Raw genomic sequence first — 42453 nt, 5'->3', positions numbered from 1 at the left:
GGGTATTAGCTGGTCAAGGATGGCGATCATACCTCAGAAGCCGCGCCACGCCTCGCTCATATGAGGGGATGGTTAAGTGTAAGCACAGGATGCCAAACAGGATTGTATGATGGATGACCAAATCCTGATTATTGATGATGATGATCTCGCCCTTCCCGACACGCAACAAGCGGGCTGGAAGGTGATGATTGTTGACGATGAGCCCGAAGTGCATCGCATCACCAAAATCACCTTGAACAAATTCGAGTTTGACAATCGCCCCATTGACTTTCTGCATGCCTATTCCGCTGCAGAGGCAAAGAAGCTGCTGGCCATCACCCCTGATGTCGCGCTGCTGCTGCTGGACGTGGTGATGGAGGTCGACCACGCGGGCCTCGATGTCGTCAAATATGTCCGTGAAGAGCTGCAAAACAAGATGGTGCGCATCGTGCTGCGTACCGGCCAGCCCGGCCAGGCGCCGGAAGATGACGTGGTCACCAACTACGACATCAACGACTACAAGGATAAGACCGAGCTCACCTCCCAGAAGCTGCGTACCCTGCTGCGGGCCAGCCTGCGCTCCTATCGGGATATCCGCACCCTGGAGAGCAACCGTCAGGGGCTGGAAAAAGTCATCGAAGCCTCCAAGGGGATCTTTGAGAAGCGGGCCCTGCGCCAGTTTGTCGAAGGGGCCCAGGAGCAGCTGAGTGCCCTGCTCCATCTGGGGGAGACCCAGATCTACGACGTCAGGCAATACGCCTACGAGGTGAAGGATCAACTGCTGGAGCCATTGCTACCCGGTCACCCTGCCATTCGTCTCACCGAGGCGCCGGAGATCTTGCGCCAGGCCATGGGCAAATGCAGCAATGTGTACGGCACCAATCAGATGGTGCTCTACTGCCAGAATCAGCGCCACCATCTGCTGTTCCATATCGAGACCACTCGTCAACTCAGTCAGATCGATACCAGTCTGCTGACCCTGTTTACCGAAAACATCATAGTGGCGCTGGAAAATATCCGGCTGAACGAGGTGATCGCCGACAATCAGCGGGAGATCATCTACCGCATCGGCGAACTGGTCGAAACCCGCTCGAAAGAGTCGGGGCTGCACGTCAAGCGGGTCGCGCTCTATACCGAGCAGTTCTGCCTGCTGCTGGGGATGAGTGAAGAGCAGAGCGAGCTGATCAAAAGAGCCTCACCACTGCACGACATTGGCAAGGTCGGTATTCCCGATGCCATCCTGCACAAGCCGGGCAAGCTGACCCCGGAAGAGTGGGAGATCATGAAAACCCACGCCCAGCTCGGGCAGGATATGCTCTCAGGCAGCGATCTGGCGCTGTTCCAGATTGGCGCCACCATCGCCGGCAATCACCATGAGAAGTGGAATGGCAGTGGCTATCCTCGTGGCCTGAAGGGAATGGATATTCCGCTGGAGGGACGGATCGTGGCACTGGCTGACGTGTTCGATGCCCTCGGCTCGGATCGCTGTTACAAGAAGGCGTGGCCACTGGACAAGGTGCTGGCGCTGATTGAGGAGGAGAAGGGTCAGCACTTCGACCCCCAGCTGGTCGAGCTGATGCTGGCCAATCTGGACAAGTTCCTCGAGATCCGCGAGCAGAACAAGGATGTCTATATCGGCGAACACTGATATCCGGTTTGTTCCGTTTATGAACTCAAAAAAACCGCTCTGCTTAATCAGGGCGGTTTTTTATATCTGGCATCACGCCACTGCAGAGCGACGGTTACTGCTCCGGCAGGTTGAGATCCAGCTTGGCTGCCGGCTGCCCGGACTGCTGACTTTCGGCCTGTGCCGCCGCCAATGCGCGTTTGAAGGCTCGCCGTTTTTGCATCACCACAAAACCGACACCACCCAGCATCACCAACAGCACGCCACCACCCGCCAATACCCAGATCAGCCAGCCCATCTCCTGTGCCGGAGCCTCATGGGTTGACTCGGCACTGGATGCCGGTGCGGCAGCCGATACCACCTCTACGGGAGGGGGAGGCGGCGGGAAGATATTGAAGGTTTTGACCGGCAACTCGATTTTCAGCTCGCGGCCGAGGCGAGTGGTGCCATAGAGGGTTGCTTTCACCACATGCTGACCGACCTCCTTGATGATGGAGAGATCGATATCAAGCTTGGGCTCACTGGCGGTCTCGCTGAACTCGTAGAGGCCGCCCACATTGCTGGTCACACTCCCCTTGATCACCACGGAGGCGGGATCCAGCTCATCACGGTCGATCAGCAGCGACAACTTGGCACCCAGCTCTTCCGAAGGCGGCGCCAGGTTATAACTGAACGGATAGGGGTAGAGCAGTACATCCTGATAACGGGCGCGGACAAACACCTGATTACCGGTACTGAACATGGCGCGGTACTTGCCACCGGGTATATCCTGCAGCGTCACTTCCGCGGTCATGATACCGTCACCCGGCACTTCGTCGAGACCCTTGCCGTCATCGCGATAGTGGCCGAGCACCTGATCCAGCACGACCTTTTGCTGGCTGGCATCGCTAAAGGATTGCAGCTTGACGGTCATGCCAAGGTCAGAGAGATAGTATTTATCTTTCGGCGGCTGGCCATTGATCAGCAACCACGCCTTGAGCTTGACCACCTCCCCCTGATAGAGCTGCATCGGCAGGGCGGCGATATCGAGCCGGATATCGGAGAGGATGCGCACCCGGTTGTCGGGGTCCACCTCGCCAATTGCCTGCCAGGGACCCGGCATGGGATTGCGCAGGGTAATGAGATCGTGCTCCGGCAGTGCCAGCCAACCCACCTCGGCGGGTTTGACCTTGCCCACGTAGAGCTTGCTGCCATCGGGACGAACCAGGATCACCGACGGGGTGCCCGGCTTGCGCTTGACGATGAAGGTGATCTCCTTCACCCCGTAATCGATGCGAAAGCGGTTATCCAGCAGCGGGATATCGGAGGGAGCAAACACCTCGGTCGCCGACGCGCCCAGCGAGAGCAACAACAGCAGACCGGCACACCACTTGCTCATTGCCGCCACAGACAACTTCCTCCCTTTTTCTGCACCAGATCCAGCCTCGCCTCGTGCAGGGCCTCTACCTCGGCGCTGGCGCGCACCACCTTGAGGGCGGGCCGATTGCTCTCCAGCCGGCGAATGCTGGTGTCCTGATTACTTTCGTTTTCGTTGCTTTCACTGGCCAGATTGAGTTTGGTCTGGCCACCGGTCATCAGCAGGTAGACATCTGCCAGGATCTCCGCATCGAGCAAGGCCCCGTGCAGGGTACGGTGGGAGTTGTCTATGCCATAGCGATCGCAGAGCACATCCAGGTTGTTGCGCTTGCCGGGGAAGAGATCCCGCGCCATCGCCAGGGTATCGGTGATGGAGCAGATATCGGCGGTCTTGAAGCCGAGACCGAGCTTGCTGAACTCGTAGTCCATGAAGCTCACGTCAAACGGCGCGTTGTGGGCGATCAGTTCGGCACCGCGGATGAATTCGATGAACTCGTCGGCGATCTGGCTGAACGATGGCTTGTCGCGCAGGAACTCGTCGGTGATACCGTGCACCTGGATTGCTTCCGGGTCGACCAGACGATCGGGCTTGATATAGACGTGATAGTGGTTACCGGTCAGCTTGCGGTTGATCACCTCCACACAGCCGATTTCGATAATGCGGTGACCCAGATAGACAGGGCCGCCTGCCGTATTCATACCTGTGGTTTCAGTATCCAGAATGATCTGGCGATTCAGTTGGGGTGTGTTCATGATCCAATCTATGTCAAACTTCGGCTTTACTTACTCGCTAGTTTACCCCAAGCCTCATGCTAAAACAGATTGATTGCTCATGTTAAAACAGATTGATGTCTATACCGACGGCTCCTGCCTCGGCAATCCGGGCCCGGGTGGTTACGGAGCCGTGATGGTCTACGGCACCCACCGCAAAGAGATTTCCGCCGGATTCAAGTTAACCACCAATAACCGGATGGAGCTGATGGCCGCCATTATGGGCCTGCGCACCCTCAACGAACCGTGCAAGGTGCGCCTCACTACCGACAGCCAGTATGTCCGTCAGGGGATCACCCAGTGGATCATCGGCTGGAAGAAGAAAGGGTGGATGACCGCCAACCGTCAGCCGGTCAAGAACGTCGATCTCTGGAAGGAGCTGGATGCGGAAGTGGCTCGCCATCAGATTGAGTGGCTCTGGGTCAAGGGTCACTCCGGCCACCCGGAGAACGAACGGTGCGACGAACTGGCCAGAGATGCCGCCTGCGGCAAGGATCTGGCCGAGGATACCGGCTACCAGCCCTGACGGGCCATTCCCGGTGTGGCGAGGGATTTGGGCAGTTGCCAGCGCCGCCGCACCGGGATCAGTGGAAAGCGCCGTTTACGGGCCGCAATCACATAGACCGACGCAAACACTCTGCAGTAATCCCGCCCGATGCTTTCCTGCCACCAGCTGTGCCAACTCTGTTTCCCCATAAACGAGTAGCCAAAACGCTCGTCGAACATCACTTCGCATCCCAGCAGATGCAGCCAGTCCGTCACCCTTCCCGGGGTAAACATCCGTGCCGACCAGGGCATTCTGCGCCGCAAGAACGGCACACAATGACCGATCCCAACCAGGCTCAAGGGGTTGTAGCCGCTGATGATCAGCCAACCATCGTCGGTCAGTACCCTTTCGGCCTCGCGCAGCACCTGATGGGGATCGGCAGAGAAATCGAGGCAGTGGGCCAGCAAGCAGGCATCGACGCTGCCGGTGCGTACCGGCAGATCGAGGGGATCGCCATAAATGTCGAGCAGCCGTCCACCGGGGGCAACCCCGATCTGGTGACGGATGGAGGAGCGTTTGCAAGAGAGTTCGGCGCTCAGGGCGCCAATTTTCAGCAGATGATAGCCAAACAGATTGGGGCACCAGTTGTCGAGCCGCTCCTGGATCTCGGCCGCCACCCAGTCCCCCATAGGCAATGCAGACCAGCTGGTCGGGATCTCGATTTGTTGTTCGGTACGTGCCACCTGCATAATAGGGCTCAACTCGGGGTTTCGAACGCCATCCTGTTATATAAGATACCCTCCCTAAAGAGAAGCAGACTCATGTATCCAGTGATCACAGTTCCAGCCTTTAATGACAACTACATCTGGTTGATCCGCCACGAAAATCACTGTCTGGTGGTCGATCCTGGCGATGCCGCCCCCGTGCTGGAGCGGCTCGAGGCATTGGGGCTGGTGCTCGACGCCATCCTGCTGACCCATCACCATCACGACCATGTGGGGGGCGTCACCGACCTGCTTACCCACTTCCCCCACGCCCGGCTTTATGGCCCCAAACTTGACCCGATGCCGGATCACCACGGTCAGTGGCTGGAAGATGGCGATCAGATCAACTGGCACGGCCTCGCCCTCGAGGTGATCCATGTGCCCGGTCACACCCGCGGCCACATCGCCTACCATGGCAACGGCATGCTGTTTTGTGGCGATACCCTCTTCTCGGCCGGTTGTGGCCGCCTGTTTGAAGGGACGCCGGAGCAGATGTACCACTCGCTGCAACGACTCGCCGCCCTGCCCGATGAGACCCTCATTTATTGTGCCCACGAGTACACCCTCTCCAACCTGCGCTTTGCCTATGCGGTCGAGCCGGACAACCCGGCGATCCGCCGCCAGATCGGGCTGATCAGCAAACTGCGGCAACAAGGGCTGCCAAGCCTGCCAACCCGGTTGGGGGATGAACGCACTTTCAACATTTTTCTGCGCTGCGAGCAGGATTCAGTGAAATTTTCTGCTGAAAATCACGGGCTAAAATGCGTGGAAAATCCGGTAGATACCTTCACCATCCTGCGCCAGTGGAAGGACGTTTTTTGAACAAACCTTGATCAGGGGGCCATTGCCCCTTATGATGCGGGCTGTTTTTCCTAAAAATGACCGGAACGAGATGAAGGTACGAACGGCCTTATTGGCAGCGCTGTTGCTCAGCGGCTGCCAAAACCTGAGCCATCAGGATGACCGGGCGCTAACGGCAATCGAGCCGATCAAGTCCCCCCAGGTCAAGAAAAAAGCGCATAAAAAACACTCTTCCCATTTCCTGTTTGGCGATGAACAGCTGGACGAAATGGAAGATACGGACAATCTGTGGGTGCGCATCAGCGATGATATGCAGCTGGAAACCCCGGATAATGCCCGCATCCGCCAACAACGAGAGTGGCTGTTGCGTAATGATAAGCATCTGGCGACCATTGCCAGCCGGGCTGAACCCTACCTCTATCTGATGGTAGAGGAGATAGAACGGCGTGAGCTGCCAATGGAGCTTATTACTGTCCCGATGATCGAGAGCATGTTTGATCCTCATGCCCGATCCCGCAGCAATGCGGTTGGACTCTGGCAGTTTGTCCCCGCCACAGGCAAGAACTTCGGTCTGCGCCACGACAACTGGTATGACGGACGGCGCGATGTGCTGGCCTCCACCAATGCGGCGCTCGATTATCTGGAGTACCTGAACCGCTTCTTTGACGGCGACTGGCTGCAAACGCTGGCCGCCTACAATGCCGGTGAAGGTCGGGTGCGCAACGCTATCCAGCGCAATCAGCGTGCCGGCAAACCGACTGACTACTGGTCGCTCGATCTGCCCCGCGAAACCCGGATGTATGTGCCGAAGATCCTCGCCATGGCGGACATGATCAGCAATGCGGACAAGTACAACGTCACGCTGCCGGTGCTCGCCAACGAGCCCAAGCTGCGGGTGGTAGAGACCGGCAGCCAGCTCGATCTGAATGTGGCCGCCCAACTGGCAGGTCTGCGCACCTCACAGCTCAAGGAGGTCAATCCGGCCCTGAGCCGTGGTGTGATGTCGCCCCGTGGCCCTTACCGCCTGCTGGTACCGGTAGAGTATGCCGATACCCTGGAGCTGGCACTGGCCGATCTGCCCAAGAGCGAGCGTATTCGTACCCGCTCCTATCAGGTCACCAGTGGCGATACCCTGTCGCGCATCGCCCAGAATCATGGCGTCAGCGTGAACGAGCTGAAGATGGCCAACAATCTGCGCAGCAACAACCTGCGTCGCGGTCAGCAACTGGTGATCCCGACCCACGGTCAGGTCAGCAGCAAGGCCAGCTCCGCCAGCAAACCGCAACAGCTGGCAAGCCGTGGCAGCAGCCAGAAGGCCAAAGTCAGTTACAAGGTGCGCTCGGGTGACAACCTGTGGAGCATCAGCCAGGCACACGGCGTCTCCCACGAAGAACTCGCCAAGTGGAATGGTCTGAATGCCAAGTCGGCGCTCAAACCAGGCATGAAGCTGGTGGTCTATCCCAAGCAAGGGAAGAAGAGCGACAAATCGATGGTGTATCAGGTTCGCCGTGGCGACTCCATCTCCTCCATCGCGGCTCGCTTCCAGGTGGCCATCAACGATGTGATGCGCTGGAATCAGCTGGATAAAGGGGATTACCTCAAGCCTGGTCAGGAGCTGACCCTGTTTGTGAAGAACAACAGCTAAGCCTCACCGCTTGAACCCGATAAAAAACGGGGCCAGTCATCTGACTGGCCCCGTTTTTTATTACTGCGGCTAACCGCTGCTGTGTCTGAGCCGCCCACTAAAACAATGGCTTGGCGCCACCTGCGGATACATCACCGCTCTGCAGGCAAAACTATCACCGCTATTCCCAGAGCCTTGTCGGCACCACCATCAGCACGGTGCGCTGACCGATCGCCACATTGGCATTGGGGAAGACCACCGCCTCACGCGGCTTCTCGACCGTGTAGCGCAGCTCGCCATCCTCGGCCAGCACGAACCCTTGGGGGAATTCGGTGAAGTTGTCCACATCGCTGGCGAACAGGAAGCGAAAGTCCGCCGATTTTTTGGTGATCACCCGATCGATGGCAAACAGGGTGAAATCATCCGCCCGCCACGGCTCCAGCACCACCTCATCCTGAGTGACCAGCTCCTGCAGCGCTTGGCGGGTTTCGATAAAGCGGGTCATATCGTTCTCGCCAAACGGGCGCACCTTGCCCAACTCCACCGTAAAGGCGTGGGCACCATGCTGGCGGGAGCTGTAGTAGCTGAAGGTCGTGGTCGGGCTGGCGGAGAGCAGAATAGTACGCACCCCGCAGGCGCCAAGGAACTGCACCTGCTCGCGGCAGTGGGGCCGCTCGTGGGGGAAGGGGTAGACGGCAAACTTCTCGTAGCGCGAACCGCGAATGGCGGTGTGCAGATCGTAGTGGTAACGGGGACGAGCCGGATTGGCAAAGAAGCGGCTCACATACTGCTCAAGGCGCATGGCGCGGATCCGCTCCCGATTGCAGAGCCCCTCCCCCTTGCTGTGTGCTCCGGAGAAGAGCCGGTTCATGTTCTCCTCCACCTCCCGCAGCCCCAGATTCATAGCAGCCGGATTGCCAAACAGGAACAGCACCCGATGACGGGCGCTCAGCTCGCCTGAGAGCAGACGACTCAGCAGCTGGTTGCAGATCTCGATGGGAGCGGTCTCGTTGCCGTGAATACCGCAGGAGAGGACGATATCCTTGCGTCCTCCCGGCTGGCCGCCCGCGCCACTGGCAGGCTCCAGACAGAGCACGCCCGTATCCCAGACGCTGACCCGCGCACCATCGGGCAGGGCAAATTCAAAGGGATCGAGCTGCCACTCATGGCTGCGGGTCATGGCCAAAAAATCGTGCTGGGGAATCATCCGTCTCACCCTCTTGCGCTGGAACACTATGGCCGGATTATACGCAAGGCATCACGGCTTAAAATCGTTTTTTAAACAAATTCAAACATTAACGATACAAGTGTGATAACAATCGAACGATGACAGCAATGACGGTAGCGATATGGAATAAAGAGGATAGGAAAAAGGATCAACGTAAAGCGGGGGGAGATAAAACAGACAATGACAGACATGGCGGCCGGGCGCCACAGGGGCAGAACAGCAAACGACTCAGCAGAAAACAAGGCATCCATGCCCGGCTGATCAACCACGCCAGAACGGCTTGGTGGTCTCTTGATAACGGTCAGCTTCGTTCAGGCCGATGTCTTTGAGCAGGTACTCGGGCAGTTCGGAGAGCTGGCGACGGCTGCGGCTGCGCTCCAGCCAGGTCAGAACGGTCATTTTAACGCGAGCAACCAGATTCAATTGGCTGGAATGCTGGTAACCGGCTTCGGTATAAGTCATGTTGGCCATGATGTGGCTCCTCTGAATATTTGTTTACGCACTGGGCTTTATTTGATGCGCAAAGCTTAGTCAGGGAGTCAGACCGACTCAATTGACGAATTTTGATACGTTACATTAGTAAATCTAATGTCTAAAAACGGCAGAATTTGATTTCAACTCTTTGATTTTAAACAAATAATTATTTTAGCGGTTGGCCAGCAGAGTCGCACAGCATATTGTGCTGCATGGCACCCATCTATATATGCATTTTACTGCTTTATATATGCAGGGATGGACAAGGTGTGAACAGCTGGCAACAGCGGAGTTACACGTAATTGTTAATTTAATGATCTTATTGCGATCTTTATTTAACACCCTGAAACATAAATAAAACCATCACCACATCCCTATTCAGAGGCGCACATTGCCCCCTCCTCAAAGTGCCTCTTGGCACTCCAACCGCATGCTGGTATGTTTATTTATACAGTAGTTTTGCTACCCGCAGCGATGTCATACCTGATGTCGTCAACAGCGGGTCAGACCACAGGATCATCGATGGATACCTTTACCCCGACCGCCGCCCTGCGTCAACAGATGGCCGCCATTGAAGCCTCTCTCAACCAGCTGGCCGATCTGCTTGGCCAGCTCGAGCTGCAGGAGGCCCATGTCTATCCCCTCCCTCCGGTTGCGCAGGGGGAAGAGCACGACCCGATCGAGCAAATTGAGGTGGGCTATCTCAACGGTGAAGCCGCGCTGGCGGCCACCCTCGCCGCCTATCGAGACCACAACGCCCGCCCAGGCTGCTCCACCAAGGCGACTCACCGGCTGCCCGGCTGGTTGCGCTTTCCTGCCGCCGCCGCCCCCTTGCTGCAACCGCTGATCGACCAAATCAACCAGCACAAACTCGATTTCAAGGCACTGGTGCAGCAGGCAGGCGGGCGGGACGAGAAGTTCGAGCTGGTACATACCGCCCTGCCCGGGGTGATCACCTTGCAGGTCTACCGCAAGCTGACCCTGCTGGCAGGGGAGCTGCAATCCCTCGGCTTTACCTGGGCCGACAAGCAGACCATCAATCGCCTCAGTCGCGAGCAGGTGCTGGAGATGCTGGAGCGCAGCCGCCGCTACATACCGGCCCTCTCCAACAACGAGGAGTGGAGCAAGATGGTGGATCAGGAGGTCTACGACATTCGCCGCCTGCCCGCCGATGCCGAGCTGCGGATCCGCCGCCCGGTCAAGACCCACCCGATGATCAACCTGCTCTGGCTGGAGCGCACCCCGCGCAAGCAGCAGATCAAGGCGAGCCTGCCGCTGTTGCTCTGCTCCGATACCCCGCCTGCGGTTACCCATCTGGGCAACTATCCCCCCAAGAGCCGGCAGGCGCGGCGGGATCGCAAGATTGGCGGCGAGCCCATCATCGAGCGGCTGCACCTCTATCTCTATCGGGGGTGACTGGATCAGGGATAGCTGGCTCAGGGATAACCGGGCCGCCTTGCCGCGATAAACGAAGTATCCCGCATCAGCACCCCAAATAAGAAAGGGGAGAACATCTCTGGATGTTCTCCCCTTTTCTGTATCGGTAGTCGGTATGGAAGGCAGTGTCGCCAATCAGCCCATCAGCAGGGCCCGCAGGCTCTCTACGTCCAACCCGCGCACCTCGGACTGGCCGCTCAGCAGGCCATCGGCCAGCGCCCGCTTCTCGTCGTGCAGGGCGACAATCTTCTCCTCCACCGTCTGCTCGCACACCAGCCGGTACACTGTCACCGGCTGGGTCTGCCCCATCCGGTGGGCCCGATCGCTCGCCTGATCTTCCACCGCCGGGTTCCACCAGGGATCGAGGTGCAGTACAGTATCTGCCTGGGTCAGGTTGAGGCCGGTGCCCCCCGCCTTGAGGCTGATGAGAAACAGCGGCACCGCTTCATGACGAAAACGCAGGATGGAGTCCTGACGGGATTTGGCGGAGCAGCCGCCATCCAGATAGCAGTAATCCCAGGATTTCTGCTCGATGCGGGCGCGCAGCAGGCTCAGCAGATCGACGAACTGGCTGAACACCAGCACCCGATGACCGCCGTCGATCGCCTCTTCCAGCAGCGCCATCGCCTCGTCCAGCTTGCTGCTGGTTTGTGACCACTCGGGCATCACCAGCTCCGGCGAGCAGCAGAGGCGGCGCAGCCGGGTCAGGCCACTCAGCACATGCATCAGAGCGCGGCCATCGGCGCTTTGCACCTGCTGCACCACTTCGCGCCGGGTCGCCTCGTAGAGCTGGCGCTCTTCGGGGGAGAGGCTGATGTGATGGATGATCTCGGTCTTGTCCGGTAGCTCGGTCAGCACCTGCTGCTTGAGACGGCGCAGGATGAAGGGGCTGATCACCGCCCGCAGCAGCGCCATGTGCTGGGGATCCTTGACCGCCTTGCCAAAGCGACGCTTGAACTCGCCAAGGCTGCCGAGCAGCCCCGGGTTGATAAAGGTAAACAGGCTCCACAGCTCCCCCAGGTGGTTTTCGATGGGGGTGCCGGAGAGGGCGAGGCGAAAATCCCCTTCCAGCTGGAACAACAGCTTGGCACGCTGGGTGCCGGCGTTTTTGATCTGCTGCGCCTCATCGAGCACCATGCTGGACCAACGGCGGGACTTGAGCGCCTCCGCCAGACTGCCGAGCATGCCGTAGTTGATGAGGATCACCTGACCGGCCTTGGCCTCGCGAATGATCCCCTCCCGCTCGGCCGGGTTCTCGAACACCACCACATCCAGCTCGGGGGCGAAACGGGCCACCTCCTCCTGCCAGTTGGTGACCACTGACTTGGGCACCACCACCAGCGCCGGGCCAAGGTGCTGGCGCATCCGCAGCACGATGAGTGCCTGCAGCGTCTTGCCCAGACCCATGTCATCGGCCAGACAGGCACCAAAACCGTGATGGGCCAGGGTCGCCAGCCAGCGCACCCCCTCTTTCTGATAGTCCCGCAGGCCGGTGAGCAACTCATCCGGACACTCGACCTCCTGTTGCCACTCCTGCTGCAGGGATTGCCACGCCGTGTCCCCTTCGGTGGTGATAACAGAGAGCAGACGGGTGAGCGGATAGGCCAGCTTGTTGTTGATGCGCTGCTCTTCATCGAGCATGGCCCCCAGCATGGTGAGCCGTTCCACCAGCTTGTCGCTCAGCATCAGGCTGGTCTTCTCGTCGAGCTGCACGGTGCGCTGGCCCGGGGTCATCTGGCGCAGAATAAGGCGCAGGTCGAGGATCTGGTGCTCATCGAGCGCCAGCGCCCCTTCGACCTGGAACCAGTCCTGCCGCCGCTCGATGCGCAGGCTCAGGGCCGCTTCATCGAGGCTCTTGAGGCGAGCGCTATCCTGATGCCAGTGAATGACCACACCGGCATCCACCAGCTCGGGCAGGGCATTGACCAGCGCCAACGCCTGTTCCCCCTGCAGCAGCCACTCGCTGCCGGGCAGGCCGATGGGCAGTTGATTGCGCAACAGTTGGGCCTGCAGCTTCTCGGCGGCCAGATCCCGTTGCCAGTAGTGGTACGCCTTGATCCCCTGCCGCACGATGGGCTCACCCTTGCCAAGGGGCTGGGGCGGCAGATCGTCAAAACGGGTCACCAACTTGACCGACAGCTGACCATCCTGCCAATCCAGTTGCACCGAAGGAATGCCCGGCCAGGGAGCCAGTTCGGCGTTGCCGCTAAGCCCCGCAACCTGACTGTGCCAGGGCAGCTCGGGAATGGCATCCAGCGTGCGTTGCAGCTCGGCCAGCCCCTCGGCGGGCAGCAGCGGGATGGATTCGAGCGCAGGCAAGCGGTCAAGCAGCGGCTGCGGGGTGAGGATCAGCTGCCACAGATCTTGTGCCAGCGGCATGATATGGGCCCCGCGGGCGGCCGCATCGGGGCAGAGCTGCGCACTCATCCCCTGTTCGGTGGCGACCACCTGCAGCAGGGGGGCGCTGATGGCCAGTTGCAGCTTCTGCCCCTTGGCGTTGAACAGCCGGGGGTGATCGGCCAGCGGCGCCCAGACATCCCGCGGCAACCGACCCATCACCCGTGGCAGGGTGCGGACCAGCGCCCAGTCATGCTCATCGAGCATGGCGGCATACTGGGTGGAGAGCAGGGCCGGATCGACCCGACGACCGGCGGTCCACTCCCCCTTGGTGCTCAGCTTCTGGATCTTGCACTCCAGCTCGGGGCCCTCGGCATGCAGCAACCACACCAGCCGCTCCTGCGGCTTGCGTACGCCGCTGGAGCGTCCCAACCCCTGCAACCAGTTGAGCCAGCTGGCCGAGGCTGCAGTTTTATCCTCGTCCCCGTCATCATCCTGCTCGTCACTGCCCTCTGGCGCACTCTCTTCACTGCCGCGTAGCTGGCAAAGGGGCGCCCCTTTGGCCCCCTCGCCCAACAAGAGGCGCAGCAGATCCTGACAAAACGCCATCAGGCGATGATGGGGCTCGGCATCGAGCAGATGGGAGAGATCCCACTTGTGCAGCATGGCCACCTGCGGACTCTGGGCTCCGTGACGGGCCAGCGCACAGAGATCGAGCCAGAGATAGCCCCAGTGGAGCTCCTCCACCGGCAGCTGCAGGGTATCGAACAGGCCGACCGCCTGACCGTGACGATCGCCCGCCCACTGGCTGAGCAGATCGGCAAGCAGGGGGAACTGGCCAGTCAGGCTGCGCTGCCACTTCTTGCGCTGTTCGCTGGCAATGACGGGATCAGCCTGCTGCAACCAGCCAAGCCAGAGCAGGGCGCTGAACGAACGGGGCCACTGGCCCGCCTCACCCTCATCGGCTGCCTGCCACTGACCCAGCGCGGTGAGCAGTCGCTCGCCGAGCGGGCCGCGCTGGCTCTGCTGGGCCAGCGCCTGCAGGGATGGCCAGCCGGGCACGGTGTCATTACCCTCGCCGATTGGCAACGTGCTCTCGCCATCCCCGCAGAGCCAGCGCCACTCCGCCTCGAACGCTTTGGCCCGGGCCTGCACCTCGGGGGCGCAGCGCACCAGCGCATTGGCCAGCGGCCAGCGCTCTTCATAGGGGGCATCGAGCAGCAGTTGCAGCGAGAAGTGCTCCAGCAGCAGTTGCTGCCAGGCGGGGCTGGAGCCAGCCAGCAACTGGTGAGCATCCGGGGTATCGAGCAGGGTCAACAGATCGCTGGCCGAGAAATAGGTTGGCACCTCCCCCGCCTTGCCGCGACAGAGCTCGCGCACCACCGCATGGGTGAGATCCTGCCCGGTCAATGAGGGCACCCGGCTCCAGTCCGGCTCCGGGCAGAGACCGGCACGCACCCCCAGGATCAGCGCCAGCGTCCCCTCGGCGGTCAGGCTCCACTGCTGCTCCCCGCGCAATCTGACCAGCCCCGCATCCTGCAGTCGGGTCAGTTTATCGATCAGGGCATGGCCTATCGCCAGTTGTTCTTGCAGCAAACGGGTACTGGCAACGCGCTGCAATTGCAGGGTGGCGAGCAGGGCATAACTATCCGAAGAGAGGGTGGACGCAGACATCAAGACTCACGGGCAAGTGCAAAAGCGGAATTTTAACGGTAAAGCGCCAGCGGCTCGACCCTTTACCGTGAAATAACTCAAAAAAAAACGGCCATCCATGATGACCGTCGAAAGTAACGAAGGAAATAGCCGGATCATCCGGTTACCTCCCACAGCGGGAAAATCGGGAGCGCTAGCCCCTAATTCGTGGAGCCAATGCTAGAGGTTGGCGCCCGAAAAAGCTTTGAAGCGGATCACAGTTGAAAAGGATTTCTGAAAACGGTTTCAATTTTTGACGGCAAAAAACCATGATTTCGCGCCAAATGAGCCATGTCCCAACCCCTCCTGCTCACCCGGCACAAGCGGTAGAAAACCCTATAACGGTCGCTTGTCGAAAGCCCCTGTGCGGGCAGCTGTCAGCTGTATAGCTTCATCAGAACCTGCCGCCCGCAGGCTAGGTTTCAGGGCAACCGGAGATGGCCGAGATGGGCCAGGAGAGCACGAATCTGCTCCCTCCCCGTCCGGTAGCTTGGCAAACCGCGCTGCCGCCGTGGGCCTCGGCAATCGCCTTGACCACGGCGAGTCCGAGTCCGCTGCCGCCGCTCTTGCGCGAGCGTGACGGATCTCCCCGACGAAACGCATCGAAGATACAGACGGCGACCTCCTCGCTGATGCCAGGCCCCTCATCTTCCACACTCAGGACGCACAAACTCTCCGAGCGATACAGCCGCACGGTCAGCAGGCCCGGCAGCGCGTGCTTCTGGGCATTTTCCAACAGCGCCATCAGAGCCTGACGGATACGAAACAGATCGCAGCAGACATGAAGTTCGCTATCGAGCTCCCGCTGCAACACAAATCCGCTCGCCGCCAGAGGGTTGGCAAACGCCTCAAGCACCACGGCAAGCTCGTCGGCCAGCCTGACCTCAGTCCGCTGCAACTCCAGATGGCCGCTGTCGTTGAGGCTCAATACCCGCAAATCCTCGATCAGGTGAGTCAATCCCTCCACCTGACGCAACAACCCCTCGAAGAGCTCACGCTCTGGCGGAAATACCCCTTCGGCCAGCCCCTGCAAGCGGCCACGCAAAATGGTGACGGGAGTGCGCAACTCGTGGGCGATGGCAGCATTCCAGAACTTCCGCTCGCGGGTCATGCTCTGCAACCGCTCGGCCATGGCGTTGAAGTCGCGCACCAGTTGCGCCGTCTCCCCGATCGCCTGCTCATCCTCCGGCACGCGGGCATCGAGTTTGCCCTCGGCTACCTCACGCAGGCTGGTTGCCACCGAGTTGAGGGGAGTCAGGATGCGGCGAGAGAGGCGCACCGCCACGTACAGCGCCATCCCCAATGCAATGAGAATGGTGGAGCCGATCCATAACATCTCGACTCTGGAGGGCACCCAGGTCTCGGAGATGCTGCCCGGCACAAACGCCACGGCGATGCCATAAAACACATAGGTGCCGATCACCGCGAGGGAGATGATACCAAGCGTCATCAAGCCCAGAGAGCGGATGATCTGCCTGCGAAGGCCGGGCGCCGATTTCATGCATCGCCCCCGAAGCGATAGCCAACGCCCCAGACACTGGCGGGGACCCCCTGAATGCCGTGTGTCTCCAGTTTTTTGCGCAACTTGCTGATGTGGCTATCCACCGTACGCTCCTGGGTATCCCCCTCCGGCAGGCAGTGAGTCAGCAGTTCGGCGCGGCTGAACACCCGTTTCGGCGCCCGCATCAAAGAGGCGAGCAACTTGAACTCGGTCAGGGTCAGCTCCAGCACCTGCTGCTGGTCATCGCGGAAAATGCTGGCCTCGTGGCTCTCCAGATCGATCTGAAACTGGCCGACCCGCAACACGTTCGCCGTGGCAGGCTTTACGGCCCGGGTGCGCCTGAGCACGGCCTGCACTCGCGCCACCACTTCGGCCGGATTGAAGGGCTTGACCACATAGTCATCCGCCCCCATGCGCAGCCCCATCAGCTTGTCGAGATCCTGATCGAGGGCGGTCAGCATGATCACCGGCGTATCGCCACGCGCCCGGATCTCGCTGAGCACCTGCCAGCCATCCAGTTGCGGCATCTGCACATCCAGCAGCAGGAGATCGGGTTTGAATGCCTGATGCATGGCCAGCGCTTCACGGCCATCGGCGGCGTGCAGGGAGCGCAAGCCATGACGTTGCAGGTAAGCGGCGAGGATGTCGGCGATCTCGGCTTCATCCTCTGCAATCAGTACCAGTGACTGGCCCGCCGGGCTGGCGGAAGCATTGAGATGGGACATAGTCGGACTCGAAAAAAGGTGGCGTTGAACTTTATCATCGCCTCCATGGATTCTCCACAAAGCCTCGAATCATTCGCAATAGCCCCTCGCCATAATGGCCGCTCGATGCACTCTCCGGTCACATCACACCGGAGAGACGGTTTAACGAGGTGAGTGGATGATGTTTGTAAAACAGCGGTATGCGGGCGCCCTGCTCGCCGTCATTGCCGCATTCGGGTTGGCGGGGTGCGATGCCGCGCCGCAAGAGCAGGAGGCACCCGCCCCTCCTCAGGTGTCGGTGCTAACTCTGACTGGTCGGGAGCTTGTCATCAGCGAGGATCTGCCCGCCCGGGTGGCGGCACTGCGCAGCGCCGACATTCGCGCCCAGATCAGCGGCATCGTGCAGCGCCGCCTGTTCGAGCAGGGCGCCGAGATCAGCGCAGGCACTGTGCTGTTCCAGATAAACCCAGCCCCCTTCAAGGCCGATGTCGACAGCGCCGCCGCCGCATTGCAAAGGGCCGAGGCGGTGCTGGCCCGCGCCCGCATCCAGATTGACCGCCTGAAGCCACTGCTGCGCACCGACGCCATCAGCCGCCAGACCTATGACGATGCGATCTCCCAGCGGGATCAGGCGGCCGCCGATGTAGCCCAGGCCAGGGCGACTCTGGCCCGGCACCAACTGAACCTGCAATTTGCCAGCGTGGAGGCCCCCATCGCCGGACGTATCGATCAGGCGCTGGTGAGTGAAGGGGCTCTGGTGTCGCCAACCGATGCCACCCCCATGGCCCGGATCCAGCAGATTGATCAGGTCTACGTCGATGTGCGCCAACCGGCCTCGGTGCTGGAATCCCTGCGCCAGCAGGCTGGCTCAATGGCACCGGAACTGACGGTGGAGATCCTCGGCAGCAATGGCACACCGCTGGGCATGCAGGGGCACATCCTCTTCTCCGGTATCGAGGTCGATGCCGGGACCGGCGACGTGCTGCTGCGGGTGCTGGTGGATAACCCTGAGCGGCGCCTGTTGCCCGGCCTCTATGTGCAGGCGCGCATCCCCCGTGCCCGCTATGCCAACGCCCTGACCGTGCCCCAGCAGGCGGTAGTTCGCACATCGGGTCAGACCAGCGTGTGGGTGTTGGATGGCCAGGGGCAGGCACAGCTGGTTCCGGTCAACACCGCTGAACTGGTGAATAGCCAGTACCGCATCGCGTCCGGGCTCAGTGCCGGGCAACAGGTGGTGATCGAAGGGATCGACCGTCTGACCACGGGGGTTCAGGTCACAGCTTCCCCCTGGCAACCACCCGCTGTCAGCCAACCGGCTGACGGTGGCATTCGCTGAATCGGAGAGTTATCCATGCCGCAGTTTTTTATCCATCGCCCGGTGTTTGCCTGGGTGATCGCCCTGTTCATCGTGCTGGCAGGGGTCATCGCCATCCCCAAGCTCCCCATCTCCCGCTATCCCTCGGTGGCGCCGGTGTCGGTGACCCTCTATGCCGCCTATCCGGGCGCCACGCCGCAGACCCTGAACGATGCGGTGGTGAGCCTTATCGAGCGCGAGCTGTCGGGAGTGAAGAACCTGCTCTACTTCGAGTCGTCGGTGGACGCCTCGGGCAGCGCGCAGATCACCGCCACCTTCAAGCCGGGCACCGATCCGGAGCTGGCCCAGATGGACGTGCAAAACCGCATCAAGGCAGTCGAACCTCGCTTGCCACAAGCGGTGCGGCAAACCGGCCTGCAGGTGGAGTCCGCCTCATCCGGCTTTCTGATGATGGTCGGCATGACCTCACCGGATGGCCGCTTCGATGAGGTTGCCCTCAACGACTACATGGCACGCAATATTGTGCAGGAGTTGCGCCGCATCGACGGGGTAGGACGAGTGCAACTGTTCGGCGCCGAGCAGGCCATGCGCATCTGGGTAGATCCGGCCAAACTCGCCGCCTACGGGCTGACCATCGGCGAGGTGGCACAGGCCATCGAGCAGCAGAACATCCAGATAGCACCGGGACGCCTCGGTGATGAACCCGCCCTGCCGGGGCAACGCCTGACGGTTCCCCTCACGGTTCAGGGGCAGCTGACGACCCCCGAGGCGTTCGCCGCCATCGTGCTGCGAGCCGGTGGTGATGGCGCCAAGCTGGTGCTGGGTGATGTCGCCCGGGTCGAGCTGGGGGCGCAATCCTACGCCTTTTCCAACCGGGAGAACGGCGTGGCTGCCACCAGCACCGCCATCCAGCTCTCCCCCGGCGCCAACGCCGTGCGTACCGCAGATGCGGTGCGCACCCGTCTCGCCCAGCTCGCTCCCACCCTGCCGGCGGGCATGGCCTATTCGATCCCGTTTGACTCGGCCCCCTTCGTCAAGGTCTCCATCGAAAAGGTGATCCACACCCTGCTGGAAGCCATGGTGCTGGTGTTTCTGGTGATGTTTCTCTTCCTGCAGAACCTGCGCTACACCCTGATCCCGGCCATCGTCGCCCCCATCGCTCTGCTTGGCACCTTCGCGGTGATGCTGCTGGCCGGTTTTTCGATCAACTCTCTCACCATGTTCGGCATGGTGCTGGCCATCGGCATCATAGTTGACGACGCCATCGTGGTGGTGGAGAACGTCGAGCGCCTGATGGCCACCCGAGGGCTCTCGCCCCGGGAGGCGACCTCGCAGGCCATGAAGGAGATCACCGGGGCGGTGATCGGCATCACCCTGGTGCTCACGGCGGTGTTCCTCCCCATGGCGTTTGGCAGCGGCTCAGTGGGGGTCATCTACCAGCAGTTCACCCTGTCAATGGCGGTGTCGATCCTGATTTCGGCCTTCCTGGCCCTGACCCTGACGCCTGCGCTCTGCGCCACCCTGCTGCGTCCGGTCAGTCCGGATCATCATGAGAAGCGCGGCTTCTTCGGTGCCTTCAACCGGGGTTTCGAGCGGTTCACGGCAGGCTACGGTGCGCGGGTAACCCGGCTGGTCGGGCGCAGCGGACGGATGATGGCAACCTTTGCCGCCCTCTGCGCCGTGCTGGCCATCGCCGCCGCCCAGCTGCCCTCCTCTTTCCTGCCAGACGAGGATCAGGGCTACTTCATGACCTCCATCCAGCTGCCGACCGGCGCCACCAGCGAGCGCACCCTTGAGGTGGTCAAGGCATTCGAGGCTCACGTCGCCTCTCGCGAGGCGCTGGACACCAACCTGGTGGTGCAGGGCTTCAGCTTCTCCGGCGCAGGCCCCAATGCGGCCATGGCCTTCACCATGCTCAAAGATTGGGATCAGCGTCATGGCGCCACGGCCGCCGAAGAGGCAGATCTGGCACAAGCGGCTATGGCAAATATTCCTGAAGGCACGGTAATGAGCTTGCTGCCGCCCGCCATCGACGAGCTGGGCACCGCCTCCGGCTTCACCCTGTTCCTGCAAGACAGAGCCAACCGGGGAGATGCCGCGCTGCTGGCCGCTCAGGCACAACTGCTGGAACTGGCCGCCAAAAGCCAGGTAGTCAGTGATGTGTATCCCGACAATCTGCCTCCCGGCGAGAGCATTCACCTCGAGATCAACCGACAGAAGGCCGAAGCCATGGGACTCTCGTTCGCCAGCGTAAGCAGTACCCTGTCGGCCGCAATGGGGTCGCTATACGTCAACGACTTCCCCAACGGCGGGCACATGCAGCAGGTCATTCTGCAGGCCGACGCGTCGGCGCGCATGCAGCTCGATGACGTGCTCGGCCTGCGGGTGCGCAATGCCAGCGGCGGCATGGTCTCCTTGCGGGAGGTGGTGACACCGGAATGGCGCGAATCGCCGCAACAAATGATGCGCTTCGATGGCTTCCCTGCCGTGCGTATTGCCGGAGGGGCAGCGCCCGGCATCTCCAGCGGAGCGGCGATGGCGGAGATGGAGCGTCTGGTGGCGCAATTGCCGCCAGGCTTCGCATTGGCCTGGACGGGACAGTCGTTGCAAGAGCGCCAGTCAGCCGAGCAGGCCCCCCTGCTGATGCTGTTGTCGGCGCTGGTGGTCTTCCTGGTGCTGGCGGCACTCTATGAAAGCTGGTCGATCCCGCTCTCCGTGATGTTGGTGGTGCCGCTGGGCCTGCTCGGTGCCGTCGCGGCCGTGATGCTGCGCGGCATGCCCAACGACGTCTTCTTTAAAGTAGGCATGATCACCATCATCGGTCTGTCGGCCAAGAATGCCATCCTCATCGTGGAGTTTGCGCGCCAGTTGCACAGTGAAGGGCGCTCGCTGCTTGATGCGGCTGTCACTGCTGCCCGCCTGCGCCTGCGCCCCATTCTGATGACCTCGCTGGCCTTCACCCTCGGGGTGGTGCCCTTGATGCTCGCCAGTGGCGCCAGCGCGGAGACCCAGCACGCCATCGGCACCGGCGTGTTTGGCGGCATGATCAGCGGCACCCTGCTGGCCATCTTCTTCGTACCGGTCTTTTTTGTCTTCGTCATCGGCACCCTGGCGCGCATTCAGGCCTGGCGGGCACGGCGAGCATCCAACAGCATTCATCCGGCTTGATGACCACAGATACACAGGCGGCCGGATAGTCCCTCAGCACATCACCAAAAGAAAAAGCCCAACCTGCTAAACAGGTTGGGCTTGGTATGTGGCGGAGAGACAGGGATTCGAACCCTGGGTGGCATTGCTGCCACAATTGATTTCGAGTCAATCCCGTTCGGCCACTCCGGCATCTCTCCGTGGGGAGAGAGTTTTACCCAAGCAGGGCCGAGGATGCAATAAAAATTTGTTATATATCAAATGGCTGAATCAGATATCTGGGAGCAGGCTCACAATGCGGCATTGGCTGCTCACTGTGACAGGACGCTTGGAATAGACAAGTTCGCGCTTCCCATACGCTGGGCGTGCGTTCTCATTAAACGGTGATCATCGCTGACCACATTCAGGGGGGACTTGCCTCACATAGAGCCCTTGCGCCGAATCAGTCGTCCAGTCGTCCAGTCACACGGCATCCACCCGACGCAGGGCCCGATCACATACCGGTCCATGCTCCCTGTCGTGATACTCGCACGCCACCATGTTGCGCCGTTTTCCCGCTTGGCGGTCAAACATAGGGGAGAGGCCGATTTTGGCCGGTTTCCTATGTCTCCCCACACCGTTGCGGGTGCGCGGCAAGCTGGTAATCATGGGCTGATTGAGGAACAATCGCGCCATCCTGGCGGCACTGTTGATGATGCGCCGCCCCGATTGAACTGATGGATATCCTTATGCGATTGCCGAAACTCATGCCCCTCTCCTTAACGCCCGCACTTGCCCTGCTGCTGGCTGCTACCCTGCTCTGCACCGCGCCCGTGCAGGCCAAGCGCTACCCGCTGCCGCCGGCCGAAAGCCGCCTCATTGGCGAGCTGGAGGATTACATCATCCAGCAGGATGAGCATCTTGAGCTGGTTGGCAAACATACCCAGATTGGTTTTTTGGCGCTGCTTGAGGCAAATCCCGGTGTAGACCCCTATTTACCCAAGCCGGGCACCCGCTTGACGCTGCCCACCCAGATGCTGCTGCCCGATGTGCCGCGCGAGGGGATCGTCATCAATCTGCCGGAGCTGCGTCTCTACTACTTTCCCAAAGGCAAGAGCGAGGTGATTGTGCTGCCTATCGGGATTGGTGACATCGGCCGCGAAACGCCGGAGATGACCACCACCGTCATCGAGAAGAATCCCGACCCGACCTGGGTGCCCGGCCCCATGGTGCGCAAATCCTGGCTGGAGCAAAAAGGGATCACCCTGCCCGCCGTGGTGCCTCCCGGCCCGGACAACCCCCTCGGCAAGTTCGCCATGCGCCTTGGTTATGGCAAGCGCGACTATCTGATCCACGGCACCAACAAGGATTTTGGCGTTGGCCTGCGGGTAAGCGCTGGCTGCATCCGGCTGCGACCGGACGATATCGAGGCCCTGTTCAAGATTGTGCCGATCGGCACGCCGGTGCGGGTCATCAATCAACCGGTCAAGGTGGCCATCGAGCCGGATGGTCGCCGCTGGCTGGAGGTGCACTCCCCGCTCTCCCGCACCGAAGAAGAGCTTGAAAATGGCGCCCCGCTGGTGCTGTCACCGGCCATAGAGAGCTTTATCAGGGCACCTGACGTGATGCAGGATGAGGTGACTGCGGCGCTGGAGAGCAAAAATGGCCTGCCACGCCCCATCAGCAGTTAACTCATCAGCACCTGCACCATACCGGAGTTGCCTTACGTCATGAAATACCTGCCTCTCATGCTCATGGTGGTCTGCCACCCCCTGTGGGCAAAAGACATTCTCTGGATGAACAACGGCGATCGTCTGACCGGCACCATTGAAGAGATCGGCGATGAGTCGGTGCGTATCGCCCTGCCCTATACCGGCGCCGTGACCGTCAAGCGGGAGGCCATCAAGCGCTGGCGTCTGGAGAAGCAGGATAAACCCAAGGCAACCGCCAAAGGGGGGATCACCCTGTTCAAGGATGAGCAGAATGAGCGCAACGCCTGGCTCTGGAGCGGCAGCGGCGATCTCAACGTCAAGCTCAAGCACAAGGATAAACGTACCAACAACGTCAACTTCAAGGGAGTGACCGAACTGGCCAATCTGGATTGGCGTTACAGCCTATCCGGGGAATATACCTACGAAACATCCGACAGCGTCACCGATAGCCACGACTACAAGCTGAACCCGACCCTTGACTACTTCTTTGACCAGCACTGGTTTTTACGCAACTCGCTCGATGCGGAATATGACATGCTGGCTGACAACTATCTCAAGCTGAACTTTGGCTCGGGGCCAGGTTATCGCTTCTGGAATGACAAGCACAAACGGCTGGAACTGATTTCACAGGGCGGCATTCAGCGCGCCTACTTTCGCAGTGACAGCTGGCCAGGACTGGTCTTTTTCGATTCCAGAATCATCAGCTACCCCATCGGTAGCCTGAGCTGGGATTACCGCCAACCACTGTCATTCTGGCAACAGCGATTTGAGTTGTTCAGTAAAGGCACCTATCTGAAGTACCTGTCGCAACAGTCCCCTTACCTCACACTGGATCAGGACATCACCGGCAGCATCGGCCTGCGCTACTACTTTAACGATCATCTGCGTCTCTCCTGGTCGAGCGAGATGGAGTGGCAAAATGGCGCCCTGCACTATCCCGGGGTGGATACCGAAATATCTGATCGCGAGTGGCGCCACTTGCTTAGTCTGGGGGCAAGCTTTTGAGTCACGAGCAGATCAACAAGAGGAGCCAATTTGGCTCCTCTTTCTATTGCAGTAATAGCGATGCGAGTGATGCAAACTCACAACTCGTCGACATTACACTCAGATCAATCCCCAGGCGGCAATCTGGTAGATCCATACCATTGCCAGCAGGGTACCGACCAACCCCATGATGACGCCGATCCGCACCATCTGGTGGCTCTCCACCAGACCGGTGGCATGGGCCAGCGCATTGGGCGGGGTACTGATGGGCAGCGACATCCCGAGCGAGACCGAGATGGTAACCGCCAGGATCAGGGTGTGGCTGCCGCCCCACTCGGCCAGCTCCGGCATGCTGACCGCCAGTGCCGCCACCAGTGGCAGCAACAAGTTGGCGGTCGCGGTGTTGGACATAAAGTTGGCCATCACCACCGCCAGCAGACAGGCCCCGACCAGTACCGCCAAGGTGGAGTACTCGTGGAACGGAATGTGGGTGATGAGCCGCTCCGCCAGACCGGAGTCCTCCAGCGCCAGCCCGAGTGCGATACCGCCCGATACCAGCCAGAGCACGTCGAGGGAGATCTTGTGCAGATCGTCCTTGGTGATGATGCCGGTGGTCAGGAACACCGCCACCGGGATCATGGCGACCACGTAGGAGCTCATGCCGTGCAGATCCCCCAGCAGCCAGAGCACTATGGTGGTGATGAAGGTCAGGTAGACCACCCAGGCGCGGGGGGTCTGCATAAAGCGCCCCTCAATCTTGAGATCCATCCGCTTGAGGGTGCTCGGGAAGAAGCGCCCCAGCAGGAACCAGCCGAGCAGCAACAGCAGCACCACGAAGGGCACCGCAAATCCCATCCACTGGCCGAACGAGATGGCATGCTCGCCGGTCAGATATTTGAGCGCCACCGCGTTGGGCGGGGTCCCGATGGGGGTGCCGATCCCGCCGAGGTTAGCCGCCAGCGGAATGGCCAGTACGAAGCCTATTTTGGCCGGGTCCTTGTCGGGAAATGCCGCCAGCACCGGAGTGAGGATGGCCAGCATCATGGCTGTGGTGGCGGTATTGCTCATGAACATCGAGAAGGTGGCGGTGATCAGCATCAGCCCCAGCATGACGATCCGGGGATCCTGACCGAACGGGCGCAGCAGCACCCGCGCCAGATTGACGTCCAGATGATATTTGGTCGCCGCAATGGCGAGGAAAAAACCACCGAGAAACAGCATGATAACCGGCGAAGCAAAGGTCGCCATCACCTCGGTCGACTTGAGCAACTCACCAAAGCCCGGCTCTGCCTTGTCGGCGGTCATGAACCAGATCCCCTTGTCCGAGAGCAGCAGCAGCTCCAGCACGATGATCAGCACCGAGGTGGCGAAGATGGGGATGGGCTCCAGGATCCAGCAGAGGGCGGCCAGCACGAAAATGGCCACGACTCGCTGCTCGACCACAGTGATCCCCTCCAGCGGGATCCAGTGGGTCGGGATCAGCAGGATGGCGAGGCTCAGCAGTAGCGGCAGAATAATCTTGTGATTGATGGGCACTATTGTCTCCAGGATCGGGAGTAAGAAGCCAATAGTGGCATAACATGCTATCGCCTCACGCAGCTATCTCGCCAAAATGAGAGCTGGCTAACTGCAGCCACTCCGGTTTTGTGAGTCATATCAAGCTGGAGTCGGCGCGCCATGGCTGACGCCTCACACTTGGCAACAAACAGGCAAAAAAACGGGCCCGCTGTTCGTTGAACACGACAGCGGGCCCGTTTCACCATTTATGCCGATGAGGCGGCTCAGAAGTAGATGCGGGTCACCGACTCGATGACGCAACCCGGGCGACGGATCCCTTCAATCTCCACCTTGATCTCTTTGAGCAACTCCAGCCCGCCCTTGATGGGAGTGACCCGAGCCAGCTTGGTGCGGGCGCGGATGTTGCTGTCCACCTTGATGGGGTACGGGAAACGCACCTGATCCAGCCCGAAGTTCACCACCATGCGTGCGGTCGGGAACTCGGGGGCGGCCTCATCGACCGAGCCGGTCAACTGCGGCAGCAGCGCCAGGGTCAGGAAGCCGTGAGCGATGGTGGTCTTGAAGGGCGACTCGGCGGCCGCACGCTCCGGATTGGTGTGGATCCACTGATGATCCCCGGTCACCGCCGCAAATTGATCGATCATCTGCTGACTGACATGGAGCCATTCGCCCACGTGGGTCTCTTCACCGATGCGGGCCTGCAGGGTGGCATAGAGCTCAGCAGCCTCAGCCCCCAGCTCCACAGCTGGCTCCTGAGCCACGACGGGGCGACCGTTGGCCACCTGTGCCACGGTTGCTGCATCCTGTTGCTGTTCGTCCTGAGACTCGGCTTGCAAGTCCAGCACACGTCCCAGCAAAGGATGAAGATGTGCCTTTTGCTGAAACTCACGCCAGTAGTCGCGGATCGCCGGAGAGAGCCAATCCTTGAGCTCAAAGGGGTGCTGCGCCAGAATTTCGCGCTTGCGCTTCAGAAAATCGACAACTTTCATCTACCGATCCCTATTTGATTCAATGCCTGTAAAGAGGTCTAACCAGTCCTATTTTATTAAAGTTTCAGCTGTAAGTGCAAAAAAATCTCGGCGTACACCTGTACCAAGGCGGAAGTCACTACTTACACGATGCAAACCAGCACGATCTGCCAATGAGAAAAACGATTGCCGGATATGCGACCAGCAGGGGGAAATTCACCGGGGTCATCATGACAGAAGGCCCTCGTCGGGCCTTGTGATAGGGGTTCAGCGCGCGCTCGACCAGCCGTTACGCAATCCCTCTTCATCCAGGAAGGACCAGGCGAGGATCCGGCTCACCTTGTTGCCCTGCGCCATGTCGATCACCCGCACCTGACGAGCTCCCACCCGGCTCAGCGCCTTTTTCGCCCCCGGCAGGTTCTCTTTTTTCGACACCAGCGAGCTGAACCAGAGGCACTGGCTGGCAAACTCCTTGCTCTGGGCGATCATATTGGCCAGAAACGCCGCCTCGCCCCCTTCGCACCACAGCTCAGCCTTCTGACCGCCAAAGTTGAGCACGGGCGCCCCTGTCACCTCCTTGCCCAGATTGCGCAGCTTGCGCTCCGTCCCCTTGCTCGCCTCCTCCAGCGATGCATGGAACGGCGGATTGCATAGGGTCAGGGCAAAGCGCTCCTTCGGCCCTATGATGCCGCGAAACACATGATTGGGGTTGCCCTGCAGGCGGCACTCAATCTGATTGCCGAGCCCGTTGCTCCTGGCCAGCAGGGTCGCCGCCTTGACCGAGACCGGATCGATATCCGATCCCACAAAACGCCAGCCATATTCGCGAGCACCCAGCAGCGGATAGATGCAGTTTGCCCCCGCTCCGATATCCAGCACTCTCACCCCCTTGCCGGTAGGGAGCTGGCCTGCGCTCTCGGCCAACAGGTCGGCCGCCCAGTGCAGGTAGTCCACCCGTCCCGGGATGGGCGGGCAGAGGTAACCGGCGGGCAAGTCCCAGTGGGCAATCCCGTAGTGATGGGCCAGCAGGGCGCGGTTGAGGGTCTTCACGGCATCAGGATTGGCAAAATCGATGGTGCGGGTGCCGTAGTCATTGATAAAGACGTGGGCAGCCAACTCGGGAGTTCGCAGGCAGAGCGCCTCAAAGTCGTAACCCGCCTGATGGCGATTACGGGAGTGAAGTCCGGATTTGCGGTCGCCCGACTTGGGGCCACTGGCTGATGGGGTGCGGGGTTTCATGCTGAGCCTGCCGAAGAAAACGGGCCCACACTATAGTGATTTGACTCGGGAAAGTCTAAACGAGGGCAATAAAAAACCGGGCTATCGAGCCCGGTTCAAGTGAGGTTGGAAAAACAGTCCGTACTGCGAGCCGTTTGTCCAGCCTGACTCAGATATCGATCCGGCGAGCTTGCCAGAACTTGCTGCGCCAGTATTGGCTGTCCAGCTTGGAGCGCGTCACACCGGCGCGAGTCGAGGCGTGGATGAATTCGCCATTGCCGACATAAATACCAACGTGGTTGAGACGACGATTGATTTTGAAGAAGACCAGATCGCCTTCGACCAGATCCTGTTTGGAAACGCGCGTCCCTTCGTGGACTTGGGAGCGGGTATCACGGGGTAATTCGACACCGACGGCATTGCGGAACACTTCACGGGCAAAGGCGGAACAATCGATACCGCGCTGGCTACTGCCACCCATCCGGTACGGAACACCACGCCACTCTTTATATACTGTCAGGATTTCATTCACATCGGGTGTCTGGGAAGCTTCCGGTTCGATTACAGGTTCAACCATGGAAACTTCGATCTTGCTCGCGACCTCGGGTTGGGGTGCCGAGGCACAACCCACCATTCCGAGCGCGACCAGCAGTAGCATCAGGTGGCGCAATCCTTTATCCCCGCTAAATAGTAAATCTTGTTAAAATACGGCCCCAAAAGGCAATTTATAAGGCAACAGCACCCGACTATATCCAAGAATTCTATCGAGGCAAGTGAAAATCCCTATCGAGCTCACATTTTTGCAAGTAAATGCACGATTTTTCATAATTAATGTGATCATGCCCAAACAATATACAATCGCAAAAAGGGCCTTGGGTCTCATAGATAACTGGCTTTTATCCCTGCTTCAGCACCTTTTTAAAGTGAAAAATCATGATCGAAACCGATCTTTTTTTGTTAAAACCGGCCAGGGTATGCCAGGAACTACTCGCTCAATTGCCTGAAGGGCTGTCAACCGATGAGCAGCATATCTGGCAAACCATGACCCATCCTGAACGGCGTCAGGAATATCTGGTGAGCCGCGCCCTGCTGCGCCAGCTATTGGCCGAGCGGCTGCAACGCCCCGCCGCCACCCTGCAATTTTGCAACGGCCCCCACGGCAAGCCCCGGCTGCATGATGATGCCTGGTATTTCAATCTGAGCCACAGTGGCAGCTGGCTGGTGTTGGCGCTCTGCCCGCAGGGGCCGCTTGGGGTGGATATCGAACTGGGCAAACGGCGGCATCATCCCCTCCCCTTGGCCCGCCGCTTTTATGCACAGAGTGAATATGAGTGGCTCTGCGCGCTGCCCGCTCAAGAGCAGGAGCGCGCCTTCTACCGGCTCTGGTCACGCAAGGAGGCGGTACTGAAAGCCCACGGCGGCGGCATAGCCGCCGGGCTGGAGAAGGTACGGTTTCTCCCGGATGAAGGGTGGCGACTCGACAACCGGCTCGATGACAGCTCTTATCAGGTACAGGATTGGCCCTTTGTCAGCGGCTGGCTCAGTCTTGCTGCAGCGGCAACCGCCGTGACGTTTTACCGGCTGGATGAGCGCTTGAATTGCCAGTCGCTCAACCCCATGTTACTCAACACCCTTTCTGAAGAGTCCAACTCATGATCGTCGACATTACTCCCCAGAATTTTCACGCTGAACTTATCGATGCGTCCATGAAGAAGCCGGTCGTCATCTATTTCCATGCTCCGCAGATGCCGGAGTGTCAGGGGATGACACCGCTGATCGAATCACTGGTTGGATCCGCCAATGAGCAGGTCACCCTGGCCAGGGTGGATATGAACGATCCCCAGTTGCAGCCGCTGGCCAGCCAGCTCGGTCTGCGCGCCCTGCCCGCGCTGGTGCTATTCCATCAGGGTCGCCCTGACGAACAGGGGATCATCGAAGGGCCGCAGGATGAAGCCACCCTGCGCCAGTATTTCGCTGCCTTCGCCCCCAAAGAAGAGGAAGAACTGCTGGCCAAGGGGCAACAGGCACTGGCTGACGAGCAGCCCAGCATCGCCTATGCCCATCTGACCAAGGCACACCAACTGGCCCCAGAGCGTCACGACATCAGCCTGTGGCTCATTCAGGCCGCGCTCGACCTCAATCTGCTGGAGGAAGCGCAGGAGCGCCTCGGCACCATCCCGATGGTGGCGCAGGATGGTCACTTCCATACCCTGAGCTCACGGCTGGCGCTCGCCCTGCAAGCGGCAGACAGCCCGGAGCTGCGTGCGCTGGAAGCCCGCCATGCAGAACAACCCGATGATTTTGCCCTGACTCAGGAGCTGGCGGTGCAATACAACCAGGCTGGCCGGCAGGAAGAGGCGTTGGGACTGCTGCTGGAGATCCTCAAGCGGGATTTGGCATTCGGCGATGCCAGAAAAACCTATCTCGATATTCTGGCGACCATGGGCAGCACGCCGGCGGCGCAGAGTTACCGTCGCAAACTCTATAGTCTGCTCTACTGATCGGAATCGAACTGGCTGGTAATGATGGGGGAGTGCCGGGAGACCGGCATGACCTCATGGGTCAAGTACGAAGAAGATGCTGTGGGAATAGTGTAGAAACGGTGAATTTCAGGCAAAAAAAAATGGCGCATAACTGCGCCATTTTTTTCGCATGGATTACTTCTTGTAAGAAGTAGCCATGTTGTCGATGCGCTGGTTAGCACGCATAGCTTCTTGCTTGGCTTCGGCAACATCAGCAGCGATTTTGGACTGATCAGCACGAACTGCGCTAACATCTTGAGCCAGTTGGTCAACTTTGTTAGACAGATTCTGAACGGAAGTTTCCAGTTCGCTGGTGTTTGCACAACCGCCCAGCAGAGCGGACAGACCAACAACACCTACCAACAACAATTTTTTCATTTTTAAAGCTCCCTTGAACTCGCCAGACGTTTAGCAAGCGGCGTGATTATGGCACAAAAAAATCATACTTTGCATAGTCCCCACCACAGATAAATGCATTAAAACCCTCATTTTTTTTTGAATGAACAGTTTTTGTCCAGATTCGTCTAAAAAATGAGTGCCGCGTGGTGAGGGCACGGACAAAGGTTAACCAAATTTTTGCCTTATTACAATTTCGTATGAGGCTCAGGCACTCTGTTCTGACAACAATTGACGATATTGCACCAGATCCTCGATGGTCAGCACCGGCATCTGGTGCTTGCGACCAAACGCAACCAGGTCTGGCAGACGTGCCATCGAGCCATCTTCCCTGGTCAATTCACACAGTACACCAAACTGTTTGAGACCGGCCAACTGCATCAGATCGACCGTCGCTTCGGTATGACCACGACGGGTAAGCACCCCACCGGTTCGCGCCCGCAGCGGGAATACATGACCCGGGCGGTGCAGATCACCCGGTTTGGCGCCATCGGCGATGGCTGCACGGATGGTGGTGATGCGATCAGCCGCCGAAACACCGGTCGTGACACCCTGCGCCGCTTCGATGGTCACGGTGAAGGCTGTCTGGTAGTGGCTGGAGTTGGCTTCCACCATCATCGGCAGTTCGAGCTGGCGAACCCGCTCGTCTGGCAGGCAAAGGCAGACGATGCCGGAGCACTCGCGGATCATCAGTGCCATCTGTTCATTGGTCATGGATTCGGCGGCGAAAATGAGGTCGCCCTCGTTCTCCCGATCTTCATCGTCGGCCACCAGCACGCCGCCTCCGGCACGCAAGGCAGACAGGGCCGCTTCGACACGGGCAACGGGATCACCGAATTCACTGAGTAGAGACTGATTCATGGTAAAACTCCTAAACAAGACAAGGACCAGAATCAGGGCATGGAAAGGCAGACAGAGAGGAGCATGCAGCGGCCAGCCCACAAGGGCCAACGCGGCAATGTCTGTCTTATCCTCTTTCATCCGGACTATGACCGTCGGCTCCGGCATCTCACCGGATCTGCTGACCCCGACCCGGCAATCAGCCGGGTCGGGCGCTCGCGGGCTCCCCGAGTCAATCGGGATACCGCCGGTGGGGAATTGCACCCCGCCCTGAGAATAAGCGCAGACAGCCTAAAGAAAAACGGTTGCAGATACCAGCCAAAATCCCCCGCTGGCTGAAAAGCGTTTCAACATTGCGCCCGGGATCGCGCTCTGCGGCCCGCTCGCCAGCGCGAGAGGCCGTGACTGGCGAATTTCTTTATGGCGCGGATCGGTTTATGGCATAGTGCCCAAAACAAAAAACAGAGCCCGAAAAAGAGCCTGAACAACGCTGCCTGCGCAGACAGCAGCGCCAACACCACAAACGGAAAATGACAGAGATGGAAAAGAAAATACTGCTCACGGATTGCCCGGATGCCAAAGGGCTCATCGCCAAGATCACCAACATCTGCTACAAGCATCAGCTCAACATCATCAAGAACGATGAGTTTGTGGATCACGAGAACGGCCGTTTCTTTATGCGTACCGAGCTGGAGGGGCGCTTTAATGACGAGACCCTGCTGGCGGATCTAGACGATGCCCTGCCCACCGGTGCTCAGCGTCGTCTGGTCAAGGCGGGCAAGAAGCGTATCGTCATTCTGGTGACCAAGGAGACCCACTGCCTCGGCGACATTCTGATGAAGAACTACGCGGGCGCGCTGGATATGGATATCGTCGCGGTGATCGGCAACTACGACACCCTGGCCGAGCTCACCGGCAAGTTCAATATTCCGTTCCACACCGTCAGCCACGACGAGTTGAGCCGTACCGAGCATGAAGAGCAGGTACGCGCCATCATCGACAGCTATGAGCCTGACTATGTGATCCTGGCCAAGTACATGCGGGTGCTGACCCCGAGCTTCGTCGAGGCCTATCCGCGCAAGATCCTCAACATCCACCACTCCTTCCTGCCCGCCTTCATCGGTGCCCGCCCCTACCGGCAGGCGTTCGATCGCGGCGTCAAGCTGATCGGTGCCACCGCCCACTTCGTGACTGACGATCTGGATGAGGGCCCCATCGTCGAACAGGACGTGATCCACGTCGGTCACGCCTTCAGTGCGGACGACATGGCCAAAGCAGGCCGGGATGTGGAGAAATCGGTGCTGAGCCGCGCGCTGGAGCTGGTGCTGAACGAGCGGGTGTTCGTCTATGGCAACAAGACGGTAGTCTTCAAGTAATTCGCCCACACGGCACGCATGAGAATGCCAGAAACAACAACGGCTCCTGCGGGAGCCGTTGTTGTTTCTATGCCAAATATCAGAGCGGCAGATCGTTCACCGTCACGACGCCCTTCTCCAGCTTCAGCTCGGAAGTCAGCGCTTGCTTGTCGGCCTTCAGATAACCCATCAGGGTCAGCTGATCGAGCATGGGGGCCAGTTGCGGCACCGCCTTGCCCAGCTTGTCGCTGAGGTTGGCATGCAGCACGCCGCTGAGAGACTGCATCCCCGCTTCGCTGTTGAACAGTTGCTCCAGCGAGGTCGATGCCAGCTTCACATCCCCCTTCATGGTCACCGCCTCACCGTTGAGCCTGGCGCTGAGATCAGCCAGCTCCAGGGTCGCGCCACGTTTGAGCATCTTGTCCAGCGCCTGCTGGATGGCGGCATCTTCAACCCCCTTGCCACCGGCGGCCTGCAACCCCTGATACCCTTCCAGATCCAGACCGTTGAGGTTGAGCGCCAGCTTGCTGTCGGTGACCGCCAGGGTGTCGGTCTCGTTCTCCAGATCCAGCTTGGCAATCTTCATCTGATAGCTGCTGGAGAGGGTCTGGGCATCATCGCCGGTCAGCTGGGTCTCGGTAGTCATCCCTTGCAGGGCGACCTTGACGCTGTCAGGCAGTTGCACCGTGAGGGCCGAGAGGGTCATCTCGCTCTGGGGCGAGAGGAGCACGCCGCTGATCTCGGCAATGTCGGCGCTCCCTTTCATATCGGCCAGCACCAAGTCCATCTTGCTCTGCTCTTCGTGGACCGTCATCCCTTGCCAGGCCATGGTGATGTGGCCATTCCCCTCCAGGTTGCCGTGAAACTCGCCGGAAAGCGGCAGGAAATGGAACTCGTCCAGCCCCTGTTTGACCTTGAACTCATTGGCCCAGAAGCGGCTGCTGTTGCCCTGGGTCCAGAGACTGGTGACCGACTCCAGACCGATCTCCCACTGCTCCATGCCCAGTGCGGTAAAGACCGGCGCCATAGTGCCATTATGGGTATCGAACAGGAGGTGGCTCTTGATATAGAGCGGCAGGATCCGGCTCTTGACCACCAGTTGCAGCTCGATGGGCTGACTGCCCTCCAGTTCACTGTCGATGGTAGCCAGCTCCTCCGGCGTCACCACGATCTTCAGGATCCCGTCCCGGGTGAAGAGGTTGCTGCTGCCCGGCTGCCACTGCATATCGATGCCGGTCTCTTGCTCTACCTTGGCAATCTGCTCCGCCATGATGTTGTCAAAGCTGTTGCCCGTGTACCAGCACGCCGCCAGACCACCACCTACCAGTGCCGCACCCACGGCGAGGGCCACTATCTTTTTCATATATTCATGTGTCTCCAGGGAGTTGTCACTGCACTCTAGGGGCGTACTCGGGGCGAGGCAAGTGCAATCAGATGGCGCCCCAACATTCTTCCGATTCGCCACAACCTCACAGCAAGGGACTGAAGAGATAGAAGATGTTCTCCATCGCCTTCTTGTACCAGGGGCGTGCCTGCCATTTGGCTAGCGTCATCGGGGTGGCCTCCGCCATATAGCCTTGCACCAACCGGGTCATCTGGGCCACGAACGAGGGGTTGTCCACCAGCAGGGTCACCTCGAAGTTGAGCCAGAGGCTGCGCCGATCCAGATTGACCGTCCCCACCAGCGCAAAGTCGTCATCCACCAGCACGCTCTTGGTATGGAGCAGACCGGCATCGTAGCGGTAGATCTCCACCCCGGCCGCCAGCAGCTCCTCCATAAAGGCGTTGCAGGCGTAATTGGCCATGATGGAGTCGTTGCGCGCCGGCAACACCAGTTGCACCTGCACGCCGCGAGCCGCCGCCGAGCTAAGTGCGGCAGCCAGCGGATCGTCGGGCACAAAGTAGGGGGTCGTCAGCACCAGATGGCTGCGCGCCTGATAGATGGCGAGCAGCAGGCTCTGCTGGATGCAGTCGCCACCGACGAAGGGGCCGGACGGAATAAGCTGGGCACGGTAGTTGGTCTGGGGCCAGGCTTCGGGATCGTGTTGCAGGCTGTCGAGCAGCCGCTCGCCGGTCTCCATCTCCCAATCCCAAACGAAGATCGACCACATCAGCGGCACCATGGGTCCCTGCACCCGGATCATGATATCGACCCACTGGCCGACCCCGGCATCTTGCTTGAAGAAACGGGGATCCACCATGTTCATGGAGCCGGTGTAACCGACCCTGTCATCGATCACCACCAGCTTGCGGTGCATCCGCAGATCCTGACGCTGGAACACAATGCGCCAGGCGCCAACCGGCAGCACCTCCACCAGTTTGACCCCCGCCTTGCGCAGCTTTTTCGGCCAGTGAGAGCGGAAGAACTGTTTGCTGCCCACCGAATCGAGCAACAAGCGACAGTCCACGCCGCGTTGCGCCACTTCGATCAGCGCCTCGCACACCTCGTCAGCATCGCCGCCCGGGTGCCAGATGTAGTACTCCAAATAGCAGGAGAGGGTCGAGCGGCGGATATCCTGCGCAATCTCGCGCAAGATCCAGTCCGGCTTGTTGAGCAGGGTCATGCGGTTGCCGGAGAGCATCGGCATGGCGAGCCGCCCCTGGATCAGATCGTGCAGCGGTTGCGCCTTGGCGCCCACTTCGCAGCAGTGCTGAGGGAACAGACGGGCCAGCTGGCGGATCCAGATGGCGTAAGGACGGTACATGGCCTGGGCGCGCTCGGCGCGGCGGCGCCCCAGCTTTATCTCACCAAACAGCACATAGAAGCCCACCCCGGCAAACGGAATGGCGTAGATCAGCGCCAGCCAGGCCAGCGACACACCGATGGGACGGCGTTTCATCACCACCCGAAATGACACCCCGGTGACGATAACTGTGTGAAAAAGCAGTAGCAGCCAACCCAGAAAACGGGAAAACAGCAGTTGAAGATCATGTTCCAGACCGTTGAGCAACGGGGGCTCCTTCTCATCGACAAACAGTGCGGTGGGCAGACCCCAACCGGCCGCAATGGTATGCTGTAAGGCAAATCCATTCTATCAGGTCGCACGCATGATCCTGCAATCTATGCTGCTCAGCCTGGCCATGCTAGGCCAAGGCTCATATGACATCAATGAGCAACAGATAAACCAGTACCTGCAATCCCAGGTGCAAGTCGATAAACAGCTGGAACTGCCCGGCATCATCAAGGCTCATGTGAAGCTTGAGCAGAGCGATGTCCAGATTGGCCGCCAGCGCCCCGACACGGCACGGGTCTATGGCAAGGGCAAGCTCAAAATCGCCCTGCCCGACAATACCGAATATGACGCCCGCCTGCAGATGACCTATGAGGCGAGGCCCCGCTATGACAAGGCCCAGAGCGCGCTGTTTCTGGATAACATGAAGCTGGTGGAGTACAAGCTGGAGCCGGAAGCGGCCGAGAAGAAGTTCGGGCTGATGCTCAACATGCTGCTGCAGAGCATGGAGAAACGGCTCGAGACCAAGCCGGTCTACAAACTCAATGACAAGGATCCGGATCAGGCCTGGCTGAAGGAAAATCTGCTGGGGCTGGAGCTGTCACCGGGCAAGATCCACCTGTTGACCAACCCCCGCTAAATAACTCAATTCAGGAGGGACTGGGTGGTATCCCGTACCAGCAGCTCCACCTGATAACCCTGCTGCTGCTGCCGCTCGTAGAGGGAGAAGAGCGACCCGCTCAATTGGTTGAGGGGCATATCGGCAAAACCGGCCTTGAGATAGAAGGGCTTCTCGAACGGGAGCGCCTGACAGACCACCGGTTTATCCGCCAGACCGTGGCAAGCGTGCTGCAACAGCCGTGACCCCAGTCCCAGCGACTGGTAGTGGGGCAACAGGCGAAAGCCGCACAGATGGTAAAACTCCTCCTCGTCCCGCAACCGTACCGCCCCCACCAGCCAGTGAGCATCACGCACGACAAAGATCCGCTCGGCCAGATCCGGCACATAGTGGGAAAACGTCGTTTCGTAATAGTCCCTGATAAGGGAGAGGTCGGCGTCGCAGTACTCTTCGAAGGTGAGTTCCATCGCCAGCTTGCTTGTCACAGACAAATCCTTTGGTAATCAATTATTAGTGCCAGATACGGTGCGCTAATCCGACCAGCTGACGCCAGCACGATAGCATGCCTTTCGTCAACAAAAAAGCAGGCGTCATGGCGACGTTGCTGACCCGGTGGAAGAGACCGCCTGACTGCCAACGCATGGCTTCACGATGACAACCCTTTATTGCGGTGGATACTTTGATCCCGGTCACCGAATCGGGTCATTTGCCCCCTGCTCGCCGCTTGTTCTGCCCTCGTCATGATGCTTTACTCAACATGGTCATCACAGGAAGGAGTATTACGGTTGAAAGCATGGATGCTGGCAGGCCCTATGTTGTTGATCCCCCTGAGTGGATGGAGCCAGATTCCCCCGCCCGCAGAGGTGGTCTTCCTGACTGCAGACCCCTCCCCCCTGCGTCCGGCCAATGATGCCGCGCCCGCCCCGCAAACCGGGGCAACTCAAACGGCGGCAACCGCCGCTGGCAGCAACAAGCAGATCCAGGTCTATAAATCGGTGCAGCAAAACGGGGTAGTACGCTACTCCGACATGGCGCCAGAACAGGGCCATTACGAGCTGCTGCTGTTCAACGACTGCTTCGCCTGCGATCCCAAATCCAATGTCAACTGGCAGACCACCGGGCTGTTTCTCTATGACTATGCCAGCACCATCAAGGCCGCCGCCAAAACCTATCAGGTTGAGCCTGCGCTGATCCGGGCGCTGATCCATGCGGAATCCGCCTTCAACCCGCTGGCGGTCTCCCGCAAGGGGGCGATGGGCCTGACCCAGCTGATGCCCGCCACGGCGCGGGAACTGGGAGTCGGCAATGCCTTGCTGGCGGAGCAGAATATTTTCGGCGGGGTGAAATATCTGGCGGGACTGCTCAAGCAGTATGACGGCAACGTGGCACTGGCGACTGCGGCCTACAACGCCGGGGCTGGCGCGGTACAAAAACATGGCGGCATCCCGCCCTATGCGGAAACTCGCGCCTATGTGGAGCGCGTCCAGCTGCTCCACCTGCGCTACAAGGAGATGCTGCAGGCCAAAGGGCTGTGACGCTCGGCCCGGCCCATTCTCTCTTTCCCCCCTCCAGAAACAAAAAACACGCCCGCAGGCGTGTCGATACCACACGTTGTTTCGCCAATGATTACTTCTGCTCAGTCGCCACCAGGCGATAAGCCAGCGCCCCCAGAATGGCACCGACAATCGGGGCAACCCAGAACAGCCACAGCTGACTGACCGCCCAGTCACCGACAAACAGCGCCACGCCGGTACTGCGGGCCGGGTTGACCGAGGTGTTGGTCACCGGAATGCTGACGAGGTGGATCAGGGTCAGGCACAAGCCGATGGCGATCGGGGCAAAACCGGCAGGTGCGCGGCTATCGGTGGCCCCCATGATGACGAACAGGAAGAAACCGGTCATCACCATTTCGCACACCAGTGCGGCAGTCAGGCTGTAACCACCGGGAGAGTGCTCACCGTAGCCGTTGGAGGCAAAACCGGCGGAGAGCTCAAACCCTGCCTGACCACTGGCAATCACATAAAGCACGGCAGCGGCAGCAATGCCGCCCAGCACTTGCGCCACGATATAAGGCAGTACACCGGATGCCGGGAAACGACCACCCGCCCACAGACCGACGGTGACGGCCGGATTGAGGTGACAACCGGAGATATGGCCGATGGCAAACGCCATGGTCAGCACGGTCAGACCGAAGGCCAGCGAGACCCCCAGCAGACCAATCCCGACGTGAGGGAAGGCTGCAGCCAGCACGGCACTGCCGCACCCGCCCAATACCAGCCAGAAAGTGCCCATAAACTCGGCAGCAACAGGTTTCACAATATTTCTCCCATTTGAGGTAACACCGAACAGACCCGAGAAGGGCCCATGCTTGAACAAGCGCAGCATTATGGGAGTGTGAGTCCAGATTGCGAACCCTGCCGCCAAGGTTCATCGAATGTGACATCCATCACAATTTATTGATTAGATAAGAGATTTGTCATTAAGACTGCTGACAGCATGTCGCATGCCCAAGGGCGTCATGCGACAACTTGTGACACCGTTTCGCTCGACTGCTTATCTGTTGAACGATCAAAACGGAGGCGTGGTCAGTTCCCTACCGGAGTAAAGCGGCTGACAACCTGTCCCTGATGCTCAATCCACTCCATGAACATGGCGACAGGGCGGGCATAGACCTGACCATCCTGCTCGGATTGATAGATCACCAGCTGCTCCTGGGTTTCGGTGTGCAGGGCCAGGGCAAGCACTTGATAGTAACCCCCCTTGAAGTGGCGATAGCGGCCGGGAACGGGTGCATGCATGGGAAACCTCGCAGGAATAGACACAGATGAGCGGACCACACAACGATGACACCGTCGGTGCCATTCAACTCATCGCAAAGGGGAATGAAGACGATTTTTTACACAAGCCAATCGTGCCACAGGATCCGGATATTGCAACACAGTCGGGCAGCTTTGTTAATTCGTTCCCCATGTTTCACTGGTGAACCTCGGTTAGCACAAACGATCGTGCTAAATTTAACGTTCTAGCAACCCTGTTTCAGGGCTAAAAATCAGGGAATTCTTCTAAAAAGAGGATTGTTCTAGCATTCAATTCTGTGAAGAATAGGGGAAAAGAAATTTGATACTAAAAATCGCCTTTTTCGCCAACGCGTCCCCATGGGGAAGGAATCACAGTCACCATGTTCACTATCGACAAGTCGCACAAGCTCGACGATGTCTGCTATGACATCCGCGGCCCGGTGCATAAAGAAGCCCGCCGTCTCGAAGACGAAGGCCACCGCATTCTCAAGCTCAACATCGGCAACCCGGCCCCGTTCGGCTTTGATGCGCCGGAAGAGATCATCAAGGATGTCATCCTCAACATGCCGCTGAGCCAGGGCTACTGCGACTCCAAGGGGCTCTTCTCTGCCCGTAAAGCGGTGATGCAGTACTACCAGCAAAAAGGGATGCGCAAGGTCGATATCGACGACATCTACATTGGCAATGGCGCCAGCGAGCTGATCGTGATGGCGATGCAGGCGCTGCTCAACAATGGCGACGAGATGCTGGTGCCCTCCCCCGACTACCCGCTCTGGACCGCCGCCGTCACTCTCTCCGGTGGCCATGCGGTGCACTATCGCTGCGATGAAGGAGCTGACTGGTATCCGGATCTCGACGATATCCGCGCCCGCATTACCCCGCGCACCCGCGGCCTGGTACTGATCAACCCCAACAATCCGACCGGTGCCGTCTACGGCAGCGAGTTCCTGCTGGAAGTGATCGAGATCGCCCGCCAGCACAACCTCATCATCTTCGCCGACGAGATCTACGACAAGATCCTCTACGACGATATCTCCCACACCAGCGTCTGCACCCTGTGTGACGATGTGATGGTGGTGACCTTCAACGGCCTCTCCAAGGCCTACCGTGCCTGCGGCTTCCGTCAGGGCTGGATGGTCATCACCGGTCCCAAGGGCCGTGCCCGCGGTTACATTGAAGGGCTGGAGATGCTGGCCTCCATGCGGCTGTGTGCCAACGTGCCGATGCAGCACGCCATCCAGACTGCGCTTGGCGGCTACCAGAGCATCAACGAGCTGATCTTGCCGGGCGGCCGCCTGCGCAAGCAGCGGGACAAGGCATGGGAGCTCTTGAACGAGATCCCCGGCGTCTCCTGCGTCAAGCCCAGAGGGGCGCTCTACATGTTCCCGCGCCTTGACCCCAAGGTGTATGACATCCGCGACGACCAGAAGATGGTGTTCGACCTGCTGCAGCAGGAGAAACTGCTGCTGGTGCAGGGCACCGGCTTCAACTGGCCGGCGCCGGATCACTTCCGGCTGGTGTTCCTGCCCCGCGAAGAGGAGCTGGAGGATGCCATCGGTCGCCTCGCCCGCTTCCTCAAAGGCTACAAGCAGTAAACAAAGCCAATGAAAAAGGCTCCTTACGGAGCCTTGTTGTTATCCGTGCTTTTATCCGTGCCATCAGCCGTGCAGCAGGGCACCGGCCACCAGCACCGCCATGGTGATGAGGGCTACACCGATGATAAAGGGCAGCACCCAGCGCACGAAGCGATCGTAGGGGATCTTGGCGAGCGCCAGACCGGCCACCAGATGAGCGGCGGTGGGGGCAAACAGGTTGATCCAGCCGGAGGCGGACTGATAGGCGGTGATCACCAGATCCCGCGAGATGCCGGAGAAGTCCGCCAACGGCCCCATCAGCGGCATGGAGACAGTCGCCAGCCCCGAGGTGGAGGGGATAAAGAAGCTCAGGATGATGTGCACCAGATAGGCCATCAGGATGAAGACCGACGAGGAGAGTCCGGTCACCAGCCCTTCGGCCCAGTGCAAAATGGTGTCGATGATGACGCCCTGCTCCATCACCACATAGATGCCGCGCGCCACCGCCACTACCAGCGCCACCCCGATCAGATCCCGCGCTCCGTTGAGGAAGGTCGCCACATAGTTGGATTCCGGCATCCGGTTGATCAGCGCAATCAGGATGGAGGCGCTGAAGAACAGGGTGGAGAGCTCGTCAAACCACCAGCCAAAGGTGGGCAGCACATCGATCCCCAAATCCGACCAGGGCACCACCGCATAGATCATCAGCAGGAAGGTGCCGAAGAAGACCAGCATGGTGAGCTTTTGCTTGCCGGTGAAGGCAAGGTTGCCGCTCTTCATCTGGGAGAACTCGTCGTCATAGGTGATGTCGGCCAGCACGGAGCGGGACTTGTCCTGCTGCACCTGCTTGGCGTAACGCATCACGAACCAGGAGGCGAAGATCACCAGCAGCAACCACTGGATGACCCGCAGGCCAATCCCCTCACCGATGGGGATACCGGCAAAACCGGAGGCAATGCCGGTGGCAAACGGGTTGACGGTGGAGGCGAGCACCCCGACCCCGGAGCCGAGCAGAATGATCCCCGCCGCCACCATGCGATCGAAGCCCGCCGCCATCATCACCGGCACGATCAGTGCCCAGAAGGCCACCGTTTCCTCTGCCATGCCGAAGGTGGAGCCGCCGAGGGCAAAGAGTGCGATCAGCACCGGGATCAGCAGCCGCTCACGGCCAGCGAAGGCACGCACTATGGCCCCCACCCCGGCATCAAGCGCACCGCTCTGCATGGTCACCGCCAGAAAGCCGCCGATGATGAGCACGAACAGTGCGACGTCGGCCGCCTTGTGAAAGCCCTGAATGGGGGCCTTGAGCACCTCGAACACCCCTTGCGGGTGGGCGGGTAGCTCGGTGTAGCTGCCGGGCACCGGCAACAGCCGCTCGTCGCCGCTGTAATCAGCCACGGCCGCTGCCGCCACCGGCTGCTGGGTCTTGGCGGTGACATAGTTGTATTTGCCCGCTGGCAGCACCCAGGTGAGGGCGGCCATCAGGGCGATGATGATGAAAAGCAGGGTATAGACAGTGGGGAGTTGGCGCTTCTTGGGCGCCTCGTTTGGAGTGGTCATAGCTTCCGTTCCTCGGCAATGCCGTCTGTGATCCGATCAGCGCAAGACTAGCGGGTTTGATATGGGAAAAAGGTGATCGCTGATAATAAAATTCCGCAAATTAGCGAAATGTTTGCCAAAAAAACAGGGCCCCGCGGGTAATGCCAGTCAGTTAAGCCTGACTGGCATTGTTTTTATTGGCTTTTTTCACACTATACCTCTGGGGCCTTGGCTTC

At 59.7% G+C, this 42453-nt stretch carries 37 protein-coding genes, 1 tRNA gene and 1 riboswitch; of the genes, 16 read left to right on the top strand and 22 right to left on the bottom strand.

Annotation, left to right across the window (positions count from 1 at the left end; genetic code table 11):
- The first annotated feature begins 109 nt into the window (after nt 1–109).
- Complete coding sequence (locus OKC40_RS15055; protein ID WP_270795775.1) at nt 110–1627, top strand: HD domain-containing phosphohydrolase; 1518 nt, start codon at nt 110–112, stop codon at nt 1625–1627.
- Nucleotides 1628–1721: 94 nt separating this feature from the next.
- On the opposite strand, the gene OKC40_RS15050 is transcribed toward OKC40_RS15055, so the two are convergent.
- Nucleotides 1722–2984, bottom strand: coding sequence for a TIGR03503 family protein (locus OKC40_RS15050; protein ID WP_182937817.1), 1263 nt, complete (start codon nt 2982–2984; stop codon nt 1722–1724).
- Nucleotides 2981–3715, bottom strand: coding sequence for a DNA polymerase III subunit epsilon (gene dnaQ / locus OKC40_RS15045; RefSeq protein WP_042656957.1), 735 nt, complete (start codon nt 3713–3715; stop codon nt 2981–2983). The genes OKC40_RS15050 and dnaQ overlap by 4 nt, the downstream gene beginning before the upstream one ends.
- 79 nt (nt 3716–3794) lie before the next feature.
- Here dnaQ and rnhA point away from each other — a divergent pair, with 79 nt between their 5' ends.
- Nucleotides 3795–4259 carry a ribonuclease HI gene (gene rnhA, locus OKC40_RS15040; RefSeq protein WP_042656956.1) on the top strand — a complete coding sequence of 155 codons (465 nt, stop codon included), beginning with the start codon at nt 3795–3797 and terminating at the stop codon, nt 4257–4259.
- Here rnhA and OKC40_RS15035 read toward each other — a convergent pair.
- Complete coding sequence (locus tag OKC40_RS15035; protein ID WP_270795770.1) at nt 4247–4969, bottom strand: methyltransferase domain-containing protein; 723 nt, start codon at nt 4967–4969, stop codon at nt 4247–4249. The genes rnhA and OKC40_RS15035 overlap by 13 nt on opposite strands.
- A gap of 72 nt (nt 4970–5041) precedes the next feature.
- On the opposite strand from OKC40_RS15035, the gene gloB reads away from it, so the two are divergent.
- Entirely contained in the window at nt 5042–5806 is a 765-nt protein-coding gene (gene gloB / locus OKC40_RS15030; RefSeq protein ID WP_058052089.1) for a hydroxyacylglutathione hydrolase, read from the top strand.
- A 70-nt stretch (nt 5807–5876) separates the two neighbouring features.
- Complete coding sequence (locus OKC40_RS15025; RefSeq protein WP_270795768.1) at nt 5877–7430, top strand: lytic transglycosylase; 1554 nt, start codon at nt 5877–5879, stop codon at nt 7428–7430.
- A gap of 160 nt (nt 7431–7590) precedes the next feature.
- Here OKC40_RS15025 and astE read toward each other — a convergent pair whose 3' ends face one another.
- Nucleotides 7591–8616: a succinylglutamate desuccinylase gene (gene astE, locus OKC40_RS15020; protein ID WP_270795767.1), complete on the bottom strand. Its 1026-nt coding sequence runs from the start codon at nt 8614–8616 to the stop codon at nt 7591–7593.
- Between the two features lie 282 nt (nt 8617–8898).
- A complete protein-coding gene (locus OKC40_RS15015; protein WP_113739172.1) occupies nt 8899–9108 on the bottom strand; it encodes a DUF1127 domain-containing protein in 210 nt (69 codons plus the stop codon).
- A 525-nt stretch (nt 9109–9633) separates the two neighbouring features.
- On the opposite strand from OKC40_RS15015, the gene OKC40_RS15010 reads away from it, so the two are divergent.
- On the top strand, nt 9634–10527 hold the full coding sequence (locus tag OKC40_RS15010; protein WP_270795766.1) for a DNA replication terminus site-binding protein: 894 nt from the start codon (nt 9634–9636) through the stop codon (nt 10525–10527).
- A gap of 156 nt (nt 10528–10683) precedes the next feature.
- Here OKC40_RS15010 and OKC40_RS15005 read toward each other — a convergent pair whose 3' ends face one another.
- The 3 genes from OKC40_RS15005 to OKC40_RS14995 form a co-directional block, all read right to left on the bottom strand.
- Nucleotides 10684–14559 (bottom strand): DEAD/DEAH box helicase, encoded by a 3876-nt coding sequence (locus tag OKC40_RS15005; protein ID WP_270795765.1) that lies wholly within the window; start codon nt 14557–14559, stop codon nt 10684–10686.
- A 433-nt stretch (nt 14560–14992) separates the two neighbouring features.
- Entirely contained in the window at nt 14993–16078 is a 1086-nt protein-coding gene (locus OKC40_RS15000; protein WP_270795763.1) for an ATP-binding protein, read from the bottom strand.
- Nucleotides 16075–16803 (bottom strand): response regulator, encoded by a 729-nt coding sequence (locus tag OKC40_RS14995; RefSeq protein ID WP_040065122.1) that lies wholly within the window; start codon nt 16801–16803, stop codon nt 16075–16077. The genes OKC40_RS15000 and OKC40_RS14995 overlap by 4 nt, the downstream gene beginning before the upstream one ends.
- Before the next feature lie 157 nt (nt 16804–16960).
- On the opposite strand from OKC40_RS14995, the gene OKC40_RS14990 reads away from it, so the two are divergent.
- Nucleotides 16961–18118 (top strand): efflux RND transporter periplasmic adaptor subunit, encoded by a 1158-nt coding sequence (locus OKC40_RS14990; RefSeq protein ID WP_270795761.1) that lies wholly within the window; start codon nt 16961–16963, stop codon nt 18116–18118.
- A gap of 15 nt (nt 18119–18133) precedes the next feature.
- A complete protein-coding gene (locus OKC40_RS14985) occupies nt 18134–21265 on the top strand; it encodes a multidrug efflux RND transporter permease subunit (protein WP_270795759.1) in 3132 nt (1043 codons plus the stop codon).
- An 89-nt stretch (nt 21266–21354) separates the two neighbouring features.
- Here OKC40_RS14985 and OKC40_RS14980 read toward each other — a convergent pair.
- Together OKC40_RS14980 and OKC40_RS14975 are read right to left on the bottom strand one after the other, a co-directional pair.
- A tRNA-Ser gene (locus OKC40_RS14980) sits at nt 21355–21444 on the bottom strand.
- Between the two features lie 262 nt (nt 21445–21706).
- Nucleotides 21707–21919 (bottom strand): hypothetical protein, encoded by a 213-nt coding sequence (locus tag OKC40_RS14975; RefSeq protein WP_270795757.1) that lies wholly within the window; start codon nt 21917–21919, stop codon nt 21707–21709.
- 71 nt (nt 21920–21990) lie between these two features.
- On the opposite strand from OKC40_RS14975, the gene OKC40_RS14970 reads away from it, so the two are divergent.
- A complete protein-coding gene (locus tag OKC40_RS14970; RefSeq protein WP_442865900.1) occupies nt 21991–22914 on the top strand; it encodes a L,D-transpeptidase family protein in 924 nt (307 codons plus the stop codon).
- 39 nt (nt 22915–22953) lie between these two features.
- Nucleotides 22954–23940 carry a DUF481 domain-containing protein gene (locus OKC40_RS14965; protein WP_270795751.1) on the top strand — a complete coding sequence of 329 codons (987 nt, stop codon included), beginning with the start codon at nt 22954–22956 and terminating at the stop codon, nt 23938–23940.
- A 99-nt stretch (nt 23941–24039) separates the two neighbouring features.
- On the opposite strand, the gene OKC40_RS14960 is transcribed toward OKC40_RS14965, so the two are convergent.
- The 4 genes from OKC40_RS14960 to OKC40_RS14945 form a co-directional block, all read right to left on the bottom strand.
- Nucleotides 24040–25455, bottom strand: coding sequence for an SLC13 family permease (locus OKC40_RS14960; protein WP_042057969.1), 1416 nt, complete (start codon nt 25453–25455; stop codon nt 24040–24042).
- Nucleotides 25456–25700: 245 nt separating this feature from the next.
- Nucleotides 25701–26426 (bottom strand): MaoC family dehydratase, encoded by a 726-nt coding sequence (locus tag OKC40_RS14955; protein ID WP_139708886.1) that lies wholly within the window; start codon nt 26424–26426, stop codon nt 25701–25703.
- A gap of 246 nt (nt 26427–26672) precedes the next feature.
- Entirely contained in the window at nt 26673–27644 is a 972-nt protein-coding gene (rlmF, locus tag OKC40_RS14950; protein ID WP_270795749.1) for a 23S rRNA (adenine(1618)-N(6))-methyltransferase RlmF, read from the bottom strand.
- 148 nt (nt 27645–27792) lie between these two features.
- Nucleotides 27793–28281, bottom strand: a complete 489-nt coding sequence (locus OKC40_RS14945; protein ID WP_042057977.1) for a C40 family peptidase — start codon at nt 28279–28281, stop codon at nt 27793–27795.
- A gap of 275 nt (nt 28282–28556) precedes the next feature.
- Here OKC40_RS14945 and OKC40_RS14940 point away from each other — a divergent pair, with 275 nt between their 5' ends.
- Both OKC40_RS14940 and OKC40_RS14935 read left to right on the top strand, forming a co-directional pair.
- Nucleotides 28557–29279: a 4'-phosphopantetheinyl transferase family protein gene (locus tag OKC40_RS14940; protein WP_270795747.1), complete on the top strand. Its 723-nt coding sequence runs from the start codon at nt 28557–28559 to the stop codon at nt 29277–29279.
- On the top strand, nt 29276–30124 hold the full coding sequence (locus tag OKC40_RS14935) for a tetratricopeptide repeat protein (RefSeq protein ID WP_270795745.1): 849 nt from the start codon (nt 29276–29278) through the stop codon (nt 30122–30124). Before OKC40_RS14940 ends, OKC40_RS14935 begins: the two co-directional genes overlap by 4 nt.
- A 156-nt stretch (nt 30125–30280) precedes the next feature.
- Here OKC40_RS14935 and OKC40_RS14930 read toward each other — a convergent pair whose 3' ends face one another.
- Both OKC40_RS14930 and ribB read right to left on the bottom strand, forming a co-directional pair.
- Nucleotides 30281–30523 (bottom strand): Lpp/OprI family alanine-zipper lipoprotein, encoded by a 243-nt coding sequence (locus tag OKC40_RS14930; protein WP_005334342.1) that lies wholly within the window; start codon nt 30521–30523, stop codon nt 30281–30283.
- A gap of 225 nt (nt 30524–30748) precedes the next feature.
- Nucleotides 30749–31402, bottom strand: coding sequence for a 3,4-dihydroxy-2-butanone-4-phosphate synthase (gene ribB / locus OKC40_RS14925; protein ID WP_270795743.1), 654 nt, complete (start codon nt 31400–31402; stop codon nt 30749–30751).
- Nucleotides 31403–31506: 104 nt separating this feature from the next.
- A riboswitch (FMN riboswitch) is annotated at nt 31507–31663 on the bottom strand.
- A 257-nt stretch (nt 31664–31920) separates the two neighbouring features.
- Here ribB and purU point away from each other — a divergent pair.
- Complete coding sequence (purU, locus tag OKC40_RS14920; protein ID WP_042655976.1) at nt 31921–32757, top strand: formyltetrahydrofolate deformylase; 837 nt, start codon at nt 31921–31923, stop codon at nt 32755–32757.
- A gap of 79 nt (nt 32758–32836) precedes the next feature.
- On the opposite strand, the gene OKC40_RS14915 is transcribed toward purU, so the two are convergent.
- On the bottom strand, nt 32837–34099 hold the full coding sequence (locus tag OKC40_RS14915) for a DUF945 family protein (protein ID WP_270795742.1): 1263 nt from the start codon (nt 34097–34099) through the stop codon (nt 32837–32839).
- Nucleotides 34100–34205: 106 nt separating this feature from the next.
- Nucleotides 34206–35687 (bottom strand): cardiolipin synthase, encoded by a 1482-nt coding sequence (gene cls / locus OKC40_RS14910; protein ID WP_270795740.1) that lies wholly within the window; start codon nt 35685–35687, stop codon nt 34206–34208.
- 97 nt (nt 35688–35784) lie between these two features.
- Here cls and OKC40_RS14905 point away from each other — a divergent pair, with 97 nt between their 5' ends.
- Complete coding sequence (locus OKC40_RS14905) at nt 35785–36327, top strand: DUF1439 domain-containing protein (RefSeq protein WP_058052102.1); 543 nt, start codon at nt 35785–35787, stop codon at nt 36325–36327.
- A 5-nt stretch (nt 36328–36332) separates the two neighbouring features.
- On the opposite strand, the gene OKC40_RS14900 is transcribed toward OKC40_RS14905, so the two are convergent.
- Complete coding sequence (locus OKC40_RS14900) at nt 36333–36773, bottom strand: GNAT family N-acetyltransferase (RefSeq protein ID WP_270795774.1); 441 nt, start codon at nt 36771–36773, stop codon at nt 36333–36335.
- Between the two features lie 318 nt (nt 36774–37091).
- Between OKC40_RS14900 and OKC40_RS14895 the strand changes: the two genes are divergently transcribed.
- On the top strand, nt 37092–37841 hold the full coding sequence (locus tag OKC40_RS14895; RefSeq protein WP_442865899.1) for a lytic transglycosylase domain-containing protein: 750 nt from the start codon (nt 37092–37094) through the stop codon (nt 37839–37841).
- Between the two features lie 91 nt (nt 37842–37932).
- Here the strand turns inward: OKC40_RS14895 and aqpZ are convergent, their stop codons facing one another.
- Both aqpZ and OKC40_RS14885 read right to left on the bottom strand, forming a co-directional pair.
- On the bottom strand, nt 37933–38622 hold the full coding sequence (aqpZ, locus tag OKC40_RS14890; RefSeq protein WP_270795738.1) for an aquaporin Z: 690 nt from the start codon (nt 38620–38622) through the stop codon (nt 37933–37935).
- Nucleotides 38623–38891: 269 nt separating this feature from the next.
- On the bottom strand, nt 38892–39104 hold the full coding sequence (locus OKC40_RS14885) for a DUF1653 domain-containing protein (RefSeq protein WP_234601702.1): 213 nt from the start codon (nt 39102–39104) through the stop codon (nt 38892–38894).
- Between the two features lie 26 nt (nt 39105–39130).
- Here OKC40_RS14885 and OKC40_RS14880 point away from each other — a divergent pair, with 26 nt between their 5' ends.
- Nucleotides 39131–39289, top strand: coding sequence for a hypothetical protein (locus tag OKC40_RS14880; RefSeq protein WP_162518129.1), 159 nt, complete (start codon nt 39131–39133; stop codon nt 39287–39289).
- A gap of 195 nt (nt 39290–39484) precedes the next feature.
- Nucleotides 39485–40699 (top strand): pyridoxal phosphate-dependent aminotransferase, encoded by a 1215-nt coding sequence (locus OKC40_RS14875; RefSeq protein WP_042058000.1) that lies wholly within the window; start codon nt 39485–39487, stop codon nt 40697–40699.
- Between the two features lie 63 nt (nt 40700–40762).
- On the opposite strand, the gene OKC40_RS14870 is transcribed toward OKC40_RS14875, so the two are convergent.
- A complete protein-coding gene (locus tag OKC40_RS14870) occupies nt 40763–42238 on the bottom strand; it encodes a YfcC family protein (protein ID WP_270795734.1) in 1476 nt (491 codons plus the stop codon).
- Nucleotides 42239–42453 lie beyond the last annotated feature (215 nt).

Source organism: Aeromonas sp. QDB11 (assembly GCF_027705265.1).
GTDB lineage: Bacteria > Pseudomonadota > Gammaproteobacteria > Enterobacterales > Aeromonadaceae > Aeromonas > Aeromonas allosaccharophila.
This window is presented reverse-complemented; position numbering and strand designations above follow the sequence as displayed.

Excerpts from the sequence above, each read along its gene's own strand:
- OKC40_RS15055 (WP_270795775.1), top strand. The coding sequence starts at position 110 with ATGGATGACCAAATCCTGATTATTGATGATGATGATCTCGCCCTTCCC.
- OKC40_RS15050 (WP_182937817.1), bottom strand. The coding sequence starts at position 2,984 with ATGAGCAAGTGGTGTGCCGGTCTGCTGTTGTTGCTCTCGCTGGGCGCG.
- dnaQ (WP_042656957.1), bottom strand. The coding sequence starts at position 3,715 with ATGAACACACCCCAACTGAATCGCCAGATCATTCTGGATACTGAAACC.
- rnhA (WP_042656956.1), top strand. The coding sequence starts at position 3,795 with ATGTTAAAACAGATTGATGTCTATACCGACGGCTCCTGCCTCGGCAAT.
- OKC40_RS15035 (WP_270795770.1), bottom strand. The coding sequence starts at position 4,969 with ATGCAGGTGGCACGTACCGAACAACAAATCGAGATCCCGACCAGCTGG.
- gloB (WP_058052089.1), top strand. The coding sequence starts at position 5,042 with ATGTATCCAGTGATCACAGTTCCAGCCTTTAATGACAACTACATCTGG.
- OKC40_RS15025 (WP_270795768.1), top strand. The coding sequence starts at position 5,877 with ATGAAGGTACGAACGGCCTTATTGGCAGCGCTGTTGCTCAGCGGCTGC.
- astE (WP_270795767.1), bottom strand. The coding sequence starts at position 8,616 with ATGATTCCCCAGCACGATTTTTTGGCCATGACCCGCAGCCATGAGTGG.
- OKC40_RS15015 (WP_113739172.1), bottom strand. The coding sequence starts at position 9,108 with ATGGCCAACATGACTTATACCGAAGCCGGTTACCAGCATTCCAGCCAA.
- OKC40_RS15010 (WP_270795766.1), top strand. The coding sequence starts at position 9,634 with ATGGATACCTTTACCCCGACCGCCGCCCTGCGTCAACAGATGGCCGCC.
- OKC40_RS15005 (WP_270795765.1), bottom strand. The coding sequence starts at position 14,559 with ATGTCTGCGTCCACCCTCTCTTCGGATAGTTATGCCCTGCTCGCCACC.
- OKC40_RS15000 (WP_270795763.1), bottom strand. The coding sequence starts at position 16,078 with ATGAAATCGGCGCCCGGCCTTCGCAGGCAGATCATCCGCTCTCTGGGC.
- OKC40_RS14995 (WP_040065122.1), bottom strand. The coding sequence starts at position 16,803 with ATGTCCCATCTCAATGCTTCCGCCAGCCCGGCGGGCCAGTCACTGGTA.
- OKC40_RS14990 (WP_270795761.1), top strand. The coding sequence starts at position 16,961 with ATGATGTTTGTAAAACAGCGGTATGCGGGCGCCCTGCTCGCCGTCATT.
- OKC40_RS14985 (WP_270795759.1), top strand. The coding sequence starts at position 18,134 with ATGCCGCAGTTTTTTATCCATCGCCCGGTGTTTGCCTGGGTGATCGCC.
- OKC40_RS14975 (WP_270795757.1), bottom strand. The coding sequence starts at position 21,919 with ATGGCGCGATTGTTCCTCAATCAGCCCATGATTACCAGCTTGCCGCGC.
- OKC40_RS14970 (WP_442865900.1), top strand. The coding sequence starts at position 21,991 with ATGCCCCTCTCCTTAACGCCCGCACTTGCCCTGCTGCTGGCTGCTACC.
- OKC40_RS14965 (WP_270795751.1), top strand. The coding sequence starts at position 22,954 with ATGAAATACCTGCCTCTCATGCTCATGGTGGTCTGCCACCCCCTGTGG.
- OKC40_RS14955 (WP_139708886.1), bottom strand. The coding sequence starts at position 26,426 with ATGAAAGTTGTCGATTTTCTGAAGCGCAAGCGCGAAATTCTGGCGCAG.
- rlmF (WP_270795749.1), bottom strand. The coding sequence starts at position 27,644 with ATGAAACCCCGCACCCCATCAGCCAGTGGCCCCAAGTCGGGCGACCGC.
- OKC40_RS14945 (WP_042057977.1), bottom strand. The coding sequence starts at position 28,281 with ATGCTACTGCTGGTCGCGCTCGGAATGGTGGGTTGTGCCTCGGCACCC.
- OKC40_RS14940 (WP_270795747.1), top strand. The coding sequence starts at position 28,557 with ATGATCGAAACCGATCTTTTTTTGTTAAAACCGGCCAGGGTATGCCAG.
- OKC40_RS14935 (WP_270795745.1), top strand. The coding sequence starts at position 29,276 with ATGATCGTCGACATTACTCCCCAGAATTTTCACGCTGAACTTATCGAT.
- OKC40_RS14930 (WP_005334342.1), bottom strand. The coding sequence starts at position 30,523 with ATGAAAAAATTGTTGTTGGTAGGTGTTGTTGGTCTGTCCGCTCTGCTG.
- ribB (WP_270795743.1), bottom strand. The coding sequence starts at position 31,402 with ATGAATCAGTCTCTACTCAGTGAATTCGGTGATCCCGTTGCCCGTGTC.
- purU (WP_042655976.1), top strand. The coding sequence starts at position 31,921 with ATGGAAAAGAAAATACTGCTCACGGATTGCCCGGATGCCAAAGGGCTC.
- OKC40_RS14915 (WP_270795742.1), bottom strand. The coding sequence starts at position 34,099 with ATGAAAAAGATAGTGGCCCTCGCCGTGGGTGCGGCACTGGTAGGTGGT.
- OKC40_RS14905 (WP_058052102.1), top strand. The coding sequence starts at position 35,785 with ATGATCCTGCAATCTATGCTGCTCAGCCTGGCCATGCTAGGCCAAGGC.
- OKC40_RS14900 (WP_270795774.1), bottom strand. The coding sequence starts at position 36,773 with ATGGAACTCACCTTCGAAGAGTACTGCGACGCCGACCTCTCCCTTATC.
- OKC40_RS14885 (WP_234601702.1), bottom strand. The coding sequence starts at position 39,104 with ATGCATGCACCCGTTCCCGGCCGCTATCGCCACTTCAAGGGGGGTTAC.
- OKC40_RS14880 (WP_162518129.1), top strand. The coding sequence starts at position 39,131 with ATGAGCGGACCACACAACGATGACACCGTCGGTGCCATTCAACTCATC.
- OKC40_RS14875 (WP_042058000.1), top strand. The coding sequence starts at position 39,485 with ATGTTCACTATCGACAAGTCGCACAAGCTCGACGATGTCTGCTATGAC.
- OKC40_RS14870 (WP_270795734.1), bottom strand. The coding sequence starts at position 42,238 with ATGACCACTCCAAACGAGGCGCCCAAGAAGCGCCAACTCCCCACTGTC.